The organism is Wenjunlia vitaminophila DSM 41686, assembly GCF_000380165.1.
GTDB lineage: Bacteria > Actinomycetota > Actinomycetes > Streptomycetales > Streptomycetaceae > Wenjunlia > Wenjunlia vitaminophila.
Genome location: NZ_KB904636.1, coordinates 1 through 57,671, shown reverse-complemented (window position 1 = coordinate 57,671; position 57,671 = coordinate 1). Strand labels below are relative to the sequence as shown.

The following is a 57,671-nucleotide window of genomic DNA, read 5'->3' as shown; positions in this document are numbered from 1 at the left end:
CCGCACCCCGCTGCTGCGCCTTCGGACGCGGGTCGATGTCGGCGTTCAGCCGGTCAAGGACGTCGGCTGCCTCCGGGTCGCCCCCGAGCCAGTCCAGGATCTCGCGGGTGGGCGCAGCGAACCGGGCGACCTCCTGATTCACATCCGCCATGACCGTCTGGTGCATGTACGCGTTGACCGACAGCCCCAGTTCGGCGGCGCGGCGGCTGATGCGTTCGGCGTCGTCCTTGGGGACACGCAGCGTCAGGCTCTTCTGCTCCATGACGGCAATGCTATCAATGACGTCACACGGCGAGGCTGGGAACCGGCGTAACCCCCACGGAGCGCCAGGGGAAGCCGACCGGCTACCGACCCAGGCGGGGGCGCTGTGTGCCGCGGGGCGACAGTGGGGACCCGCGGTCGCGGTGCCCCTCGGTCCGTGGGTGGAATCCCCCCACACCTGGCCGGTCATGGTCGCGAGGACCTGACCCGGGCCGCGGCGACGACCGGGGTTGCCGCCGGGGTCACGCCCGGCCGGACCACCGACAGGCGCCCGGAGGACGGAGTGAGTGGCTCGGATCTCCCCGTGACCGTCTCACCCGCCCCGGTCGGGACCGGTCCCGACAGGCTCGCGCTACATCTGGAGCGTCGCCGGGTGAACCGGATCGGATGCGGCTGGTCCGCCCTCACGCACCGCCGATCCCGGGGACCCACCAACCAGGAAGGACGACAGCCATGGGTATGCGCAGGACTCTCCTCGGAACCGTCGCCGCGGCAGGGCTCACCGGAACCCTGCTCACCGCGGTGACTCCCACCACGGCTCACGCCGACGAGGGCTGCAACTTCAACAATGCCAGGACGGTCGCGTCCACCTCGATCAAATCCCGCGGAATCGAGCTGCGGGCCAACCGAACATGTGCGTGGGGCAGGATCTTCGGCTCCCCGGGCGACCTGGTGTGGGTGGACCGCAGCACCGACGGCGGGCGGACCTGGCAGCAGCTCAGCATCACCCGGATCGAGACCGGCGGCGGCCACCACACCCACGCCTTCAACAACCAGGGGAATCTCATGCGAGCGTGCGGCAAGGCCGGCAACTATCCCGAAGTCGCCTGCACCACCTGGTGGTGACCCGGCCCCCGCGGAGCGAACCACGTGTCCGCCGACGAGACCCCAGCGGGCGATGGTCTTGCTCAGTCGCTCCTCGTCGGCGGGCGCGACCAGCTCGTTCACGAGCTCGTGGCGAGCGTGCGCCGGACGCGGTAACCCTTCATCGCGGCGTCGCGCGCTGGGCGACGAGCATGTGGGACGTGCGCGCCGTCCGGTTCGGACCGCCCTCGAGAGCGGCGCCGGGGCGGGGAGAGCGACCCGCCATACAGAGCGACCCGCCTACGGAGCGGCGTGTGCGGACGGCTCCGGCATCGACGCGTTCCCGCTGGTGACCCAGCCAGCCTCGGCCCCCTGACCCTCGTACCTCCCCGGGGAGCTGCACCGGTATTGATTGTTGGGGGTGGAGCTCGAGCGGCTCGATGAAACTGAAGGCCGGCGGGGGCGGGTACCGGCAGGTCGAGCTCAGGTGGCCAGCGCCGCTGTGGGGCCGCCTCCGACTGGGTTCACGCGGGTATGCCGCCGCGGGCGATGACGTCCGCGTACCAGTGGGCGCTGGACTTGAAGGTGCGGCGCTGAGTTGCGAAGTCGACATGGACGATACCGAAGCGTTTGCTGTACCCGTAGGCCCACTCGAAGTTGTCGAGCAGGGACCACAGGAAGTAGCCCCGTACGTCAGCACCGTCCTTGATCGCCCGGTGCACGGCGGCCAGATGGGCGTGCAGATAGGCCGTCCGCTCGGGATCCTTCACCGCGCCCGACGGGTCGGCGTAGTCGTTGTAGGCGGCGCCGTTCTCGGTGACCACCAGTGGCAGGCCCGGCAGGTCGTCCCGGAGACGGATCAGCAGTTCGTGCAGTCCGTCCGCGTCGACGGGCCAGTCCATCGCCGTACGGGGCCCGGGGGCGGGAACGAAGCGCACGTGCTGTTCCGCGCCCGCCCACGGCGACGGCGACTCGGAGGTGCCGGCGGCGACCGTGGTGGGGGAGTAGTAGTTGAGACCGAGCGTGTCGAGCGGCGCGGCCACGGTCTTGAGGTCGCCGTCCTTGACGAAGGACCAGTCGGTGATCGCCGCGGTGTCATGGATGAGGTCCTCAGGGAGCCGCCCGTGGAAGAGCGGGTCGAGGAAGATCCGGTTGCCGACGGCGTCGATCCGGCGGGCCGCGTCATGGTCCCCCGGCGCGTCGGTGTGGGCGCGTACCGCGTGGAGGTTGAGTGTCACGGACACCTCGGCCGGAGTGGGCAGCGCCGCGCGCAGCGCCCCTACCGCGAGGCCGTGCGCCAGGTTCAAGTGGTGCGCCGCACGCAGAGAGTCCACGGCGCTGGTACGGCCGGGGGCGTGCACACCGCTGCCATAGCCGAGGAAGGCCGTGCACCAGGGCTCGTTGAGGGTGGTCCAGGTCCCCACGCGGTCGCCGAGTGCCTCGGCGACGAGGCGGACGTACTCAGCGAAGTGGTACGCGGTCTCCCGATGGGGCCACCCGCCCGCGTTCTCCAGCTCCTGGGGCATATCCCAGTGGTAGAGCGTGGCCACCGGCCGGATACCAGCGTCCCGCAGCTCGTCGGTGAGCCGTCGGTAGAAGTCCAGCCCCTTGCGGGCGGCCTTGCCCCGGCCGGTCGGCTGGACGCGGGGCCAGGCGATGGAGAAGCGGTAGTCGGTCACGCCGAGCCGCCGCATGAGCGCGATGTCCTCGCTCACCCGGTGGTAGTGGTCGGCGGCGATGTCGCCGGTGTCGCCGTTGCACACCTTGCCGGGGGTGCGGCTGAACGTGTCCCAGATGGATGGAGTGCGGCCGTCCTCGGTGGCGGCGCCCTCGATCTGGTACGCGGCGGTGGCGGTGCCCCAACGGAAGCCCTCGGGGAACCGGAGCGTCGTGGCGGTGCGGGGGCGGGTGTCGAGCGCGGACATGAGCGTGGAACTCCCGGGGGTGAGACGACTGTGGTGTGGAGGGCGCAGGGCCTGGCGTGCCGGTGTCGGGAGCCCACCCTGCGTGGTCAGCCCTTGACCGCGCCCTGTGTGATCCCGCCGACGATCTGCCGGCCCAGCAGGCCGAAGACCAGCAGCACCGGAAGTGTGCTGAGCAGGGTGCCCGCCATGATCACGGACTGGTCGTTGACGTAGCCGCCGCCGAGCTGGCGCAGGGCGACCTGGACGGTCGGTTCGGAGGAGGTGAGGGCGACGATGGGCCAGAAGAAGTCGTTCCATGCGGCCATGAAGGTCAGCAGGCCGAGGGCGGCCATGCCCGGCCGGGCGATCGGCACCACGATTGACCAGAAGATCCGTGCGCTCGATGCGCCGTCGACCCGGGCCGCCTCGATCAGTTCGTCCGGCAGCGACTGCACGAGGAACTGCCGCATGAAGAACACACCGAAGGCGGAGACGAGTCCCGGCAGGATGACGGCCTGGAGCTGGTTCACCCACTGCAGTTCGGCGATCAGCATGAACAGGGGGATGACGCCGAGCTGTGGCGGGATCATCATGGTGCCCACGGTGACGGCGAGCAGCGCCCCGCGGCCGCGGAAACGGAGCTTGGCGAAGGCGAACCCGGCGAGCGTGCAGCACAGCACGGTGCCGAGGGTGATTGACCCGGACACGATGAGGGAGTTGAGGAGTGCCGTGCCGATGTCGGCCTCCTCCATCACGGCCTCGAAGTTCTGCATCAGGTTCGGGCCCGGCAGGAGCGCCGGCGGGACCTGCGCCATGTCGGCGTTGGAGCGGCTGGCTGCGACGATCGTCCAGTAGAAGGGGAAGGCCGAGACGAGCACGGCGACGATCAGGACCGCGTAGGCGAGCTTCCCGCCCCGCATCGTGCGTCCTGCCTGCGAGCGTCGTCGTCCGCGCGCGGCGGGCCGTTCGGGGGCCGGGTGCGTGACGGGCGGATCGGTGAGCGCGGTCATCGGCCGGCCTCCTTGCGGGAATGGCGGCGGGTGATGAGGGCGTTGGCCCCGACGAGCGCCAGGATCAGCAGGAACATCACCCAGGCGATGGCGGCGGCCCGGCCCAGGTGGAAGAAGCCCCAGCCCTGCTCGTACATGTAGAGCCCGAGGGTCTGGTACTGGTGTGAGATGCCGCCGGAGACGGATCCCTCGAAGAGCAGCGGCTCGCCGAAGAGCTGGGTGGCACCGATCGTGGAGACGATGACCGTGAAGACGATCGTGGGTCGCAGCCCCGGCAGGGTGACGTGAACGAACTGCCGCCAGCGTGATGCCCCGTCCATCTCGGCGGCCTCGTAGAGCTCGTGCGGTATGGACTGCATGCCTGCCAGGTAGATCAGGGCGTTGTACCCGGTCCAGCGCCAGATGACGATGGTGGAGACGGCGATCTGGGAGGCGACCGTGCCGGTCTGCCAGTCGACCGGGCTGATGCCGACGAGCCCGAGCCCGTAGTTGATCAGGCCGAAGTCACGGCCGAAGAGCTGGGCGAAGACGAGCGTGGCGGCGGCGACGGAGGTCGCGTACGGAAGCAGGATCGCAGTGCGGAAGAACGTCCGCCCGCGCAGTTTGTAGTTGAGCACGTGCGCGAGGCCCAGCGCCATGACCAGTTGGGGGACGGTGGACAGCACCCCGATGGTGAAGGTGTTGCGGAGCGAGGTCCAGAAGAACTCGTCGGCCAGCAACGCGGTGTAGTTGTCCAGCCCGCGCCACTCCATGTCGCCCGGCGTCTGGAGTTCCACCCGGTACAGCGACACGTAGGCCGTGTAGATCAGTGGGAAGAGTCCGAAGGCGGCGAACAGGGAGAAGAAGGGGGCGATGTAGGCGTAGGGGGAGAGCTGGCGCCACACGCGCCGGATGCTGGACGGCCGGCTCGCTGGGTTCGGTCGCGCGGATGCGGTGAGGGTCACGTTGCGGCCCTTCGGGAGGAGTCGGTGCCGGGGCGGGGACCCTCCGGGCCGGTCCGGGCGGGGCAGGAGTTGCCCGGACCGCGGCGCGGAGGTGACTGGTCACCCGATGATGTTCTTGACGCCCTTCTTGGCGTTCTCCCATGCCTTGTCGGGCTTCGTGCCCTTGCGCTCCACCTCACTCAGCGCATTGGTGATCTGCTGGGCGACGTTCTGGTCGTGGACGCCGAGAACCTGTACGGGGGCGGCCTCGGCGGCCTCACCGAAGATCCGTCCGATCGGGGCACCGGAAAAGTAGGGATCCGTCGCGTCAGCGATCTGCGCGATGGCAGCGGTGGCCGACGGGAAGTTGCCCTGTTTGGCGAAGATCTTGGACTGTTGCTCGGGCGCCGTGAGCCACTTGATCAGCTCGTACGCCTCCTTCTTGTGCTTGGCGGCGCGGGGGACGGCGAGGTACGAGCCTCCCCAGTTGCCGGCGCCGCCCGGAAGCGCGGCGATGTCCCACTTGCCCTTGCCCGTCTCGCCGGCCTGGCCCTTGATGTAGCCGAGCATCCACGCGGGGCAGGGGAGGGTCGCGAAGGATCCGGCCGAGAAAGCCTGATTCCACTGCGGCGACCACTGGTCGAGCTTGGCGCTGAGACCTGCCTCGGACGCCTCGATGGAGGCGTTCCAGGCGTTCTCGATCGCCGGGTTGGTCTCCCAGATCAGCGCGCCCGAGTCGTCGTAGTAGCGCTCCTCCTCTTGCCCGATCATGATCGAGAAGAGGCTGCCGACGCTGTCCAGCCAGGCGCTCTTGCTCGGAGCCTTCGCCTTGTACTGCCTGCCGAGCTCCAGGTAGCCGTCCCAGGTGGCCCAACGCTTCGACAGTACCTCGCGGTCAGTGGGCAGTCCCGCCTGCTTGAGGAGGTCGGTGCGGTAACACATCGCCTCCGGGCCGACATCGGTGCCGAGACCGAGCACCTCGCCGTTCCGCCCTGTGGCAGCGGCCCACTTGGCCTCGGCGAACTGCCCCTTGAGCGCGTCGGCGCCGTACTTCCGGAGATCCTCGAACTTGTCGGCCTGCTGCTGGGTGACGGAGGCGATCCGGCCCACCTCGACGCCCTGGACATCGGCGAGGCCGGCGCCCCCGGCGAGCCGGGTCTGCAGCGACCTCCAGTAGTCGGCCTCGTCCTCGGTGTCCGTCTGCTTGATCGTCACATTGGGGTGGAGCCTTTCGTACTCGGCGTAGAGCCCGGCCTCCTTGTAGCCAAAGGAGCCAAACAGGTCGACAGTGATCGTGACCTTCCCGTTAGCGCTGTCAGAGGCGCCATCCGACGACCCCCCGCAAGCAGCGAGCAAGGCCCCGGCGAGCACGACCGCCCCCAAGCGGAATGCGGCTCTCTTGGCGGCTCGGGCAGTGGGCATGGGAAGCCTCCCTTGGCTCGGGGGTCGCACGAGCGCAACGTGAGAGCGCTCTCAGCATGCCAGGGGAGCCTGCCTGTGAAGCGCACGATCCGTCAAGACTTGAACACTTAACAGGTCTGATTCGGCCTAGGTGTCGGGTGTGCGCCCTGTATTGACAGCCATGTTTCAGGAGTTCTACGTTTCAGGCCATCTGAGAGCGCTCTCGGATTGAGTCCGGAGACAACCAACCGCACTCCGCGCGTTCCCGCCTGCACCGCCGTACATCGCCGTATGCGCCGGGCACCGCTGGCTTCGACCGCGGTGCTCGGCGGCCTGCCGCAGCCGTATCGCTGTTGAGCCGCTCTGCCCATCGTGATGATATGAGGTGTTCCGCATGCCAGTCCCTCGCCCGCGCTCAGCCGCCGCGCTGGCACTAGCTGCCGCGCTGGCGGCCGTCGGACTCGGTCCGCTGGCGCCCTCCGCCGCGGCCGCCACCGTCCCCGTAGGGGCCGGCAGCTACTCCGACACCCGGCCCGCCGGCACCTCCGGCCCCACCACGAACACAGGCACACCCGTGACGCCCAAGCTCACTGCCGCTGCCAAGGACCGGCCGGTACCCACCAACGACTGGTGGTCCTCGCTCGCCTTCCAGCGCTACGGCGACAACCCGTACTCCACCCCCATGTACGGCCATCCCCTCACCTACCAGGCGGTCGCGGGCGGACTGGAAATCGGCTACCCCACCAACCCCGCCATCGTCGGGGACGGCCGCCAGTACGAGTTCGCCCACAAGCGGGACCTCACCCTCGGCGTGGCCGGGCTGAACTCGCCTGACACCAAGGCCGACGCATGGTCCGACTGGACCGTCACCCCCTACTGGTCCGACGGCACCCACACCCTGCGCACCACCATCGGGCACGGCCTGCCCTTCGTGTACGCCCAGGGATCCGGCGGCAACGCCCAGATCACCACCGCGGGCACCGCCGCCGTCTTCGCCGACGAGGGCAACATCCTGGGCATCACCGTCGCCGGCCACCACTATGCCCTCTTCGCCCCCACCGGCAGCGACTGGAACGTCTCCGGTTCCACGATCAGCGCCGGCCTCGGCGGCAAGGACTACTTCTCCCTCGCCGTCCTGCCCTCCACCGAGGCGCTCGCGACGTACCGGAAGTACGCCTTCAACTTCGTCACCGGATCCCGGGTTGACTGGGACACCAGCGACGGCACCGTCCGCGCTACCTACAGCCTCACCACACAGGCCAAGGAAGGCACGGGAAGCGGTACCCTCCAGGCCCTCTACCGGCACCAGTGGCTGCACACCACCGACCCCCTCACCTCCTACACCTACGTCTCGCCGCGCGGAACCATGAAGGTCCGTGAGGGCACGGCCTTCACCACCGTCCAGAAGGCAGCCCCGGTCCTGCCCGGCCTGCCCCGAACCAGCGCCATCGACGCCGCGAGGCTGCGCGGGTACCTGAATGAGGTCGTCTCCTCCTCCGACCCGTTCTCCGGAGCCGTCGACACCTACTGGACCGGCAAGGCGCTCGGCAGACTCGCCCAACTGGTGTCGCTCGCTGACCAAATAGGCGAGACCGCGACCCGCGACAAGCTTCTCGCCCTCCTCAAGGGCCGCCTCCAGGACTGGTTCGCCGCGGGCGGAGCGAACGAGTTCTCCTATGACCGCGACTGGAAGACCCTCACCGGCTACCCCGCCTCCTACGGCAGCGACACCGAGCTCAACGACCACCACTTCCACTACGGTTACTACGTCTACGCGGCCGCGATCATCGCCCAGTACGACGCGGACTGGGCCGCCGACTCCGCCTGGGGAGGCATGGTCAAGACCCTCGTCCGCGACACCGCCAACCCCAGCCGCACCGACACCGCCTTCCCCTTCCTGCGGGGCTTCGACGTCTACGCCGGACACAGCTGGGCCTCCGGCCACCAGGGCTTCGCCGCGGGCAACAACCAGGAGTCCTCCTCGGAGTCCACCAACCTCAGCGCCGCCCTCGTACTTTGGGGCTCGGCCACCGACGACGCCGCTCTGCGTGACCTCGGCAGCTACCTGCTGGCCACCGAGAGCGAGGCCATCGCCCAGTACTGGTTCGACTCCGACCAGCAGGTCTTCCCGGACTCCTTCGGCCACGACACCGCCGGTATGGTGTGGGGAAGCGGCGCCGCCTACGCCACCTGGTGGACCGCCAACCCCGAGGAGATCCACGGCATCAACGCCCTCCCGGTCACCGGCGGCTCACTCCACCTCGGCGGCCACCAGGCCGCGATCCGGCGCAACATCGCCGAAATGGAGCGGGAGAACGGCGGACCAGCCGTTGAATGGCGCGACATCCTCTGGGAGTTCGAGTCCCTCGCCGACCCGACGGCCGCAAGGGCGAAATGGGACGTGGGCCACGCCCAGTACACCCCGGAGACGGGGGAGTCCAAGGCGCACACCTACCACTGGATCACCAGCCTGGACGCCCTCGGCGCCCCCGACACCTCGGTGACCGGCGACATCCCGACCTCCGCGGTCTTCGACAAGGACGGGACCCGCACCTACGTGGCTCACAACTACGGCTCCGCAACCCGCACCGTGACCTTCTCCGACGGCAAGGCCCTCGCCGTACCCGCCCGGTCCACCGCCACCGCGACCGGCTCGGGACCCGACCCGGAGCCCTCGACCGGCAACACCTTCCAACTTCGCTCCGGCGGCGTCCTCACCACGTCCACCGGCGGCACGCCCGGCAGCGACACCATCCCCTCGGCCGGTGGCGCCAACTACGACGGCACCCCCAACAAGCCGCTGGTGTACGAGGCCAAGGGCGTCAACGCGACCTTCAGAACCGGCGGTACCACCGCGTTCCGCCTACCGGTGGACGCCGGTACGGCCGTTGGCCTCGGCCAACAGGCCCGGATCAGCTACGACCTCACCGGAGACGGCACCTTCGACCGGACGGAGACGTACCACTACTTCGCCACGGATCCACTCCCGGGCTGGGAGGAGTACAACCAGACCCGTGGCCTGAAGTCCGCCACCGGCGCCCTCGGTGACCTGCGCGGCGGAACGATACGCCTGGAGGTCTGGAGCGCGATCGGCAACGCGGACTCCCGTCTCCAGACGGGTACGGACACCGCCGTACTGGTCATCCCGTACGACTGACGCAACCGGACGACCCCCTGAGGGGCGGCGGCTGGGGCCCGGGCCCCAGCCGCCGCCTCATGCCGACGCCCGCCGGACCAGACTCGTCTGCGTGATCACAGATGCTGGTGCCGCATCACTCCGTCCCTGCAGCAGACGCATCAGGAGCTTCACCATGAGCCGACCCATGCCCTCGATGTCCTGACGCACCGTGGTGAGTGCCGGTTCGGTGTCTCTTACCACCGAATCCATGTCGTCGAAGCCAACCACTGCGATGTCCTCCGGCACCCGAAGTCGGCGCTCCCGCAGAGTGTGCAGCGCACCCGCGGCCATCAGGTCGTTGGCAGCGAAAACCGCGTCCAGTTCCGGCCGCCGGTCCAGCAGCTCGGCCATGGCGCGGGCCCCGCTCTCCCGGGTGAAGTCGCCCTGGCACAGCAGCGCCGGATCGGGGTCGACCAGCACGTCGTGGTAGCCCGCGATCCGGTCCAGCGCGGAGGTCTGGTCACGCGGGCCCGCGATGTGCGCGACGCACCGGCGCCCCAGGGACACCAGGTGCCGTACTGCCTCCCGGGCCCCGCCGCGATTGTCGCAGTCGACGAACGGCACGCTCAGGCCCGAGCCCACCGGCGGGCGTCCTCCGAACACCGCCTGGACACTGCTCCGGGCGATCAGCGCCGGCAACCGGTCGTCGCTGTGCAGGGAGAAGGCGAGCGCGCCGTCCACATGCCCTCCGTCCAAGTAGCGCGCGATCCGCTGGTGATCGCCGACACCCTCCACCCACAGCAGCACCATCTGCGAGTCATGAGCGGTCAGCTCCCGGCTGATCCCGCGCACCTGCTGCTCGAAGAACGGGTCGGAGAAGACCCGGAACTCCGGTTCCGCGATGATGACGGCCACCGCGCCATGACGCCGAGTGACCAGCGAACGAGCCGCGTGATTCGGCACATAACCCAGGTCCTCGACCGCCTTGCGAACCTTGTCCACCAGATGCTGACGCACGCCCGCACCGCCGTTGACGACCCGCGAGACCGTCGCCCGGGACACGCCGGCGTGCGCCGCAACGGCTTCCAGCGTGGGGCGGGACGCCCCAGTGGTCTGCTCGGGCAAGGCGGCCAACTCCTCGTCTTCATCCGCGGCCTGGGCCGCGCCGCTGATCCGACGCGGATCAGGATAAACGCTACCCTCCGATTTTTGAGAGCGCTCCCAGAACGCTGTGACGAGGATGACACGGATGTGTTTCCATGTGCTCGCGGAGCGGGCCTGGTGTTCGCCGGGGCCGCCCGGTTGGGGGCGGCGGACCCGGTTCCGGGGTGCCGGGCGCCACGGGCGCGCTGGACGTCATCAACGTCACGCTGACCCACGGCGTGAGAGGACGGCCCCGGGCCCCGGCGGTCTGGGGGCTGCCACCCGGCCACTGCCTGCGTCTGTCGCAGCCGTCGTCCGCCGAGCAGGTCCTCGACACGATCCGCACCGCAGCGCGTCGTGCCACGGACACCCTGCTCGTGTACTACTCGGGCCACGGCCTCATAGACCCCGACTTCGACAGCCTGTTGCTCACCCTCCCCTCCTCCGACGTCGACCGCCCCTATTCGTCCATCGCCTACGACGGCGTCCGCCGCGAAATCCTCAACGCGGGCCGCACGGTGAACGAGGGGATCGGCCCCGTCCTGGCCGAAACGCACCTCCGTAGCGGTCGGGTCCTCAGGTGCTGGCGACCGTGTTGGTAGGGTCCCCAGCGGTTCCGGATACGTAGCGCAGGGGAGGCGACACTGTCCGTGCACTCAGTGGGGGAAGCGGGTACCGACAAGGACGCCGCTGGGGCGGAACGAGCCGCGTGGTGGCGTCGCGCAGTGCGCAGCGCATGGTTCGACAAGGCCCTGGTGGGAGTGCTCTTACTGGGAACGGCCGGGGGGTGTACGGCTGTCCGGACCTGGCGGGAGGCCGAGAGACGGGCGGACAACCAGCAGGTGCTGCGCCAGGCATGTGACGGCATGCTGGACCGGGCCGGGATCGCCAGCGCGTTGCCTGACGGTGAAGAGGCCCACGACGAACGGTGGTCGAGCACCTCCTCCGGCGCCGTCCTCGAGGGGTACGGGGTGGTCGGCGCCGAAACCTACCTGTCCTGCGAGCTGTACCTGGGCACGGACAGCGATGCCGAGGGCGACCCCTACGTGCAGGTCACCGTGACTCGCGTGGCTGTCCCGGCGCTCCCCGGAGTGGGGGTGACGTCACTGGTCGCCGACGACCGGAAGGAGAACGCCCCCCAACAAGGCACCGCCTCGGTGCGGGTGCGGTGCGCCGAGCCGCTGCCCGGCCACCCGGGAGCCGTCGACACGTTCGAGGTCAGCGCGGACGTCGGGTCCTCAGCGGACGCCGCCAGGGCCGCCGAGTCCAGGCTGGCGGTGGATGCGGCGAACCGGGTGCGCCGGGCCGTGGGCTGTGTCGCCCCCCGGGTGGAGGCCTCACGGGTACGGGTGGTTCCGGTCGCCAGGGTGGACGAGGAGGTGGCGGAGGCGCGGCGGATGGCGGGCCGGGTGCGGGCTTCCTGCGGCTGGTTCGCCCCGGGGCCGTTGGGCCTGGCCCCCGACCCGGTGCTGCCGGGGGCGCCGGCGGTGATCGAGCAGGACCCACCGGTGGACATCCGGTGGGAAGCCGCCGCCTCGGGGGAGCTGACCTGGGGCAACGGGTGCGTGCTCGCCCACGTGTCCTTGGACACGTTGGGTAGGCGGGAGCCTGACGACGAGCCGGAGGTGACCGTGGGGAGTTGGGCCGGGGCCGCGGCACAACAGGCCCGCATCGAGCACGGGAAGGAACTGGCGGAGCTGGGGGACGGTCGCGTGGTGTCCCCTCCCGAGCCGCCGGATGACGAGCCGGACCCCGGGCGGCGGGACCCCTCCCTCACCCCGCTGTACGTGGTGTGGCTGGAGACCCGCTGCGGCGGCGCTCCGGGGCTGCACCGGATCACGGTGAGCGGCCGGCACACGAAGGCGCTGCCGGACCTGGCCGACGCCGTTACGAGCCAGTACCTGGCACACGCGGGGAGCTGGCCACGGCGGGCTGACTGCGGCGAGGTCCACCCGCTGGGGAGGGGATGGCAGTGACCGACGATTCGGAACTGCGGTGGTGGTACCGGGGGCACCGGCGGCGCAACGCGGTGCTGGCCCTGGTGGGCTTCCTGGTCGCCGGTGGGGTGGCATGGCTGGTCAGCGGACTTGTGGACGGCGGGGACGCGGTCAGCCCCCGCGAGGCGCTGGGCCGCGGGTGCGGCGGCGTGATCGCGGTTGACGAGGCGATGCTGCTCTTCGACGGGGTGGAGCTGGCACGGTGGAACGACCACATGAGGGCCAACGGGACCTGGTGCCGGTTCCGGGAGCGTGGAAGTGAACAGGACATTCCCGACCTGTTCTTCGAAGTAGGCGTCCCGACGTTCCACAGTGGTCCCCGGGGAGAGCCGGAACACGCGCCGCTCGGCGGGCAGTGGACCGGATCGTTCTTCCGGAACTCGCAGGACGCGCACACTGGGATGGTGACGGTCCTGCTCGGCTGTGATGAAGAGGGGTTCGCCTCGTTCGGGTGGGACGGTCTGCTGCTCACCGTCACGGCCACCCTGGAGGAGGAGACCTTCGAGGACCGGGGGAAGCGTCGGGAACTGGCCGCGCTCGCCACCGCGACCGCACGCAATCTCAGCGAGCGCGAGGACTGTGGCCGAGGCGTTGGGCAGTCGGCGCCGGACGTTCCCCGTGTTCCGCGTGTCTGGGAGTACGAGGACCTGGAACGGGCGGACGGCACCTGTGCCGGGTTGCTCGATCGTGCCACCGCGGCCCGACTCGGCGTCCGCAACGTCTCCGAGACGGCCGCGGAGCGGGGCGTCCTGGAGGACTGCGCCCTGCGGGGCTGGCGGGGCGCGCCGCTGTACACGATGGAGGCGGCCTACGGCCCGTACGGTGCCGCCGCCCTGGAGTTCCTCCCGGCGGGCCGGAACGACACAGAGAGCCGGGAGCTGTTGCGTCAGCAGCAGGTGCGGGTGATGACCGCTCAGTGCCCGGGCATGGGTACGGCGGTCTACACGGTGCGGTCCGCCGTCAGGGACGCCGAGCACTCGAGCCGGCTCCTACCGCACGACCAGGAGCTGGCAGAGGTGCTGGAGTCCTTCGCCGAGCGCTCGGCGCGGCGGCACGGCTGTTCCGGCCCGGTGGTGTGGGACAGGCGGTGACGAGCCAGGCGCCGGTGTCGCTTCGACGTCACCGGTGGGGAAGATCCAGTGCCGTCAGGCTGGTCGGTGTGGTGACGCTGCTGAACTCCGGCGTTGTAGGGGCCCGTGCGCGCCGGCGCCGATCGACCGGCGGCACCGGCCGCCACGTGCCGCTCACCGCAACGGCTACGTCACATCCGGGGCCGTCCGGCGACTGTGCCAGGCGCTGTGCCTGCGCGATGTGCTGCCGGACCTGTTCTGCGGCGGAGCTCGCGAGTTCCCCCGCGGTCTCGGCACGATCGACGCGCCAGGAGACGTTGGCGAAACCCCGGGAAGTGGTGTGCGCGGGCCGAGACGGCCACCTGGAGCGTCGAGCAGAACCGTCGATGCGTGGCGCCCCCCGCCGATGGTGGCCCTGACCGTTGCGCCGGGGTCCGTCAGTGCAGGCGGCGGGCGCTGACCTCCTGGTCGAGCCGCCAGGTGTGTCCGCCGTCGGTTGATCGTTCGTTGCGCCAGTGGAAGGTGCCGGTGGTGATGTCGGTGAAGGTCCAGCGGATGAGGTCGCTGCCAACGGCGCGTTCCATGACGATCTCGTCGTCGATCTGGCGGGCGTACATGTGGACCTGGTCGCCGTGGGCGGTGCCGTGGAAGGTGAACCGCCACAGTTGTAGGCGCGGATCCCAGATGCGTACGCACAGCCCGCACTCCTGGTCCGCGGCGCGGTCCGCGGTGAGGATTTCCTCGCGCGCTGGCCATTGCCAGACATCCAGGACGGCTCTGCCCTCCAGCGCGTAGCTGAACTCCCATTCGCCGCTGACGCGGCGGGCTGGTGAGCCGTTGGTGGGGTAGTAAGTGATCTCGGTTGCCCAGTGTCCAGTCAGACGCCCGAACTGTTCCATCTCGGTCGCGTACAGGTTGCTGGGGCCGTCGGCGAGCAGCGTCTTCACGTGTGCGTCCCCACGGTCGTGAGCGGGGTCAGGGCGGAGGCGAGGCAGTCGACGATGGGAGCGGCGTGGGCACCGTCCGGGTCGAGTTCCGGATCGTAGATGGCGACGTCGAGCCCTACCACCCGGCCGGTGCCGGTGAGGGTCGAGAGGAGTTCGGCGAGCTGGGGGAAGTCCAGGCCCGGACGCCCCGGGGAGTCCACCGCAGGCAGGACGCGTTCGTCGAGCACATCGAGGTCGAGGTGGAGCCAGACGCGGTCGAGCTCGCGCTGCTCCAGGCGGCGGATGACCCGCTCGCCCAGATCGGCGATGCCGATCCGCTGGATCTCCTGGGCGGTGAACCGGGTGACCGGGGGTGCCTCCTCCTCCGCCTCCTCCCGGTCGCCGATCTGGATCACGTCCTGGTCGGCGACCAGTGGTCGGCCCACCACCGGCCAGTGGGTGAGCAGCAGCTCACCACGGCCGGTGGCCAGGGCCAGGTCCATTCCAGCCGCCGAGCCGAGGGACGAAGCGGTGTCGTAGTTGCCGGGGTGACGGAAGTCGCTGTGTCCGTCGAGGTGAACCAGGCCGCAGCGCCCCTGACGCCGGGCCCCCAGCAGGCACCCCAGCAGGATGCTGCAGTCGCCGCCCAGCACGAGCGCGAACCGGGAGGCGGCGAGCGCGGACTGGACCGCCTCGCCGAGCCGCAGCGCGTGCTCGCGGATGGTCACCCCGTTGCGGATGCGGGTCGCCGGCTGCGCGTCGAACTCGTAGGGCGGACGGTCGAGCTGTGCCACCCGGGCCGGCCGCAGACGTGCTTCCAGCCCCGCCGACAGCAGTGCTTGGGGGGTCCGCCACGTTCCGGGTTCACGCCCCGGCCAGGGCGGTCGTAGGCCGATATTCCAGGGGGCCGCGATGAGCTCGACGGCGGCAGCCATGGGTGTCTCCTGTCAGCTGAGCGAGGTATTCAAACCGGATAACATCAGTACACTGGTTGGATGGAATGAGGCAAGCTCGAGGAGGGCGGTCACGCGTGACGGGAAACATCCAGCCTCACACCTTCAGGAGTCGTGACCTGGTCGGCGGGCATATCGTCATCGACCTGGTGAACACGGTCACGGCGCGTGACGCGGAGCCGATCGACTGGCTCGACGGCTACCCGCGCGTCCTGGAATGGGCCGCCCTCACTGGTCACTTCACCCCGGACGACCTCACTGACCTGCGTCGGCTGGCCGAGACCGAGCCCGGCAGGGCCAAGCTGGCCCTGGACCGCACCCGCGAGCTGCGCGAGGCTCTGCACGACCTGATCACGGCGCTGATCCACGAAGGCGCTCCAGATCCCGCGGGGGCGGTTGAGCAGTTCGAGGACCACTGGAAGCACGCGGTCGCCAGTGCGCGTCTCACCGTCCGCGGGACCGGGCCGCAGCTCCAGGTCAGCGTCGGGACGTCCGGGGCCGAGTACCTCAACCACGAACTGGCCCTACAGGCATTCGATCTGCTCCGGGCGCTGCCACTGGAACGCACCCGTGTCTGCCCCGGGCTGCGATGCGGCTGGGTGTTCATCGACAGTTCCCGGGGTGGCCGCCGCCGATGGTGCGACATGGCCACCTGCGGGAATTCCGCCAAGGGCCGAACCCACTACCAGAGGAAACGGGCCGGCGGCATGGCTCAGGCCAGGCCCTGAGGGCGCTCTCGACCGTGCCGCCGGTGTGCCCGGTGACCTGGGCCAACAGGGCGATACCCGCGGTGTTGTAGTGGTGTTCGCGCCGTCTACGGCCAGACCCCACCTGCGGCCCGGTACTCGTTTCGCCGGGCCCGGGCGGGTCGTGGAGGCGGAGGGCCGGCAGCCTCGTCGCATTGGTGCCCGGTGCCCCGGGGGCGTTGGCTGGCCCCGGGGCACCATGGCCCCGCGGTAGGACCAGGACGTTCAGTCTCCGGCTGGTTCAGTCCTCGTCCGGCACCGCGACAGCTCCGTCCCGGCCGTGCGTGCGGTCAAAGATCGGGTTGGCGACGGAGGTCTCCCGGTGCATGACGTCGGCCTCCTCGGTGCGGCCTTCCACCCGGAGGGTGCGGATCACGTCGTGGGCGACCGGGGCCTCGTTCCACTCGTACGAGCCGGACCTGTAGACCTCCAGCGCGGCGTCGAAGTCGGCATGGGCCTCCGGGTACCGGCCGACTTCGCGGTAGGCCACACCGCGCAGGTGACGCGCCATGGCGCCCGCGTAGGCATCGCCAGCCACGGCACAGGCGTCCACGGCGTGAGTGAGCGGTGCCTCGGCGTCGGCGTCCTGGGGACGCCCAGCGCGCAGGTGCAGCCAGCCGACGTCCCGCTGGGTGTGCGCCACCCACATTTCGTTGCCGAGCTGCTCGAACAGCGCGATCGCCTCGCGGGCGGTGGCGGCGGCGTCATCGAGCTGTCCCATGCCGGCGAGGACGCGAATGCGGGTGTTGTTCACTCGGCCGACCCACAGCCGCTCGCCCATCGGGCCGAAGATGCCCTCTGCCCTGCTGTAGCAGTCGACTGCCTTCTGACGCTCTCCGAGGAGCCGGTAGATCTTGCCGAGGGCGTACTCGGTGGCGCCTTCCCAGCGGCGGTCGCCGAGGAGCCTGGAGTCGTCCCTGGCCGACTCCAGCAGCGGGGCCGCCTCCGACGGACGGCGCAGACAGCCCAGTGTCTCAGCCAGGGTGCGCCGCAGAGGTGCCTGAGCCCTCAGGTCACCCGCGTGTTCGGCGACTCGCAGTGCCCCCCGCTGGCTCTGCTCGCCCAGCTCCGGTTTCCCACGCCAGCGCTGCAACTCGCCCATCAGCTCAAGGTCTCCGAGGGTGTGCCAGGAGTCGCCAGCGAGCGGAGCCGGTCCGCGGCGATCGTCATGCGGTCGAGGGCGGCCCGGTAGTCGCCCTTCACGGAGTGCGCCCGGGCGACGACCATCGCGTCCCGGGCCCATGAGACCCGGTCCCCGGAGCTCTCCGCTGCATCTTCGCTGTTCGAGGCCAGCAGCGAAAGCGCCCTGTCCGGGTGACCCTCGGCCAGGGCATCCCTCGCGCGTGCCCTGCGGAGCCCGGCCAGCACCCGCGGCCGTCTCTCCCCGGGAGCGTTGAAGAGCCAGTCGGCGGAGTTCGGGTCCAGAGTGATGTCGTCGAGGAAGTACGACAGCGCCTCCCCGATCTCCGCCGCCACTGTGATCAGTCCGAGGTTTCGCGCACGGTCGATCGCCCAGACAAGACGCTTCTGCTCTTTGGCGACCCACTCAGCGGCTGTCGTCGCCGAGGGTCGTGCACGCGGTAACTGCCTTCGGAGTCGCCGCCCCCTTCTCCGTGCAGTGTCTCCATCATCGCGACCTCGACCAGTTCGTCGCCGGCCGCGAGACCGGCCCCGCGGGTGGCGGCGAGCCGGGCGAAGTGCCAGTCCGCCAACCGGCCTGCGGGCAAGGAGGCGAGCAGTGCGGGGGGCGGCGCCATCTTTACGTGGCGGGGATGGCGAACAGGTGACTCATCGCGGCCAGGACGGAGGGCTCCACGCGGTAGAAGACCCAGGTGCCGCGGCGTTCGGAGGTGAGCAGGCCGGCTTCTTTGAGCTTCTTCAGGTGGTGGGAGACGGTCGGCTGGGAGACGCCCACGTCGGAGATGTCGCACACGCACGCCTCCCCGTTCTCGTGCGAGGCGACCGCGGTGAACAGTCGCAGGCGAACCGGATCACCCAGGGCCTTGAACATCGCGGCGGCGCGTTCGGCCTCCACGGCGGTGAAGGGGCGTTCGGTCAGCGGTGGGCAGCACGGCTCGACGCCCGACTGGAGTACCTGGAGCTGCCTGGTGGTGGACATACGCCTATGTTGACATATGTCAAAGCAATGGGGGGAGCAAGGAGCGTCGCGGGCCGCTCGCACCGCCCCCCTCTGCGTACACCGCCACCTTTGCTTCGAGAGATATCTGTTCTGAGTGAGTCAAAGTGGGGGGTGGCGTGCGGCCCGTCGATGACCTGTGAATCGGTGAGGGTGTTCGTGTCCGAGCGCGCTGGTCTGCCGGTTGTCGCTGTTGGTGCCGGTCCTGTCGGGCTGGCTGCTGCGGCTCACGTTGTTGGGTGGGGGCTGCTGGTTGTGGGGGCCGGGTCCGGTGCGGGTGGGGGAGTGGGGGCATGTGGGGTTGCTCTCCACCTGGGGTGGGCTGGTCGATCCGGCTGTCGGGAAGCTGCTGGGGTCTACCGGCTGGGGTTGGCCCGGACCTTGCCGGCTGTCCCACGGGTGCGCAGTGGGCGTACCTGGGGTCGTTGGTCGAAGCTGCTGCCCTGCTGGGCGGTGTTCCCGCGTTCGAGGACAACCACGAACGTTGCGAAGGCCGGCCCAGTGAAGGCGACCGCGGGCAGCAGGAACGCCCGGCCGGGTCCGGGCGCGGGGCCACGGTGCGTGCAGCGCCGGGGCGTGTGTGAAGACGTAGGTCACCAGTGCGCCGGCGAGGCGTGATGCGAAGGACGAGCAGGGTGGTGCGGGGGCCGCGACCGGTGTCCTGGCCTGGTCGCGGTCCCGCGTGTGGGTGCTGCCGGGGTGGTCACGAGCCGCAGCAGCCACCCGCTGGCGCCTCCCGGGTGGCCGTCGCTACCGCGGCCGGGGCGCCGAGCTGCGCGAGTTCGGGCGCGGCGCAGCAGCCGCCACCGTCGGCCTGCTGGGCGTCGGGGGTGTCGAACAGTCCGGCGCCGCCGCAGACCCCGGTCTCGGGCAGGGTGAGTTCGACGTTGTCGGCGGAGTCGAAGTCACCGGCGAGCGCGGCGGCGACGGAGCGGACCTGCTCGTAACCGGTCATGGCCAAGAAGGTGGGGGCGCGGCCGTAGGACTTCATCCCGACGAGGTAGACGCCCTGTTCGGGGTGGGAGAGCTCGCGGTGACCGTGGGGGTAGACGGTGCCACAGGAGTGCTGGTTGGGATCGATGAGGGGGGCGAGCTGGACCGGGGCCTGGAGGCGTTCGTCGAGAACGAGCCGGAGCTCGGACAGGAAACTGAGGTCGGGGCGGAAACCGGTCAGCACGATCACCTCGTCGACGGGGTCGAGGCGCCGGCGGTCTTCGGCGACGATGACCAAGCGGCCGTCGGCGTCGCGCTCGATCGCCTCGGTCCGGAACCCCGTGACCGCGTCGGCGTGCCCGTTGTCGACGGCGGCCTTCGCCGCGAGCCCCAGGGCGCCGCGAGCGGGCAACTGGTCGGCGGTGCCGCCCCCGAAGGTGGAGCCGGAGATGCCCCGGCGCAGGATCCACACGGCCTTGGTCCCGGCGCCTTCCTTGGACGTGGCGAGGTCGGCGAGGTGGGCCAGAGCGGTGAAGGCGGAGGCGCCGGAGCCGATCACCGCGGTGCGCTTGCCCGCGTACCGGGCCTGGACGGCGTGGTCCTTGAAGTCCGGCACGCGATAGGTGATCCGGTCGGCGGCGGTGCGCTCCCCCAGGGCAGGCAGGCCGCTGGCCCCGGCGGGGCTGGGGGTACTCCACGTGCCGGAGGCGTCGATGACCGCCCGGGCCAGGGCCCGTTCCTCGCGGCCATCGGCGTGGCTGACGTGAACGACGAACGGCTGTGCTTCGCGGTCGGCGTCGACGATCCGGTCCCGGCCGGCGCGCGAGACGCCGGTGACAGTGGCGCCGAAGCGGACGCGGTCGCCAAGGACGTCGGCGAGCGGCTGCAAGTACGTATCGGCCCAGTCCCCGCCGGAAGGATGGGTCGCTGGGTCGGGCTTGACCCAGCCGGTGGGTGCCAGGAGCTTCTCGGCAGCGGGGTCGACGACCTCGCCCCACGTGGAGAACAGCCGCACGTGCGACCAGTCGCGCACCGCCGCCCCGGCGGCCTGCCCAGCCTCCAGGACCAAGGGCTCGATGCCCCGGTCGATCAGGTGGGCGGCAGCAGCCAGACCGGAGGGCCCAGCTCCGACCACGACGACGGGCAGCTCGGTGGTGGCAAGCACGGTCACGGCCACTCCCTCATGTATTTCGACAACCATCAATGGACTCTGTGGCCAGCATGACACCTGCATCAATGAGCGTCAACATAGACATTCATCTAATCGAACTAGTCCTGGGGCGCCTCCGCATCGCCGTGATGGCAACCGCCAGTCCCCACTCGCGCTCTTCCGGCCTCTCTTTCCACGTGGACGGGCCCGACCGGCGCCACGGCGCACCTGGCGGCGAGGCGGTACTCACGCACGCCCCGCCCGGGAACCGGCCGCCGTCTCCCGCAGCCCTCGGCGGCCACGCCTGTGTGCTCTGCCCCTGAGGGGGAGAGGGCTTCGGGCCCTACGCGATATGTGGGCTTCGGCGCTCGACGAGGATCACGTCGCGCCAGGTGCCGTGGTGACGGCCGATGCGTTCACGGGTACCGATGGCGCGGAAACCCGCGCGGGCGTGGACGGCGAGGCTGGCCGCGTTCTCCGGGAAGACTCCGGACTGGATGGTCCAGACGCCCGCCGTCTCGGTGGAGGTGATGAGGGCGTTGAGCAGGGCCCGGGCGACACCCCGGCGGCGGGCTGTGGGGTGCACGTACACCGAGTGCTCGACCACCCCCGCGTACGCGCACCGGTCGGAGACCCTGCTCGCGGCAACCCAGCCCAGAACCTGCTCGCCGCCGGGCTCCACGGCCACGAAACGGTGTCGGGGCAACCTGGCCGCGTCGAAAGCGGCCCAGTTCGGCGCCTGGGTCTCGAAGGTGGCGTTCCCCTCATCGATCCCCAACTGGTAGATCCCGAGCACCGACGCCGCGTGGGCGGGGGTCATGGGAATGATCAGCGGCTGCTCAGCGGGCACGGTGGGGTTCCTGTCCCATGATGGTGCGCACGGCGGCAGGGAGGCGCTCCAGGCAGGTTTCGTTGACCCTGTAGAGGGTCGAGGTGCCGCGCCGCTCGGAGAGGACGAACCTCGCCTCGGTCAGGATCTTCAGGTGATGTGACACGGTGGACTGGCCGATCGTGCAGCACTCCACGATCTCCCGTACGGCCATCGGCCTGCGCTCGATGGCCAGCAGGTTCAGCAGCCGGGCCCGGGCCGGCTCGGCCAGGGCCCTGAACCAACTGGCGTACATGGCGGCGTCCTCGTCCGTCAGTGGCGCTGGGCCACGCACTTCCTCATTCATCGATGATCGACGATAGACGATGAAGTGTGCGGCGGGAAGGCCCGGCGGCGGGTCGGCATTCTCGGTGGCCCGTGGGCTGGTGCCGGGTTCGGCCCACCGCGGTGCGCGTCCCGGATGCCGCGTAGCACCGGCGCTGCAAGGCCAACCGCGGCGAACAAGCCGGGGAGCACAGGAAGAAGAGCGCCCGTTCCCGGGTCGCTCGGCAGTCATGTGGGGAGGGGAAGCTGGAGGCTTCCCGACCTGGCGTCAGGCCCAAGGGCCGGCGGGTCAGCCCCTGCGCTTGCTCGGCGAACGTTCGCCGCCCGCTCGACGCGGCCGGAGCCCGCAGGTAGCTGCCGTGGACCCGAGTGACCGCGGTCCGGGTGGCCGGCCCACAGGGCCGCTCCTGATCGCGACCACGGGCAACTCGGCGGGGTCGGCAACTTCTTGCAGCCCCTGGGATATTTCGGCATCTGTCAATCCTTGCGTGGCCACCACTCCTCTGATTTGATGAATATCAACATAGAGATTCATCTAATCAGGAGGGGTTCATGGGAGACGTTGACGTGGTGGTGGTTGGGGGTGGCCAGTCCGGGCTGGCCACGGCACACGCTCTGATGCGGCGGGGGCTGCGGCCGGTGGTGCTGGAGGCCTCCGAGCGGGCGGCCGGCTCCTGGCCGCAGTACTACGACAGTCTCACTCTGTTCTCGCCGGCCCGTTACAGTGGCCTGCCCGGTATGCGTTTCACCGGCGGCGACCTGGACCGGTACCCGCGCCGCGACGAGGTCGTCGCCTACCTGACTGCCTATGCCGCCCACCTGGATGCCGACGTCCGTACCCGCAGTCGCGTGACGGCTGTGCGCGCGGACGGGGCGGGGTTCGCCGTGGACCTGGACGGCGGGGGGACGTTGGTGGCCAGGGCGGTGGTCGCGGCGTCCGGCACCTTCGGCTGCCCCTACCGGCCGGACCTGCCTGGCCTGGACCGGTTCTCCGGTCAGGTCCTGCACGCTGCCGGATACCGCAACCCCGAGCCGTTCGTCGGGCAGCGGGTCGTGGTGGTGGGGGCGGGGAACTCCGCGGTGCAGATTGCCACCGAGCTCGCCACCGTGGCGCAGGTGACCCTGGCCACCCGCCGCCCGGTGAGGTTCCTCCGGCAGCGCACCTTCGGTCGCGACCTGCACTTCTGGCTGAAGTGGACCGGAATCGACACCGCGCCCCTGGGCCGCTTCGTCCGGGCCGTGCCGACCCAACCCGTCTTCGACGACGGCCGCTACCGCGCCGCGCTCGCCGCCGGGGCTCCGGACCGACGAGAGGTGTTCGCGGCCGTGGAGGACCACAAGGTGACCTGGCCGGACGGGAGCGCGCGGGAAGTGGACACGATCCTCCTGGCCACCGGCTACCGCCCGGACCTGCCGTATCTGGCGAACCTCGGCGCTGTGGACGCGGCAGGCCGTCCGCTGCACCGTGACGGAATCTCACGAATCCACCCTGGTCTGGCGTTCGTCGGGCTGGAGTGGCAGCGCAGCCCCTCCTCCAACTCCCTGCGCGGAGTCGGCCGGGACGCCGCACGCGTGGCCCGACACCTGGCCTCTCACGTGTCCCGCATCTGAACGGCAACGAACCCACACCTCTGGTTTCGACACACGTACCGAGACGTGCCGAATGCTGGGGATGCTGCCGCTGCTGGAACCCACCTCCGGTCCTTCCGCGGAGCCGTGGCGGCCCGTCGCTGACAAAGCGGCCGTTCACCGCCGAGGAGGCGCAGACAGCCGCGGGCGTTCAGGGCGCTGGGCGACCCCGTCCGGCTCAGGCTGTTCTCCGCCGCGGCCCAGGCACCAGACCGGAGGGGTGTGCGATATCTGCGACCGAGCCGAGCCGTTGGTGCGTGCCGCCACGGGCACGTCCTCGACGGGCCGCCGTGGTGGTCTGGCCCTACCTTTGGCCCGGCGAGTAGCACACCCAGGTCAGGTGTGGGACACACCTTCGCGCAGCAGTCGTGTGATCTGTGCGGTGGCGTCCCGGGCCGGCCGGCCGACGCCGATCAGGGTGGCAGAGGCAGGGCCGGTCCAGTCGCCGTAGCCGAGGAGGTGCAGCCGTGGCTCGCCGATCGCGCGGGTGCCGTCGGTGGGGATGTGCCGCTGCGGGCCGCGCAGGGCGAGTGGGGCGAGGTGAGCCAGGGCGGGGCGGAAGCCGGTGCACCAGATGACCGCGTCCGCGTCGGCCCGGGTGCCGTCGGCCCACTCGATCCCGGTCGCGGTGAGTCGGGTGAACATCGGCCTGGCCACCAGTTTTCCGGAGTCCCGGGCCGCGCGTACCGGAGGGACGGCGACGATGTCGCCGAGCGGGGCCACCCCACCGGCGTCGGTGCGGCCCTCGTCGAGGGCGCGGCGGCGGGCGGTGGCGATGGCGAACAGGGCCCGGCCGTCGACGTCGTCGGCCAGGAAACGCGGCGGGTGCTGGGTCACCCACGTCACCTCGACACCGTCGAGGAGCAGGTCGGCGGCGATCTGCGCGGCGGAGTTGCCGCCGCCGACGACGGTGACGCGCTGCCCGGCGAAGTCGGCTGGGCGCCGGTAGCCCACGGTGTGCAGTTGGCGTCCGGTGAAGGTGTCGCGTCCGGGTACGGCAGGGAGGAAGGGACGGGACCAGGTGCCGGTGGCGCTGATGACCGCCCGCGCCCGCCAGTCACCGGAGTCGGTTTCGACCCGGAGCCGGTCACCGTCGCCGCGGACGGCCCTCACCCGGACGCCGCGGCGCACGGGCAGGTCGTAGCGTTGGTCGTAGTCGGTGAGGTAGGCCACCACGTGGCGGGCGTCCGGGTACGTCTGTCCCGGCTGGGCGGGCATGGGACGGCCGGGCAGGGAGGAGTGGGCCGCCGGGGAGAACAGGTGCAGGGAGTCCCAGGTGTGCTGCCAGGCCCCGCCGGGGGTGGCCTGGTCGTCGAGGATGACGAAGTCCACTTTCTGGCGGCGCAGGTGGTAGCCGGCGGCGAACCCGGCCTGGCCGCCACCGATCACCACCACGTCCACGCGGGCCATCACGAACCCAGCCGCGTGACCGGGAACCGCCGACGCCAGGCCAGCGAGACGTACACCAGGCCCACCAGCACCGGGACCTCGATGAGCGGGCCGACGACGCCGGACAGGGCCTGTCCGGAGGTCACCCCGAATGTGGCGATGGCCACCGCGATGGCCAGCTCGAAGTTGTTGCCGGCCGCGGTGAAGGCGAGGGTGACGGTGCGGTCGTAGGGCAGGCCGATGGCCCTGCCGAGGGCGAAGGAGCCGAACCACATCAGCGCGAAGTACACCAGCAGGGGCACCGCGATACGGGCGACGTCCAGCGGCTGCGCGGTGATGGTGTCCCCTTGCAGGGCGAACAGGACGACGATGGTGAACAGCAGCCCGTACAGCGCCCAGGGGCCGATGCTCGGCAGGAAGTTCTGCTCGTACCTCTCGCGGCCGAGCCGGCGTTCCCCGACGCGGCGGGTGAGGAAGCCCGCCAGGAGCGGGACCCCGAGGAAGACCAGCACGTTCAGGGCGATCTTCCCCACGGAGACGTCCAGGTGCTCGCCCTCGCCCAGGCCGAGCCACCCGGGCAGCAACTCCAGGTAGAACCAGCCGAGCAGGCCGAAGGCCAGGACCTGGAAGACGGAGTTCAACGCGACCAGGACGGCAGTTGCCTCCCGGTCGCCGCACGCGAGGTCGTTCCAGATGATGACCATGGCGATGCAGCGGGCCAGACCGACGATGATCAAACCGGTGCGGTACTCCGGCAGGTCCGACAGGAAGACCCAGGCCAGCGTGAACATCACCGCGGGCCCCAGGGCCCAGTTGAGGACCAGCGAGGACGCCATGAGTCGTCGGTCGCCGGTGACGGCGTCCAGTTTGTCGTAGCGGACCTTGGCCAGCACCGGGTACATCATCACCAGCAGACCGAGGGCGATCGGCAGGGAGACGCCGCCGATCTCCACCGCGGCGAGGGCGTCGTTGAGGCCGGGGATCGCCCGGCCGAGGCCGAGCCCGGCGGCCATCGCGGCGAGGATCCACACGGCGAGGTAGCGGTCCAGGGTGGAGAGCTTGCCGACGACGGAGCCACCTTCGGGCTCCGCGGGTGCTTCGACACTGGTCACGGACAGGTCCTCTTGGTATCGGTGGCGGCGGTGACCTGGGCGGTCTCGGCGAGCTCGGCGAACCGGCCCGCGAGGGAGGCGATGACGTCCGGGCGGAGCCGGTAATAGGTGAAGCGCCCGCACGGCTCGGTTTCGACGACCCCGGCCTCACGCAGGACCTTCAGGTGGTTGGAGAGGTTGGTCTGCTTCGCGCCGGTCTCCTCCACCAGATGCGTGGTGCACAGGATCTCGCGGGCCAGCAGGGTCACGATCTTCAACCTGAGCGGGTCGGCCAGCACCCGCATCAACTCAGTGTCGACTGACGTCAGCATAAACTGATATTTTCATATCACTGGGCGCTGACGCCAGTCACGACTGACCTGTGGCCCTGTGCGCTCGCCGTCCCGCTGCGAAGGAAAGCCCCATGCCCGCTGCCCCACTCGCCTCCGTGCTGTTCGTCTGCGTCCACAACGCGGGCCGTTCCCAGATGGCCGCCGGCTTCCTCTCCCACCTCGCGGGCGACCGCATCAAGGTCCGCTCCGCCGGCTCCCTGCCCGCCGACCAGGTCAACCCGGCCGCCATCGAGGCCATGCGTGAGGTCGGCGTCGACATCACCGGCGCCACACCCACGGTGCTCACCCCCGAGGCCGTCCAGGAATCCGACTACGTCATCACCATGGGCTGCGGCGACGCCTGCCCCGTCTTCCCCGGCAAGCACTACCTCGACTGGAACCTCGACGATCCCGCAGGCAAGGGCGTCGAGGCCGTCCGCCCCATCCGCGACCAGATCAGAACCCGGGTTGAGGCCCTCATCGCCGAGATCTACGCCACGCGGGGAACGTGACCGCCCTTTACGTCCCCCGACGCGATACGCAACGACGCCACCACCGGCTCAGGACCCCACCGGACACACCGCCGCCGCACCCCGCGCCCCACAGGCATGCGACGGTTCCTGGACGACGTGCGCCCCAAGACCCCGGATGCGCCAGTGCCGTTCACCAGCGGGCGGTCGCCGGCACTTTGGCCGAGCTGAACGGGAAGGACGGCACGGCAAGATCCGATGACGGCCGCCCGCCGGAACGGGCGCTGCATGATCCGGCAGTGCGTCGAACCCTGTAGATCTCTGTCTGGTTGACGGACAGTTCTGAACGAGTGGTGGCCCGATCACCACAGTTGCACACAACAGAACATGTTGTCTAGACCACCAGCTCAGGCCAACATCCTGGTCTCACTGCCGGAGCCACCGAGGTCAACGCGTTCTGCACTGTGGGAATTTGTTGTTTGCTGGTTCCCGTGCTTGACCGCGAAGAAGCGGCTCCCTACCGTTTATCGACGTCCGAGGACCCCACCCCGTACGACCGCTCCGCCGCCCGCCCGAACGGGCGACGTCGATCACGCCCAGCCGTACCCGGCCCGGCGGCAGTACCGCGCGACCTCGACACCGCGAATCCGTAGACCCTGGCCGTGCAAGAGGCGCGACAACGCCGCGCTGCACCGCGCAGCCCCCCTTCGCATCCCCAACCCGTCGGAAGGCCATCGATGACTCACGACCCGGGCATGCACGGCACGAGCCCACATCCCCTTCCCGAACGGCCCCGAAGGCGGGCCGTTCGCCGTCTGTCAGCCGGACTCGCACTGGCGCTGGTCGCGACCGCCATCACGGCGGCTGGATCTGAAGCCGCACCCCCAGCCCAGCCACCCGCCGTCGCACAGCACGCCCCGGTCTTCGCTGGCAACGACGGCCAGCCACACGAGGTCACCTGGGACGCTGACTCCCTGAAGATCGACGACAAGCGACTCAACGTCTGGTCCGGTGAGTTCCACTACTGGCGACTGCCCAGCCCCGACCAGTGGCAGGACGTCCTGCAGAAGATGAAGGCATCCGGCTTCAACGCCGTCTCGCTGTACTTCTTCTGGGGCTACCACTCCAGCAAGCCGGGCTCCTATGACTTCACCGGCGTCCGCGACGTCGACCGCCTGCTCACGATGGCCGAGCAGGAGGGCCTGTACGTCATTGCCCGCCCAGGCCCGTACATCAACGCAGAGACGTCCATGGGGGGCCTGCCGCCGTACACCACCACCTACGGCGGCGACTCGCGCACCTCCGACCCGCAGAACCTGGCCGCGGACCTGGAGTGGCTGAACACCGTCAACAACATCATCGCCCGGCACCAGATCACCGACGGCGGAGGCAGCGTCATCGCCTACCAGGTCGAGAACGAGCAGATCGGCAACTCTGCCAAACAGATCGACTACATCGAGAAACTCCAGGCCGCCGTACGGGACGACGGCATCACCGTGCCGCTGTTCCACAACGACTACGGAGACGGGCACGGTTGGAACGTGCCCGGCAAGCCCGGAGGTTCCAAGCTCGACCTGTACGCCTTCGACACCTACCCCCTCGGCTTCGACTGCAAGGGAAACCGCGGGCGGCTCAGCAACTTCGAGTCCCGTATCCGCTCGTACTCGCCGAACACGCCCGTGTTCATCGCGGAGGGTCAAGGCGGCGCGTTCACCGCCTGGGGACGGGACTTCCAGACCAGCGAGTGCGCAAAGTTCGCCGACCCGGCGTTCACCCGGCAGTTCGCGGTGAACAACCTGGCCAACGGCGTCACCATGTTCAACTACTACATGGAGTACGGCGGCACCAACTGGGGCTGGACCGGGGACCCCGGCTCCGGTTTCACCTCCTACGACTACGGCGCCGCGATCTCCGAAGACCGGCGGATCACCCCGAAGCTGGCGGTGCAGAAGGAGTTCGGCTACCTCCAGCAGGCCGTCACCCCGCTCTCCTCCGCACGCGCGGTCACCGCACCCCCAGTCACCGCCACCGGAGGGAAGGTCGCCATCGGGCAACGGCTGTCCGCCGAGGACGCAGCCGCCTCCTCCGTCTCCGGGCACGGCGCCCGGCTGATCACCCTGCGCCACGCCGACAGCAACGACACCTCGACCAGCGAGGTGAGCTTCCCGCTGGACCTCGGCACTGTGCCCGGCCCGGTCGAAGGAGCCCCCTCCTACCGCTGGAACGACTCCGACACGGACGCCCTCACGTACACAGGCTCCTGGCAGCACGCCGCCGGCCAGGCCTGGACCAGCGGCGACCACAAGGACGACGAGACCTTCTCCGACCAGGCCGGCGACAGCCTGGAGGTCACCTTCGACGGACCAGTGGTGCGCTGGATCGGGCCGGACTCGGTCAACCACGGCACCGCCGACGTCTACATCGACGGCGTCAAAAAGGCCACCGTCGACAGCTACTCCTTCTCCGTGGCCTACCAGCAGGTCAAGTACGAGGCAAACGACCTCGGCCCGGGCCAGCACACCCTGAAGATCGTCGTCACGGGCAAGAAGGGCGACCCGGCCTCCCAGGGCACCTTCGTCTCCGTCGACGCCATCGACACCACCCCCACCGACCCGCCCGCACCACCGCCCTCCGCCACCGCCTACCCGCGCGTCCCCCAACAGCCCGGCACCGCCATCACCCTGGACGGACGCGACGCCAAGGCCCTCGTCGCCGACTGGGCCTTCGGCCCGCATCGGCTGGTGTACTCCACCTCGCAGGTGCTCACCCAGCTCTCGGCGGGCAGCGACCTGCTGGTGCTCGACGGCACCAGGAGCGAAGACGGCGAGACCGTGCTGCGCTACTCCTCCGAGCCGAAGGTCACCCAGCTGGACGGCGCTCCCGTCACCACGACCTGGGACGCAGCCCGCGGCGACCTGCGGCTCAACTACACCCACGGCGGCACCGCCACCGTGCGCATCAGCGGCGACGGCCACGACCTGACCGTCCTGCTCACCGACCGCGACGCGGTGGCCACCACCTGGCAGCTGGACACCGGCGCGGACAAGGTCCTGGTGACGGGGCCCGACCTCGCCCGCACCGCCCGCATCACCGGCGCCCGGCTCGACCTGACCGGTGACACCACCGACGCCGTCCAGGTACGGGTCTTCGCACCGCGCAACATCACCGTGCTCACCTGGAACGGCCGCAATGTCTCCGCCCAGCGCGACGCAGCCGGCGCCCTGGTGGCCTCCCTGCCCCGGCCGAACGCCCCAGCCACGCCCACGATCACGTCCTGGAAGACGGCCGCGTCCGACCCCGAACGCATACCCGGCTTCGACGACTCGGGCTGGACGAAGGCCGACCGCACCACGGCCGACAATCCCTCGCACGGTCCGGGCACGGCCTCGGGCGTGGTCCTCGACACCGACGAGTACGGCTTCCACGAGGGCGACACCTGGTACCGCGGCCACTACACACCCACGACGGCAAGCAGCACGGTGACGGTCACCGCCCGCACCGGCACCGCCGGCAACGCACTGGTGTGGCTCAACGGCACCTACCTCGGCGCCCAAGGCGACGGCGCCGCCACCCACACCGTCCCGGCCGGCGTGACCGAACCCGGCAAGCCCGCCGTGCTCGCCGTCCTGGTCCGCAACATGGGCCAGTACGAGGACTGGTCCGCCGACGGACGCTCCAAGGGCGGCCGGGGCCTGGCCGACGTGAGTGTGCCCGGCTCCGGCGAGGTCGCATGGCGAATACAGGGTGCGGCCGGCGGCCCCAACCCGGTCGATCCCGTGCGCGGCCTCTACAACAACGGCGGTCTGCACGGCGAACGGCAGGGCTGGCACCTGCCGGGCGCCCCCACCGCCGCGTGGGCCACGACCACCTCGCTGAAGAGCGACCGTCCGGGCGTGCGCTGGTACACCACCAGCGTCGACCTGAACCTGGCCCGCGACACCGACACCGCCGTCGGCCTGCGAATCGAGGACGCGTCCGGACGTGCGGCGAAGTACCGCGTCCAAATCTTCGTCAACGGCTGGAACACCGGACAGTACGTCAACAACGTCGGCCCGCAGAACGAGTTCGTCATCCCGTCCGGCTTCCTCAAGGCCCGCGGGACCAACACGATTGCTCTCGCGGTGACCGCTGAGCAGCCCGGTGCCGGGCCGGACGCGGTCCGGCTCGTAGACCGCGGGACCGTACTCGGCGGGGTCGACGGCGGGCAGAACCCATCGCCCGATTACCGCGCCGTCCACGGCGGGAAGGCACCTGACGCAAGGGACTGACCGCAGGTCACAGCACTCCGGTGCCCGCTCGCCGGGGACGGCGCGGGCACCGGAGTGTCGGTGGAGCGGTTGACAGGGGACCGCCTTGCCGTCCTCGGCCGGTCCCCGCACCGCCCCGCACTCGCGCCACTCCGGACGACCCCCAAGGGCACCGGGGCCGAGAGTCTGGTCTGGAGCTGCCACAGCACGTCTTCGGGGTCGTTCCAGTCCCTGCGCACCTGCTCGTAGTACCGCGGAAGCCCTGTGCGACCTCGTCGTGTTCGGTGTTCGACGAGCCAGCGCCCGATGGGGAACCCCTTCGTGCTGGTCGCGGACGTGGGCGGCGAGGTGTCCGTGCAAGGCCCTGTAGGAGCGGGCGTGGGCGACGTCGGTGTCGAAGCGGGGAGCGGTGGTCAATCGGCGGGAGTCACGTGGGGGCGACCCGCGCTCGGGCGGCTTCGCGGGTGATGCCGATGGCGGCGAGCAGGTGCTGCTGGTCGGGGTGAGGCTGACATGGAGGCCGCACTGGCGCTTGACCCGGCCCAGGGCGTCCTTCCCGATGGGAAGACCGCCCAGCGTGTCGGGTCAACGTCGTCTGCGGCAGCTCCCGGTTCACCCTCCACACCCTGCCGGTGGACGAGTACCCGGCGCTGCCGGCGATGCCTGAGGCGTCCGGCTCCGTGCCCGGTGGCGGTCCGGAGCACGGTCCTGCGCCTGGTCGATGCCCTGCCCGAGCCGGAGGCGCCCGCGCCGCGGGTGGTCGGCGTCGACGACGGCGGGCCGCCCTCGGTGACCGTATGTCACGGCAGCCCAAAGATCTTTCCCAGACCCTGGAGACCGTCATGCGCAGCGTCAGAACCGCGGCCCCGGACGAAGTGACGCTCGAATTCGGCATCGAAATCGCAGTCAAGAGCGGCCAACTGGTCAGCGTCGTGACCGAGGCCGGGGGCAAGGCGACCCTCAAGGTGACAGTTGCCTGGCGCAGCGGGGAGCCCGCAGTGAGCACCGTGACGGAGCTCCGGTGCGCGCCCGCAGGGTGGTGGCCGACGCCGGTATGGGGACCGGCAGGTGCTGGCGGCGATCCTGTTCGTGGCCACGACCGGCTGTACGTGGCGGCAACTGCCGCCGGGCTTCGGCCTCTCCGGGCCGACCGCGCGCCGGCGGTTCACTGAGTGGAGCCGGGCCAGGGTGTGGGGCAAGCTCCGTGGGGCAAGCTCCACCACCTGGTCCTGGACGAGCTCGGTGCGAGTGGCGCCCTGGACTGGTCCTGGTGCGCGATCGGCGCAGTGAATATGCGGCCCCTGAAAGGGGGGATCTGACAGGTCCGAATCCCGAAGATCGCGGCAAGAAGGGAACAAAGATCCACTTGATCACCGAGCCGGTCTGCCCCGCTCGATCGGGATCACCGCCGCGAACACCCACGACAGTTAGGGGCTCGAACCCCTTGTGCGCGGTATCCCGCCGATCCGCTCCCGTCGCGGACCACGGCGGCGGCCCGCCAAGCTGCACGGCGACAAGGGGTACGACTAGAACCACCTCCGCCGGTGGCTGCGCTCCCGGAACTTCACCCCGCGCATCGCCCGCAAAGGCGTCGAGTCCTCTCAGCGGCTGGGCCGTCACCGTTGGACCGTGGAGCGGACGGTGGCGTGGCTTGCCGGGTGCCGCCGTCTGCACCGCCGCTACGAGCGCAAGGCCAAGCACTTCCTCGCCTTCACCGGCATCGCCGCCGCCCTGATCTGTTACCGCATACTGGCGACCTGACCAGGCGTGCGACGCCCCAGTAGTCCGTTTTGCTCACTGCCAGTTGGCTGCTTTGATCACAGATGCGGCGGCGTCGGAGACGGAGCCTGTGGTGGTATCGATGATGAAGTCGTCGACCGCGGCCCGGCCGAGGATTCCGTCCAGTTCAGTGGACCGGTCCAGGTGCCATTGCAGGGCTTCAGGCTCGCGGGCGTGGCGGTGCGCCAGACGCTGGTGGATGACCGGCAACTCCGCCCGCAGCCAGCACACCGTGAGATCAACACCTACGGCATCGGCCAGTTGTTTCCGCTCGTCCTGGTGCTCGACCACGCCAGCCAGTACGAGGCGTGTCACTCCTACTTCGAGGTAGTTGCTGGCGATGCTCCGAAGGTTCCGCAGCAGCAGCCCGAAGTTGAAACGGTCACCGGGAGGAGCGGGCCACGACTGCCTCAGCCAGTCGAGGTCGAGCACGGCATGAGGGATCCCGGCGTCGGCGAGAAGGTCGCCCACCGCTTCGGCAAGGGTGGTCTTGCCTACACCGACGGCGCCGTTGATCAGCAGGGCCTGAGCGCTCCGCGTGCTGTCTGCGTGCATGTCGGCATCGTATGTCGAGGAGCGCGAGCCCCGGATGTGCACTCTTGTTGAGAGCCGCCGACAGGAAGCGGAGTCCCAAACGAGATGACCTCTTAGTGTGTGTTTCTGAACGCGTGCACCTTCTGATGAGTGAGCGGATCCAGAGTGAGCACAGACCAGACTGAGAGTAATTTCTACAGTGACGGCCACCTGATTACCCAGCCCAACGGTCTCGCTTTGGAGGCGCCCTCAGTAGGGTGACAGCGGGTTGTCACAGGCGGATGCTTAGATGCCCGTGTGGAGCCAACGACAACACGTGCCGCCCTGCACGAATTCTGCACTGCCCTCTTTGGCGCGGAGCTCGCCACCCGCGTCGTCAGCCTTGCCAGGCCTGGGTTCGAGTTGACCAGAGCTGCGCCGGGGGACGCGGCTGGGAACAGTCGATTCGGTGGTCATCCCATGCTTGAGCCGGGAACGCCTTGGCCTACTTGTGAAGGCGTTCCACTCAGTCTGTTCGCGGTCCTCGACACCGATGCTCTGGCTCCCTGGCTCGATGGTCTCATCCCCGCTGGAACGGGCCTGCTCAACTTCTTCTACCTCGATTCCGAATCCGAGCTGTGCGACCCTGCTGCAGCCGAGGTCGCGAGCGAGTTCTTCTGTGATGCCCAGGAATTGGGTGCGGTGATCGCCGCCCGTTCCGGACGCGCTGTGGAGACGGACCCCCCCGCCCGCTCCAGCGTATTCACACCGATACCCTGGGCGGCCTCACCCGGATTTGCCTTCCCTGACACTTATGACCCGGCATGGGGAACACTCCGGGTGGAACCGGGCATCTACGACGAGGATATCGAGTACATCCGTGACTATGTGAGTATCTCGAACCTCGATCCGGACAACGACTGGGTGTCGCGGCCGGATCACATCCTCGCGGAGAACCTCGCCTTCGGTTGGTCAGTCTTCCCGACAGGAGGCTCTCCGACCCGCCGCAATGGTCAGGACCCAAACCTCTACCATCACTTGCTTCAGCTATCTGATCAGGACGAGTGGCGCATCGGCGGAGACGGCGGCTGGATGCACTGGTCGATTCCTACCGAAGCACTCAGGTCCGGTGACTTCAGCCAAGCAATCCCGACACCGGACATCTGGTGATGGTCCGGATCGGTAATGGTCCCTTCGGTGGCGTGATCGATGCGGTCAGATGTCGGCCGACGCCGGTCCACCCGGTGGTGGCCTGGTACAGCGCCCAGATCACGGCCGAGCGTCGGGTACCAGTGCCCGACGAGGACCGCACCGGTGAGCTGAAGGCCGCGCGGCAGGCCGCTGTCGAGGACCAGGCGCGGCTGGAAACCGCGGGGCCGCAGGAGATCGCTCGGATCGCGGCCGTCTACGCGGGCCGACCGCATCGCGGCGGGCATCAACGGGCGGGCGAGCCCCGCGATGTCGTCCAGCTCATGGCGAGCTGGGGCAGAGCCTGCCGCAGCCCCCGGTACAGGGCGAAGAAGGCGGCGCCCTCCTGCTCGGTGTAGGGGCGGTTCCGCTCCGACTCCAGCATCCAGCGGGCCCGTCCCGGGCTGCCGGCCTCGTGCCGGAGCAGGGCTCGGCCGTCCCGGCGGATCACCGTGACGGCGGTGATGGCCGGATGCTCCTCGGCGAGGGCGACGACATCAGGCAGGGCGTTGAAGCACTGGTCGTGGCCAGCCTGGGAGGTGAACCGGCCGGCCCCGACCTGCAGGGCGCGGGCGTAGCGCAGGACGGTGGCGAGGCGGCTGTCGGCCCTACGCACCGCCAGGACCACGACCTCGATCGGGTAGCCGGCGACGGCGAAAGGCAACGCTCTATCCAAGAACTCTCGGGCGCTGCCGGATGCGGCCTAGATGAGGACGTCACCGCGCCGGTCGCGCACGACGCCTCGGCCTGAGCGAACCAGGCACGGTAGTCGAACCGGATCGCCGCGCCGGCGTTACGGGGATCGGAAGAGAGCAGCTGGAAGTGCTCCGGGTGTGAGGCCTTGAAGTCGTCGCCTTCCAGCCGGGTGGCGCCCGGCCGCATCGTCCTCTTGATCCTGCTGGAGACCGCCAGCTTGCCTGCGCCGGGCTGTCCCAGCACGCACACCGCCCGCGGGTCGTCGCGGAAGATGATCTGGTTCAGGTACGACGGCGCGATCAGCTCCTCGAAAATCCATCGGTGTTCAGCGGGCGAAGCCGGTGGGAGTCGAACGCCGGGTGCCCGGCGGCGGGGTTGCGCGGTGCGGCGGACCGGGCTCGGCGAGCGCGGCAGCGCGCTCGGCGTCCCGCTGGACCGCCAAACGTTGTTCCTCACAGGCCAGGTCCTGGTGCAGACGCTGGTCCGTCCGTGCAAGGTCGCGACGGAAGACTTCGGTCTCTCGGGCACTCCAGGGCCGAACGCGCTCAGAGGCTCCCGCCGTGTCGGCCGCGGCCCCGCGCCGCCACTGGCCGTCGAGGAGTTCGTTGGCGTAGGGCACAGTCCCGTCGCGTCGCGCGACGGTGACGCGGTCGACCAGCCGCTCGGCCTCGATGACCGCGAGGGTGGCGAGCATGCGCCGCGCGCAGGCGTCGTGGTTGTCCCACGACACGTACCGGCCGCCAGGCCCGCCCGTCGCCGCCGAGACGAAGCGGTCCGGGACCCCGAGCTGGCTGAGCGCCTTTGCGGTCGCCAACGCGACTACCTCGATCCCGGTGCCCAGCCCGCCGGTATGCGGCCGCCGACGCCCGGAACTCCTCAACCAACTCCGTGGCCTTCTCAGCCATGCCCACGTCCAGGACCGCGGACACCGCGCCCGGGGACTGGACGTGGGCTTGAGGTGGAACGGTCTGGGTAACAGCCCCGCGATCGCTCTCGGGCACGCGGTGTCGAGGGCTCGCCCGGTGGGTGACGACCAGGCGGTTTCGTTCCTGACCGATCACCGTGCCGGTAGCACGTTCATATGACGGAGACGCCATCCGTGCGCGCGGCTGCTAAGTGCTGGCCGCTGCTGGTCTGGTGATGGAGATGCCGGTGGCTCATGCTGCCGGCGCCGGGGCACGCCGCGGCGGAGGTGACGCGGCCGCTGCGGCGAATGGTGGCTTGGCCACCGGTCGCCGATGAACACCGCGAGGGCTACGACCGGGACCTGTACCGACGCTGGACCGACAACGACCACGACGGCTGCTCCACCGCGCCGAGGTGCTCTTGGACGAAGCGGTCCAGCCGCCTCCGATGACGGGCCGATGCCGGCTCACCGGCGCGGCCTGGTACTCCTGGTACGACGACGCCACCATCACCAGCGCCCGCGGCATCGATATCGACCACATGGTTCCCCTGGCCGAGGCGCACGACTCCGGCGGCTACCCCTGGACCGCGCAGCGCCGGCAGGCGTACGCCAACGATCTCGGTGACGACCGGGCGCTGGCGGCGGTCTCCGCGCGGTCGAACCGGCGGAAGGCCGACCAGGACCCCACAGACTGGCCGCCACGGAAGGAAGCGCGGTGCACCCACGCCGAGCACCAGGTGCTGACCGACGTGGCCGCAGCGTGCCCCAACCGCGTGATCACTGTGCAGATCGGACCCTGACCGGTCTCGCCTCCCAGGTCCCTTCCCACCCGAGGTGTTGTGCTCACGCCGCGAGCACAACACCTCGGCCCGAGCCCGCAGGGCTGGGTTGTCACCGCGACTAAGCAATCGTTCTGACTCAGTGTCGGATGCGTTCTACACCGTCGCCCACTCCAGTCCGAGTTCAGCGATGAGGCTCGGAGGGGGTTTGTTGGTGTGCGGGGTGGTGGCTGGCCTGGCGTGTTGCTGATTGGTTGAGATGCGAGGTGAGTGGTTCGGGCCGGGAGGCCGGGGTGGGTGAGCTGGGGTCTTGTGCTCTGAGTGGGGCCTGGTTGGTTGTAGATATCGCCGGCGTGAAAAGGCTCGGCGCGCATTTGCGCTGGTCAGGGATGCTCGGCCCGCTCGATGGTTGGGGTTGGTGGGTTCGGGTGGGGCGGTGGTGGGTTTCGGCGAGGTGGTCGAGGCGGATGGCTTCGAGTGTGATTCTGGTGATGCGTTCGGTGCCGTCGCTGATGGCAGTGGAGCGGCGGCGGTACGACCAGGGCAGGAGTGTCACAGCCATGGGATTTCAGCCAAGTGCGGGAGCCGGCACCTCGCCGGAGAGGACCTTGCGCTCCTGCATCCGGGTCAGGCGGACGACCACCATGATGGCGAGGACCGCGGCCGCGATGTCGAGGCAGTCGGAGAACAGCATCGTCCTGGCGGCCCCGCGCAGTTCGTCCGCCGTCTCGGCCTGCCGGGAGCTGCGGTCGGCGAACCGGCCCACTAAGAGGCTGACGATCCACAGCGTCCACCAGGCGTTGACCAGCGTGTGCCCGGACCGTGAGCCCCAGGGAGCGCTGGCGTCCCAGCTGTCCACGACGATCCGGCGCGGGAACCACAGGTTCACCACCGGGCAGAACCAGGCGCCGATGGCCCAGCCGCGCTTCATGCGATGCCGTGAGGCGTCGAACACCTCGGCGTTCACCCGGATCCGCCACAGCCAGCACAGGTAGACGACGGCCGTGGTCACCAGCGCGACAAGCTGCGCGATGCCGGCGATGCCATAGAGGGCGTCCGCGTGGTCCGCCCGGTCGATCACGCCGACGCCGGTGACGCCGTCGGCCAGGTCGCCGGTGACGTCCATCTCCAGCAGGTCCGCGTAGCAGGCGAACAGGTCGGTGGCGATGACGAGGCCGAGCAGCACGGCGGTGGCCCGGCCGAGCACGGCCGGCGAGCGCAGCCAGGCGCCGGGCGGGGCAGCGTACGGCGGAGCCGGCATGGGCGTGGTCACGAGAAAGTCCCCCCGAGAAGACGAGATCGAGCCGGCGCGCGGTTCTCCCCGAACCGGCGCGCGTGCACTGGTGCCGGCGCGCGTGCGAAGACGCGCGCGGACACCGGAACATACGGTCGGATGTTGCCGTACGTCCACTCGGTTCTCAGCCCCGCCAAGTCCGCCAGCTTCCTGAAGCCGGCCGGCGAGCGCCGACTTGCCCGGGTCCCACAGCTTCTGCACGGCGGCCCGCGGCTGCAGGCGGATGCCCCCGCCCGTATCCGCGCCGTCTTCCCCGTCTGGGGTAACCCGGTCGGCCTCGGCGTCGAAGCGACCGTGTACGCCCAGCTGCTGACGCCCCGAGGGGGCTTGTTGGTGCACAGGGCGGCTGCTGGCCTGGCGTGTTGCTGGTTCGCTGAGAGGTGCAAATGGGCGCTTTGATCGAGGTGGTCGGGGTGCGTGAGCTGGGGTTATGCGTTCCGTGCTGAGGGTGTGAGTCCGCGGTGGGGTGGCAGTGGATGGGCGTCAGCGGGATCGGTGTGGGTGCCCTGGTAGCAGGTGCGGGACGGGGGCTGTGGTCGCTGTCATGCGGTGACCAAGCGGATGTTGCTATGCGGCTAGCAGGTTGATTGCTCGATGCTCCTCCTTCCTCCTTCGTGGGCACCAGGCATGGAACGCCGCGTGTTGCCTCCCCGGAGGGGGAGGCAACACGCGCATGTGGCCGGCGGGTGGCTCAGTCGCAGATCACCCGGGCGTCAGCCCAGTCGGCGTGGTCGGAGCCGTTTCCGTCACCGCCGTCGGTGACCCGCAGCGTCAGTATCCTGACCCCCGCTACGTCGGCATCGACGGGGCGGGCGTTGTCGGGGCCGCGGACGACAGGGGTGTTGATGATTTCTCGGCCGTCGCCGAGGACCTGAAACGCCACCGATCCTCTCTGGGCCACCTCGTCATCGACACCAACCTCAGCATGGAAGGTGCGACAAGTACGGCCGAGCCAGACTGTGACCTCGCTCTTTGAATGCGTCCCAAGGCCCTTGGCGTACGTCTTCCCGCTGAGGGTCAGGGTTGCGCCATCGCCGGCGCCGGCCTCACCGTTGGACTTGTCACGCTCGACCGGGCCCCACCCGTTGGATGCGCTCATGAACGGCAGGTCGCTGACATGTGCGGTTCCGCTCGGGGTGGGGGTGGTAGGCGGAAGGAACACCCTCACTGACCGTTCCAGACGCACCAGGTGGTCCACCGCATCATCAGGGAACTGGAAATGGTAGGTGGCTACGAGTGGCACGTCGACGTACCCCGGGTCAAACTTCTCCGGTGGCGTGATCGCCCACCGGCCCTCGAGGGACGATCCGACCTGCATGGACGGCTTCGACACCGTCGCACCGTCGACCTGCCACCCGGAGGGCGGCATCACGCTGAGCTCCACATCGGTGATCGGCGTGTTCGCGGGCGCCCACCCGTTGTCCGCCATGGTGAAAGTGCCGCTCAGGTCGATGGCTCGGCCCGGTTGCGCGTCAGCTTCACTCGGGCTCACCGTCAGGGCGGTCTTCGGCCGCAGGCGACCCCCGTTGATGGCCACCTCGAGCAGGTCGATCACTGCCCCGTTGGAGCCGCCGTCGAACACCAGCTTCACGTACTGGGCCTGTGCGCTGAGCGGGTACTGGTCGTAGAACCCGAAATAGGCACTGCCGGTGGGGCCGTTGACGGTGCCGGCGTCATTCCAGGCCACGCCGTCGTCACTGGTTTGGATCTTGATTGTCCTGGGCGTGTTGATGTACCGCTGTTCCAGCGTGTTGAAGTTGATGTCGATGTTCGAGATCTCGGACTTTACTGGAAGCTTGAACTGAATCCAGGTCTTCTCGCTTCCTGGCACCGACCACTTTGACTGATCGTGGTGTTCGGCGTCGATAAGGTCACCGTCGGTGAGGTTCGACACCACATCCTGCTGCTGGCTGGCAGTGATTTCGGCGCCTCTCGCGAGGTTGCGGTACGGCAACAGGTCCAGGAAGACCCTGTTCGTGGTGAAGGTCTTACCGTCCAGTGTCACGTCTGCCCAGATGACTCCCCTCCTGGGCGCGTCGACCTGCGGGGTGATGACCTTGTTCTTCTCGAACGCGAACGTGTCTACTTCCTTGATGGCAACCGGCTCGTATTTATCACCGCCAGCCAGATCGACGATGCCGCCATGCCATTTGATCTGTGCCGCATCCAAACCGATGGGACCACCCGTGGCCGACCTGCCTTCGATCTCGTACTTGAGCCCGTCGTTCAGGCCGAACTCACCGTAGGCCTCCTTGCCTTCCACCAGCAACGATGCGCCGATCATGTCGGGGACATAGACGAGGCCGTCTCTGACCTTCACCTTCAACGTGCCTTGCTTGGTCACGCCCTCATGAGTGCCTCGTACTGTGATGCTCGTTGTCCCGTCCGACACAGGATGCACGATTCCACTAGGCTTGACCGCCGCTACCCCAGGATTCGCGCTGCTGTAGGTCACGCCTGAAAGCTTGGCTTTCAGCGCGGGGTACGTCATGTAGCCCTCGGCCTTGACCTTCAACGCCCCCTGCGCCAGCTGCTCACCGGTCACATCGACGTTGGTCAACTTGTACTTGCGCTCAGGACTGTCGGTCACGATCTTGATGATCGTGTCGATCGGATCTTCCTGGACGTCGGCCAGGCTGATGGTCAGACTGTCGCCCTTCTGGCTGAACGACGTGACCGGGACGTCGCTGTTCAACCATCTCACGGACGTCACACGATCGTTGACCGGACGGATGGTCAAGGAGTTGTTGATAAGCGCGTCGAAGCCCTTCTTGCCGTCCGGCCCCTTCATGATGTGAAGGTAGATGTTGTTGTCCCTGGCGGTTGCGTATCCCCATTGCGGACCAGTCGCGCTGTTCGGGTGAGCGAACTTTTCATAATTTCCACGTCCATCGTCCTCGTAGCCGTAGCCCGCCAGGAAGTACGGCGTCGTGCCCGTCGTGGACTCGTGCCTCTCCGCCCCGCGCTTTCCCTCGAACCAGTCAGCGAGGTTCTCTCTTACGTCGATGAACTCCTGGACTGCCTTCGGGTACCTCGTGGCGATCTCTTGAGGAGAGTCCCAGTTCGGTCCCCGACTGTCGAGAACCGACTGATCGTTGTTGTCGACATTGCCCCGACCGGCATTACTCAGCATCTCCTTCGAGACCTGCCTGAAGTCGTCGCGCTTACCGTAGTAAGGCGACATCATGTTCTTCGTGTGGATCATCTTCCACGGTTCCATGGACGTCCGCTTCAGAAGATGATTCGGCCCCGTATTGGAATAGATACCAGATGCCTCGTCGGTTCTCAGGTCCGGATCGCCGTACTCCACCCCCCACGCGTTTGAGTTCACGATGATGCCATCGCTGTAATCGCGTACCACGCTGTACATCACGTCGTAGTTTGCATTTGGCATTGCCTGTGGACCGTCGAAGTACAGGTACTCCGGAGCGTAACGGAGAATAAGGTCCTCCACATTCTGCATAAACACGTCAGTGGAGTAGTGCTGCAAGCCGCCACCCTCGGTTGCGTAGTACAAGCCGAACTTCATGCCGTGACGTTTCACCGCTTCCTCGAACGGCTTCAGCCCGTCTACTACCTTGCCATTCTCATCCTTGGGGACGTATTCCGCTCTGATATGCTTCGGATCTGCGAACTTGGACGGCCAGTTGTAGTTCTGCTGCAGCGCTTCGACTGACACCAGCGAGTGCCCTTGACTTTTTGCTCTCGCTGCCCATCGATCAACGGAGTAGTTCGGGTCCACGTAGTAGTTGTAGGTCGGGGTGGCATGGGTCAATGCGCCGACCCTGCCTTCTTCGAACCACTTGTTGGGACGTTCCTTCACCGTGATGGTGAAGTCTTTCGAAGCAGTGGTCCCTTCCTTGTCAGCCACCTGGACAGTGAAGGGGTAGTCGCCTGGTTTGGCGTTGATGCTGACGACTCCCTTGGTGCTGTTCAGAGCGACTTTCCCGTCGACCAGCCCGTCCGCGATTGACCCGTCAGGATTCAGCTCCAGACCATCGGGCAATGCCCCATCGACGATCTTCCACGTATAGCCCGGCGCCCCACCAGCAGCCATGAACTGGAAAGTCGAAGCAGCGACGCCGTACTTGTTGTTGGTCACCGACTTGTTCCAGACGTACGGCCACTCCTTGTAGCCGACCGGCATGTCGCCCTTTGGGAGCGGCGTCTCGATCGCATCGTCAGTCGAGAGACCCTGCGTCACGATCTGCAGGTTTCCCGACGGCCCTGTCACGGAGTTCACCAGACCATTGATCTTGTTGCCGGACCGATCCGCCACCCGGCCGTAGAACCCGAGATAGGCAACGTTCTGGTCCTTGGCAATCGGCACACCGTTTGAATTCACGTCCTCCGTGTAGGTGTGCTTGATCTGAATCATCAGCCTGTTCCAGCCCGCCTGTAGCTGGACTGCCTGCTTCGTCAGGTCCTTCTGCACTTCCACCGGAGTGCTTGGGCCCGTCAGACACCTGTCGTTCACATACAGCCGGTACGAACCACTCGCCCCGACGTTGAAATATGCCTGCTGCTCGACTGGGCTGTAGACGTACGTGTGCGCGTACACGTACTTGTTCCTGGTGTCGACGCCCTTCTTGACGGCGTAGTACCCGTAGAGATCCTGGTAGTCGTCGTAGTTCCGGTTGTAGATACGGTCGTCGAAGTACTCCCACTTCCTGCTTTCGTCGCCGAAGGCCAGCGATTCACCGGTCTTCGGAGTGATCTTCGTCTTCCCGTCGACCGGCAGCGTTCCGGCTTCGCACTCATACTGCTTGTCGACGACCGGCGCCTCAAACGGCCCCGACACGAGCCACGAGTTGATGAACGGAGCGTTCCCCGTGACCTGCTGCGCGTCTGCCTGCTTGGCTGTGGGTACGCTGAAAAGGAATGATGCGATTATCATCAGCCCTAGGAGAAATGCAGTACTACGATATCGCTTGGTCATTTCGAGGACCTTTCTATGCGATGCTCCGCTATTCCGGATTGCAGGCGTTACCGTCAGCGTGCAGGAGCTCGACGCATCCCGACCGCTTTCACCGTGCCCGGGACGTACCGCAGTTCCGCCGTCCCAGTGCTGGACGCAGCCTCGGAGGTCACCAGCGCGCCCGCCCCCGCGGCGAGCACGAACCATGGCCAAGCGCGGGTCACCGACGCCCATCGCCGGAGGTCCTGCGCGCGGCGTCAGGTCTTGAGGCTTCCGGCGGACAGTCCTGAGCGCCAGAACCGCTGCAGGGTGAGGAATGCGATCACGAGGGGAACTACCGAAATCAGCGAGCCCGTGACCACGATGTCGTACCAGGGTTGGGATCGAAGCTGGCTGTTCCAGTAGTAGAGCCCCAGGGTGAGCGGCCAGAGTTTGTCGTCCGCGAGCATCATCAGCGGCAGGAAGAAGTTGTTCCAGATCCCAACGAACTGGAAGAGGTAGATGGTGACCAGAGCGGGAGACATCAACCGCAGCCCGATGGTGAAGAAGATCCGAAGTTCGCCCGCACCGTCAACCCGGGCGGCGTCGGTCAGCTCGTCGGGTACGGAGGCCGCAGCGTACACGCGGGCGAGGTAGACCCCGAAGGGCGTTACGGCGCTCGGAATCAGCACCGCCCAGTACGTGTTGGCGATGCCGGTTGCTGAGGCGAGCAGGTACAGCGGAAGGGCGAGCAGCGGCGGTGGGATCAGCACCGCGCCAAGGATCAGCGCGAAAACGCCTTCTCGACCTTTGAAGGGGTACTTGGCCAAGGCGTACCCGGCCATCCCGGCGGTGAGTGTGGCCACCAGGGCCCCGGCACCGCAGTACAGCAGACTGTTGAGGAGCCAGCCGGTGAAGGCGCCGTCGCTGTGGTGGAAGACCTTGGACAGGTTATCGCCAATGCGGATGCTCGAGCCGAACCAGAAGCCGTTGGTGCCGAACAGATCACCGCTGGATTTCGTCGACGAGACCAACAGCCACCAGATCGGCATCAGGAAGTAGCCCGCGACCGCGAGCAGCAGGACGGTGGTGCTCAGTTGGGCGGCTGGTGAGCCACGGCGACGGGCGGGCAGCGCCGGACGCCCCGGGCCGGACCGGCGGTGAGGGGCTGTGGACTGCTTGCTCATCGTGATCCTCGTGTGCTCAGGCGCAGGAAACCGTAGGACAGGGTGAACGTCGCGAGGGCGAGGACCACCGCGACAGCGGCGGCGAAGTTGTAGTCGTTGAGGCCGAAGGCCGCCTGGTAGGAGAGCATCACCGGGGTGTAGTCGGTGCTGATCGCGGACGTCATGGGGCGTAGCACCATCGGTTCGCCGAACAGCTGTAGCGTGCCGATGATGGAGAAGACGCCGGTCAGGGTGAGTGCCGGGCGTACCAGAGGCACCTTGATGTGCCAGGCGATCTGAAAGCCGGAGCACCCGTCCAGCTCGGCCGCCTCGTACAGCTCCTGAGGGACGGACTGCAGCGAGGTGTAGAGGATCAGCATGTTGTAGCCGGTCCAGGACCAGGTGACGATGTTGCCGATCGAGAAGAGGATCATGTCGGCGGAGAGGAAGTCGACGTCGGCGCCCACGCTCTTGCCGAGATCATTCAGCGGGCTGATGCCGGGCACGTACAGGAAGGCCCACAGAATCGCCGCGATCACACCGGGTATCGCGAACGGCAGGAAGTACGCCAGGCGGAAGAAGCGCTTGAGGCGTGCCACTCTGGAATCCAGCAGCAGGGCCAGCAGCAGGGCCAGCCCCAGCATGATCGGCACCTGGACCACGCCGAACGCCAGAACTCTGCCCACGCCTGTGAGGAAAGAGTCGTCGGCGAGCACCCGCGTGTAGTTGTCCAGGCCGGCGAACACGGTCTTAGGTGGTTCGAGCCCGAGTCCGGAGCGCTGCACCCGGAACAGGCTCTGGTACACGGCGTATCCGATCGGGACTACGAACACAGCCAGGAACAGCACGGCGAACGGTGCGAGCAGCACACCGGCGGCCCGGTTGCGTCGGCTCTCGAGCATGTTGCGGGTCCGGCTGCCGGCCGGCCGCCGCTTCCGCCCCGGGGCGGTGGGTAGCCGGGGCCGGCCGTGACCCTCTGATTGCGTTGGAGGGTGCACGACCGGCCCCGGAAGGGAATCGACGTCGCGGGTCATCCCGTCTTCAGGCCCTTCGACTTGATCGCCGCGAGCGTCTTCTCCTGCACGCTGTCGAATGCGTCGGGCAGTGTGCCACTACCGGCGTACGCCTTGCTGGTCGCCTCGTCCAGGTCGGTGCCGAACTGTGATTGCGTGGGACCCCACTGCCAGTTCACGTCGGTGTTCTGGGCGGCCTCGGCGAACACCTCGTAGATGTTCTGGCCGCCGTAGTACTCCACCCCTGCGCTCACCTCGGGCAGTTGGAGTCCGGCGGTGGCGGCCGGGTAGATGCCGGTCTTGGTGATCAGGTTCTTCAGGCTGTCGGGGTTGGTACTCATCCAGGTGGCGAATTCGACCGCTTCGTCCTTGTACTGGCAGCCCTTGAGCACGGCCGTGCTGCCGCCACCGTCGTTGCCGAACTTCTTCTCACCCTTCGTCCACTGCGGCATCGGGGCGACGGCGAACTTGCCCTCGGCCTTGGGAGCGTTCTGTGTTATCAGCGGGTTCAGCCACACCGCCCCGATCGCCGTGGCCACCTTGCCGGACTGCAGCTTGCTCCACCACTGGGGGCTGTAGCCCTGATCCGTGGCGACCAGCTTCTTGTCCACTAGGCCTTGCCAGTAGTCCGCCAGTTGCTGGGTCTGGGGATCATTGACGGCGACCCGCCACGTATCGCCTTCGGTGCTGAACCACTTGGCACCCTTCTGCCAGGCCAGTCCGGACAGCGTGATCGCCCGCAGGTTCACGATGTACGTATCCGGGTCGGCCTTGTGCAGCTTTTCGGCCGCCTCGGCGTACTCGTCCCAGGTCGTCGGTACCGCGATGCCGTACTTGTCAAAGACGTCCTTGCGGTAGTACATCGCCATGGGGCCCGTGTCGACCGGGATGCCATAGGTCTTGCCGGCGACGGTGACCTGGTTCCACGTCCACGGGACGAACTTGTCCTTTGCGCCGGCGGCCGCCTCGGTGACGTCCTCCAGGGCACCCTCGATCAGGAGAGTGGGCACGGACTCGAAGCCGACCTGCGCCAGGCAGGGGGCATTGCCTGCCTTCACCGCCGAGAGCATCTTGTCGTACCCACCCTGGCTACCGGAGGGCAACGTCTTGAAGGTGACTTGGATGTCCTTGTGAGTAGAATTGAACAAATCAACCGATTTGTCGTATCCGGGGGCCCAGCCCCAGAACTCCAAGTGGACAGTGCCATCGGCGGACTTGTCGTCGCCGCTCCCCCCGCAGGCGGCCAACGGTAGTACCAGGGTGGCCGCGGTCAGGCTTCCGATCAGGGCCCGCAGCCTGAACGGCTTCTTGCCCGTAACTGATGGCTGCCGCCGAAGCGGACGCCGCTCCCTCACCCCGTCGCATGTCCGGCCAGACCACATGGCCAACTTAGCTAGCATCCAAGTATGCCTTCCTGTTGCGGATCTCCGTCGATGAATCCGACTCTCCAGTGGCCTAGACTGCGCGGCCGGGCTTCGGTTCGAAGGTCACGTGACGAGGCTGTGCTCCTGCGGGCGTAGCAATATTCAGCAACTCAGCGCCCGTGTCACGGTGAGGCTCAGTATCTTGTGTGGCCCTGGAGACGTCAAGGCTATAGATCAGATTCACTGAGGGGCTTGAGGGCAATAGATGTGGAACATTGCCTCCAGCGCGGTCTCTGTAGTCAGCCAGTCCGCCCCTTCGTAGGGGCGCCGAGGGGGAGGATCCTCATGCTCGGGCGGGTGTCCACACCGCCAGAAGGTGCTCCAGAGTTCCGTGGGTGCTCCGCTGCAGGCTCCGGCCGCCTGCGCCGCCGCCTCCCCGTGGAACTCGTCGAGCGCTCCGACCGTTCGACCCTGGTCGCGCTCGCGGACCCGCCGGTGGAAGCAGCCCTGTCCCCGTCCGTGGAAGAGCTCGACGTGGCACACGAACAGCAGTCGCCTACCCGAAAGACGTTGGGTGGCCGCTGGTGGATCGCCTCGGTCAGGCGGGACGGCGATGAGTCCGTGGGGTTGGGCTGTGGTGAACGCGGTGGCCAAGCGCGTACCCCCGGAGAGGAGCGACATGGCGCGAGCATGTCAAAATGCGGCTAGCTGCACGCCCGCATCGATCCGCCATGCGGAGCTGCGGCGCGTCCTTTGGCCCCGCGCTTCCCGGGGACTTGGGTTTAGGGGTGGGTGTTGTCGGGTGTGACGCGGCGCCAGATCTCTTGTTGGAATTGCTGGGCGGTCAGGTCGATGTGTTCGGCCATCAGGGTTTGGGCGCGGTTGGTTTCTCCGGTGGCGATGGCTTCGGCGATGGCTTGGTGTTGGGTGGCTGCGACGTGGAGGGATCCGCCTGCGATGCCGGCTAGTCCTATGGTGGTGACCTGGCGTTGGAGGCGTCGCATGGCGTCGACGGTGGCGGCGAAGAACATGTTTCCGGCGGCGGTGGCGATGCCGGTGTGGAAGGCTTCGTCGGCGCGGGTGAAGGCGTCGATGTTGTCTTGTTGTGCGGCTTGGGCGGACTGTTGTGCGGCTTCGCGTACTGCTTTGACCTGTGCGGGGGTGGCTCGTTGTGCGGCCAGGTGGGCGGTGGTGGTTTCCAGGTGGCGGCGGAACTCGAAGAGTTCGTCCACTTGGCGCAGGTCTGCGGGGAGGAAGTTGGCGAGTGACTGTTGCCAGGAGGACTGGTCGGGTTCGGCCACGTAGATGCCGCGGCCCTTGTGTACGGACAGTCGCCCCAGGGCGGAGAGGATTTTCACCGCTTCCCGGACGACGGTCCGGCTCATCTGTACCTCGTCTGCGAGGTCTTTTTCGGTGGGGAGCCGGGCGCCGGGCTGAAGGCCCGCCTGGATGACGTACTCGAGGATGCGCTCCGCCGCGACCTCGTACCCGGGACGGTAACCACGCTCTGTGCCCTCGGGCGCGGACGCGGGCGCGGTGGTCTTTTCTGGGCCGGTCAACGGCTTCCCCCTTGCTTCGCTCTTGAGGCCGCCGTTCGTCGCGCCAGCCTCAACCCCCACTGGATGTTTCTGATATATCAAGTGTTCCGGGGTCAGTGAATCACATTCAAACCCTTGACGCCAGGATCCAGTGACCGCAGACTCTTCCCTGTCCCAGCGAGACCTCCCTACCCCGCCCCCACCGTGACCTTCCCCCTTCCCGCCCTGCCGCGGGAGCATCCCCAGACGGCCACCCACCTCGACCCCGCGACCGCAACGGACCCCTCCAGGGGACCCCCGGAGAAGCCAGCCCTATCCACCACCACCATCGGACATATATCATATCTATCTATCCGTGCATCGTGTGCGTGACTGAGTAACTGGTCCCTGCACGCCGGGGCCGCTCATCGGGCCCAGCAACCAGTCGCCGATGGGAGCAGCGGTTACCCACCGACATCTCCCCGAAGGGGGCTCTCCCACCGACGCCTTCAGTGCGAGAGAGAAGGGGATCAAGGCCGGCCTCCAGGTGGTCGCCGGGCCTTGTCCACCGCCGATCGCGCCAACAACCGACTGGCCTAGGAACCGCCAAATACATGCCCTGCACCTCCTCCGACCCAGACGCCACGCTGCCTTCAGCACCTGCGCCCAGCCTTCTGAAGACCCAGTGGGCGGTCGCCACCCTCCTCGCCGCCACGACCACCACCGTCTGAGCACCCGGGAACAGCCGTGACCAATCCCCGCGCCGTCGCCGAGCTGACCGTGACCGAGCACGGTTTCCTGCGCGCCGGTCAGCCCCACCAGATCATCTCCGCCGCCATCCACTACTTCCGCGTCCACCCCGAGCTGTGGGAGGACCGGTTGCTTCGCCTGCGCGCCATGGGCGTCAACACCGTCGAGACCTATATCGCCTGGAACCTCCACCAGCCGACTCCCGACCAGGCCGACTTCTCCGGTCCAGCAGATGTCACCCGCTTCATCCGCACCGCCGCACAGCTCGACCTGGACGTGATCGTGCGGCCCGGGCCCTATATCTGTGCCGAGTGGGAGTTCGGTGGCCTCCCGGCCTGGTTGCTGGCCGACCCTGGGCTGCGTCTGCGCCGTACCGACAAGCGCTACCTGGACGCCGTGGACGCCTGGTTCGACCAATTGGTCCCGGTCCTGCGTCCGCTGCTGGCCAGTCACGGCGGACCGGTGGTCGCCGTCCAGGTCGAGAACGAGTACGGCAGCTACGGCCACGACACCGCTTACCTCGACCACCTGCGCCAAGGGCTGATCCGACGAGGCGTGGACTGCCCACTCTTCACCGCCGACGGCGCCACCGACGGCGTGTTGCGTGGCGGCGTCCTGCCTGGCACCTTGGCGACCGCCACATTCGGCTCGCGGCCGAAGGAGTCGCTCGCCACACTGCGCCGCCATCAGCCGGCCGGGCCGCTGGTGTGCTCCGAGTACTGGCACGGATGGTTCGACCACTGGGGTGAGCACCACCACGTGCGGGACGCAGGCGAGGCCGCCGCGGACCTGGAGTGGATGCTGGCCCGCGGCGTCTCGGTCAACATCTACATGGGCCATGGCGGCACGAACTTCGGCTGGTGGAACGGCGCGAACCACGACGAGACCGAGTACCAGCCGACCTGCACCAGCTACGACTACGACGCGCCGGTCGGCGAGGCAGGAGAACTGACCGAGAAGTTCTACGCCTTCCGTGAGGTGATCCAGCGGTATCGCGGCCCGATCGGGTACGAGGTGCCCGAGCCGCCGGAACGGCTCGCCCCGCAGGTGGTGCACCCAAACGGTACGGTGGCGCTGGCGTACTGCTTGGACGCGTTGTCCACCCCCCAGCAGCGGCTCTCGCCCGAGCCGATGGAGGCTCTGGGCCAGTCATTCGGACTGATCCACTACCGCACGCGGCTTCGCGGCCCCTTCCGTGACTCGACTCTGCGCGTGCACGGCCTCGCCGACCGGGCCCAGGTTTTCCTGGACGGCGAGCCGCTTGGCATCCTGGAGCGAACGGGGTCGCTGGACGCGCTGTCGATTAGTGTCCCCGAGACCGGAGGCGAGCTCGACTTGCTGGTAGAGAACATGGGGCGGGTCAACTACGGTCCGTGGTTGGAGGACCGCAAGGGCATCAGCGGAGGGGTTCGGATCGACACCCAGTACCAGTTCGACTGGGAGATCCGCCCCCTCCCGCTGACCGATCTGTCCCCCCTGCGGTACGGGGCAGCCGAAGCCATCGAAGGCCCGGCTTTTCATCGTGCAGAAGTGGAGATCCCAGACCCAGCCGACGGCTTTCTCGCCCTGCCAGGCTGGACCAAGGGACAGGTCTGGCTGAACGGCTTCGCACTCGGCCGCTATTGGGATCGAGGCCCGCAGCGCACCCTTTACGCGCCTGCTCCGGTGTGGCGGGCTGGCCGCAACGAACTCGTGATCCTGGAACTGCACAGATCTGGTGGGCGGATCGAGATCCGCGACACAGCGGACTTGGGCCCCACGGGCTGAGCCTCGGACCGACGGGATAGCTTCGGGTACGTTCTTATCCGGGCCAGTACTGCCGGTGTACACCTGACGCCCCCACTCGCGTACGGATGAACGCGGTCGGTTTCTGATGCGCCGAGAAGTGTCGATCGGCACTCTGTCGCTTGGTCGGTGCGGGCGGCGGGAGCAATGGTCAAGAGTTGCGGTTTCGGCCTTCGCGCGTCCGTGTCGGGGGGGTTGCGGAAGGGCCCGATCAATGGGCGGGCCTGCGGGTCGTGCGTTGTGCCGAAGATGGAGGTCCGGCCTGGCCGCTGCGAGGAATCAGCGGTCTTGTCGTAGCGGGTGGCGATGCCTCGCCACTGCTTCAGGCGGTTGAAGCTGCGTTCGACCACGTTGCGCTGCTTGTCCCTGATCGTCACACCGGGGCAGAGGGCGGATTGCACGCAGTTCACGCGCGTGCTGGAAAGGATTCGCGTCCCGCGGATCGGGCCGGGTAGGCCGCGCAAGAAGCCTGACATCCTCGCGGCGGACAAGGCTTACAGCAACGGCCCGTGCCGCGAGTATCCACGGCGCCGGGGCATCCGGCACACGATTCCGGAGAAGACCGACAGCCAGGCCGCCCGCCTGCGCAAAGGGGCACGCGGCGGACGGCCGCCAGGCTTCGACGAAGAACGGCACAAGAAGCGCAACACTGTCGGACGGGCGGTCAACCGACTCAAGCACGCCAGAGCAGTGGCCACCCGCTACGACAAGCGCGGCTACGTCTTCCTCGGGACCGCGACCACCGCAGCCCTCGTCATCTGGCTCCGTGCATGATCGGCCGGACAAGTCCTAGCCGAACGTCATGCCGTCTCCCATGAGGCCGTGGCCACCTTTCCATCCCGTTGCATCGACAACAGCGAGGATCAGGTGGTCACGGGCCCTCCACCCCCGGACGCCGAGGGGCCAGCAGGCTGCTGGATTGATCAGCTGCATAGGGCGACGGCGCCTGTCGGTGCCGGGCATGGATCCGATCAATACTCGGCGCACGAGGGCATGGAAGCCCATCACGAGTCGACGATCGTGCGGCATGGGGCCGTTGTGGGCGCCCGACCATTGCCTGGGGACGCTGCTTGCCGGCGCGCCACGTGTTCGTCTGCAAGAACCCTTGCCAGGCAAGAATAGATCTGATCTACTTCTCGCTGCCTTAGGTTGCATGCGAAACATCCTCGTATCTCTGATGCGGTGGTGTAGGCAGGGGGAGGCTTCGGCCCCGCGACTTGAAGACGGCCGTGCGGGCGGATGGGCTGCTGGAGGTCTGCAACGACAGGGCATCAGCTATCTCGACAAGTGCAAGGACGTAGCATGAAGAGATTGCGCAAGATCCAGTGCAGCGTCGTCGCTGCCGCGACCGCGCTCGCGGCAGCCCTTGCGGTTGGCGGTGCACTCACGGGGCCGCAAGCCCACGCAGCTCAAACCGGAGGTACCGCGCCGTACCTGAACCAATGGGTGGTCTCCGGTCCCTATTCCAATCCGGTGGTCGAGCAGTCTTCTGTACCCGTTGTCCCTGCCATCGGCACATCTCTTGCGGACCCGAGCAGCAACGAGTCGTCAACCTGGCAGTACTTCGACGATCGCATCTTCAATCGGAACTACGACGACTACAACGATCTGATGGGCTACTTCGACGTCAAGCAAGGCCAATCCACAGTCAATAAGTGGGTTTTGGCAGCAAGCTACGTCTACAGCCCGACCACGCAGGACGTTCAGTGGCAGGTTGGCGGCTCGGGTGTGTACCGGCTGTTCGCAAACGACGCTCCGGTTGGTCAGCAAGGCAGCGCCGTGAACAGGGTCAACAAGAACGGGACGAAGTACCCCGTGCACCTGAAGCAGGGCTGGAACAAACTTCTGATCGAAATTCAGCACAAGAACAGCAAGAACAAGAACTTCCTCGGCTTCTACACGCGACTGTGCGATGGCAACGGAGACCTCATCCCCGACCTGACGCACTCGGTGGCGGGTCCGAATATGTCCAACGATCAGCTCTCCGTTGTGACGACGGGCCTCAGTGTAGATCGGCGTGCCTTCGTGGAACGCAACGCGAGCGTGCCGGCGAACGACTACCCGTCCAACACCTTGCCGTACGCCTACGACGAGAACCCGTACGTCGGAATGGTCGCAACAATCGACGGCAAACGAAACACGTCGAGTATCGCCCCGCAAGCCGCTCCGTTCACCTTCCAGGCCGCCGGTGGAGCTCCCGGGTACTCGTGGACCGTCGCCGATGGCCAACTGCCCCCCGGGCTCACACTGGCAGCCGACGGTCACATCGACGGCACGGTCTCAGACGGTGCACAAGGCAAGACGCAGAAAGATTATACCTTCACGGTGAAGGTGACTGACGCTCAGGGCGCCTCCGCAACAAAGCAGTACACCATCACGGTCAAGAGGAACCCGGTCGATTGGTTCATTAACGGGAAGATGGCGGCGCTGTCGCACACCACAGGGACCATGCCGAACCTGTACGACCCGAACTACAACTACGATGAATGGGCCCAGAAGGCCAAAGAGATGGGCATGACCATGCTTTCGACGGAAAGCATTCAGAACACCATCTACTACTGGCCGTCGCCGAACGCGAACCTGACCCCGAGCGACAGCAACAAGCTGTACAAGTACAACGCGCTGTACCGGGCCGATGACGGCACCTGGCATGTGAAGGACCGCGTGAAGCAGGCCAAGGAGGCTGCCGAACGTTACGGTTTGAAGTTCGGTGTCTACCTCTCATCGCTGTACGAGGGATCCGAGATTCTTGAAAGCGACATCCAAAGTTTGGTTGCGCGATACGACCCGTGGTACGTGTTCGCTGATGGCGGCCCCGAGTCGTACTCCAACACTGACGTCGCATGGAGCTCTGCCCGCAACTACAACGATCGGGTACTCATAGATGCGAACCCGAATGCGCAAACCGGCGATCAGGACATCACTCTGCACGAACGACCGTTCTGGAACAGCGAACCGTACACGAACGGCGGCTGGCGTACCGGAATCTTGCCGCAGGGAAGGAAGGTCGCCCATGAGGAATGGAATGACCCCTACACCACGGCCCTGGACATCTGGACCCAATACGCCAAGGGCAATGAGCGGGACAACTGGGCCGAAGCGACAAAGGAGCTGATCAACCAATACGGTCACGGCTACGTCATGAACTATGACTCCTCGGTCACCGTGACCCGTGGCATGGACAACCTGAGCAGCAACCTGGACAACACCAACATCTTCTCGATGGTGCCGATCTCCTCACAGCAACTGTCGGATATGCGTGCGTCGATCGTGAAGTGGATGGACAACCGCGCCGGGCCTGATCTGCGCGAGTCCATGTACGGCACCACACCGTACACCATGGACTACACGCTCAAACCAGGCTGGTACACGGATCCGCAGAAGGCTATCGCTCACGGCCAGGGTCCCGAGTGGGGCTACGCCATGGCCCGTGACCAGTACGTCTACATGCATATGATCAAAAACCAGATCTCCGGCGTAGCAAAGTCGGGCTTCGGCGGCCAGGATCAGATGAGCCGGATCGGTCCGTTCGACTACAAGGTCGCTGCCGTGGAGTGGCTGAACGAGGGCATCGAGCTGCCGTTCACCATGGAGCGGGCCGGCAGTAAGTACTACATCAACATTGACACGTCCGAAGTGACCGCTGATCCAATCGACACGATCATCAAGATCAGGACGAAGAGCCCGGTCAGGGACTACAAGATGACGAGCGTCAAGCTGTTCAGCAGCCAGACCTCGACAGAAGCCCTGCAGCTCAGGGCCGAAAGCTACATGAACGACTACACCAACGTCTTCGCGCCGGCGAAGCTCAAGTTCACCAGCGACAACAAGCGGGTCGCGACAGTGGGCGGCTCCGGCCGGGTCAGTGCTGTCGGCGACGGGACCGCGACCATCACGGTGACCGCAACCTATGACGACGGTGTGAATGATCTCCAAGTCAAGACCGACACCTATCCGGTCAAGGTCCGCGACGGCGAGATCTCGCCGGCACTCCCGCTTGTCGGCGTGAACATGCTTACGGACGGGGCGATGTTCTGGGGTCAGTTCTCGACGAACGAGGACGTCCCTGTGTCCTTCAAAGCCTTCACCCGCAAGGGCGGCGCGGTCGACATCCTCAATCCTTCGAAGATCAGGTACCACTACGCAACCGTTGATGGCAAGCGCGACAACGCTTCCGGAAAGATCGTGGTCACCGAGGTACCGGCCGACGAATCACCATTCGTCGTCGAAGGCAAGACCATGAAGTTCACCGGTAAGGTCGCCAAGCCGACGATGTACAGCTACTGGGCAGACATCACGGTGGATGGGAAGACCTATACCTCAACCCGGAACTACGTCACGCTCATTCCTGATTTCAACGTCACGCGGGGGATCGTGCCGGAGGTTTCCACCGACAGCGAGCACGCGAGCACGTTGTCCGATGGCACTATCAATGATGCAGCGGGAGGCAATTCCGTAAAGTGGGTCGCACCAGCCGGAGATGAATCTTCGAGCATCACTTACGACTTGCGGAAGATGCAAGAGCTCACTCGCGTCAACGTCTTCTTCAACCATCGCATGCCGAATGCCGACAATGTGACCTACTACAACGTGCCGAAGAAGGTCAAGATCGAGTACAGCGAAGATGGTGTCAAGTGGACCTCGGGTAACGAAACGTCGGTCCTGTCTGGGGCGGGTTTGCCGACGTCGAGGGACACGCAGGCCGTTCCCGAGAGCGACGCGACACTGTATGCCTGGGAACAGGAAGGCCTCTACTACAACTATCCAGTCGATCCGGACAAGTCCAGTGTGCGGGCGCGCTATGTGAGAGTCTCGTTCCCCGGTGGTGGCCAGAACGGGAGCCCGATCGACGTGCTCGAAGTCCAGGCCTTCTCGTTGAGGGATCTTACCGCACTCGGCAGCATCAAACTGGATCCAAAGGTCGATGCGGATGGCCGCTCCGCCGCGATCGAGGTAGCAGGATTCTCCTTCCTCGGCCAGTCAATCGACCTGGGAGATGCCAAGCTTGCTTTCACCAGCGGTGATCCGTCCGTGGCCGAAGTCGGGGCCGACGGCGTGGTATCGGCTGCCGGTAAGGGGCGTACCAAGATCAGTGTGACCGCGGACTTGGACGGGTACCGCGCAAGTGATCATTTCTACGTCGACGTGGACGCATCCGGCCAGCTGTCCCTGCCGGCATTTCTCAGGGGAGTGAAACTGTCGCTCAACAAGAGCGACATCAAGACGAATGAGCCCATTATCGGAGCGGTTGAGGGAACTCTGAGCACTGGTGAGAAGGCTAACCTTTCGAAAGCGAAGATCGCCTACGTGTTCAGCGATGACCGTCTGGAGAACGTGCCGGGCAGTAACACCATCGTGTTGAATGAGCCGATCGCCAGCACATTCCAGGCGACTGCGGAAGCTGTCGTGACGTTGGATGGGGTGGAGGTGCGGTCGAGCCGAGAAGCGATCGTTGCGCACAGCACCAACATTGCCACTCAGGCACAGGTGACGGTCTCCTCGGTCCGAGATCGAAACGGCGACCCGGACGGCGACGATCAAGACGACCGCTATCTCGCTACGAAGGCGATCGACGGTTCCAAAGCCACGTCCTGGGCGGCGCGGAAGAGCGACCGGACTCCCTGGATCAAACTCGACTTCCCCTCTGCGGTGAAGGTTGATCGCATCAACCTGATCGATCGCGGAGGATCTGGCGACCGGATCGTGGAAGGAGTCCTAGAATGGGAGGGTGGCAGCAAGCGGGTCACCGATATCCAGTGGGATGGCCAACCAGACAATGTGGTGAAGCTTGATGCTCCCATCGAGACCCGCTGGGTGAAATTCACCATCGATCCCGAAGGCAAGTACGAAAACCCAGCCGGTGCGGAGTGCGGTTTGGCCGAGTTTGAGGTATACGAGGCGCAGAAGGCGACGTCCATCGTCGACTTCAAGACCGTTGCCGTCGACACGAAGGTCGGCGTCGTGCCGACGCTGCCTGCGCAGACGGAGGCCGTCTACAGCGACGGCACGACCAGGTCGGTCGATGTGACCTGGGATCCCATCTCGGAGGACGATGTGGCCAGCGAGGGATGGTTCACCGTGGCTGGAGCGGTCGCCGATACATCGGTCAAGCCGCGAGCGGTCGTCACCGTGACCGACGAGTAGCCGGGCTGACTACTCCGTTCGCTGTGGCAAAAAGGGCCCCTGCTCGATGAGCAGGGGCCCTTTCCGTTCGCCAGGCGCCCCCCGCCTACCCCTGCGCCGAGTTCGACGCGGCTTCGCGGGCGAGCCGGTTAGCTGGCCGTTGGGTTGTGCTGGTGTGGTGTGGGGTTTGGCGCGCTGTTGGCGGAGGAGCCTCAGCTTCCGCCGCCGGCGGAGTGCGCCCGGCTACATGAGGCCGCCGGCATCACGCAGGCCCTGAAGTCCACAACACAGACCGTGAGGAACTGGGAGAACGGCCGCTCCGAGCCGAAGCCGCCACGTCTGGAGGCGTACCAGCGGCTGCTGAACGGCTGGGCAGCGAAGTACCCCCCGCACGGCGCCCCCGCCGTCTTGGCCCCGGTGGCTACGCCCGTCCCTGTCGCCGCACCACAGCCTGAGATGCCAGCTGCGTTCACGGGCCCGGCCGCGCCCGGGCCAACCAAGTCGGAGACCGCAGTGCCGGTGAGGGCCGAGGCCCCCGGCTGTCCAGGCCACCCCCGAGCGTCCCGCCGGCCGCGGCCCGGCGATGTCGCCGCGTGGTCCGGCCGCGGGGAAGACTGCCAGGCCCGCGGTGGATCCGTGGTTCCCGCACGGTCCGCTCGCGGTGCTGGACGGCGACGGGTCCGCGTACGGCGTCGACGGGATCGTGCTGGACTGCCCAGCCACCACCGTGCCGCAGCTGGTGGAGTGGACCCTCAAGGAGTCCGCCCTCGGCGCCACCAAGCTCAACCGGCACGGCAAGGACTCCGACCCGCTGATCGTCCTCACCGCGGCGGCCGCGGTGAAGCTGGGGCTGCCGGAGCGCCTGGAGGGCCACGAGCAGCGCCGCTCCCTGCGCCTGCCCGGGGACCACCCGGCCGTCAAACAGGTAGCTCGCGCGAAGCGGCCGCTCACACAGCGCGGGTTCGGCCCGTGGGCCAGGATCTACCGCAAGACCCAGGGCCGCGACCGGCAATGCGTGCAGCTCGCGATCCTGTCGTGGGGTGCTTTGGGTACTCGGTCGTGGCCCGGCGTTGCGGACATGGCATCAGCCGGTATCGCCCGCGTCCTCGGCAT

The 57,671-nt window shown here is 67.7% G+C and carries 40 protein-coding genes and 5 pseudogenes (1 of these 45 running past the window's edge); 17 read left to right on the top strand and 28 right to left on the bottom strand.

Annotated elements, in window-relative coordinates; genetic code table 11:
• A protein-coding gene (locus A3IG_RS0102835; protein WP_018382034.1) for a toxin-antitoxin system HicB family antitoxin crosses the window boundary here: on the bottom strand, positions 1-262 show its 5' portion. 8 nt of this gene lie to the left of the window's left edge; only the first 262 of its 270 coding nucleotides appear in the window; the start codon lies at positions 260-262; the stop codon falls past the left edge of the window.
• 452 nt (positions 263-714) lie between these two features.
• On the opposite strand from A3IG_RS0102835, the gene A3IG_RS0102830 reads away from it, so the two are divergent.
• On the top strand, positions 715-1,107 hold the full coding sequence (locus A3IG_RS0102830; RefSeq protein ID WP_104530647.1) for a glycosyl hydrolase: 393 nt from the start codon (positions 715-717) through the stop codon (positions 1,105-1,107).
• A 482-nt stretch (positions 1,108-1,589) separates the two neighbouring features.
• Here the strand turns inward: A3IG_RS0102830 and A3IG_RS0102820 are convergent, their stop codons facing one another.
• The 4 genes from A3IG_RS0102820 to A3IG_RS0102805 all read right to left on the bottom strand — a co-directional run bounded on the left by A3IG_RS0102820 (position 1,590) and on the right by A3IG_RS0102805 (position 6,324).
• On the bottom strand, positions 1,590-2,990 hold the full coding sequence (locus A3IG_RS0102820) for a GH1 family beta-glucosidase (protein ID WP_018382031.1): 1,401 nt from the start codon (positions 2,988-2,990) through the stop codon (positions 1,590-1,592).
• An 86-nt stretch (positions 2,991-3,076) separates the two neighbouring features.
• Positions 3,077-3,979, bottom strand: coding sequence for a carbohydrate ABC transporter permease (locus A3IG_RS0102815; RefSeq protein WP_018382030.1), 903 nt, complete (start codon positions 3,977-3,979; stop codon positions 3,077-3,079).
• Entirely contained in the window at positions 3,976-4,923 is a 948-nt protein-coding gene (locus tag A3IG_RS0102810) for a carbohydrate ABC transporter permease (protein ID WP_026219837.1), read from the bottom strand. Before A3IG_RS0102810 ends, A3IG_RS0102815 begins: the two co-directional genes overlap by 4 nt.
• Positions 4,924-5,022: 99 nt before the next feature.
• Positions 5,023-6,324, bottom strand: coding sequence for an ABC transporter substrate-binding protein (locus A3IG_RS0102805; protein WP_026219836.1), 1,302 nt, complete (start codon positions 6,322-6,324; stop codon positions 5,023-5,025).
• A gap of 373 nt (positions 6,325-6,697) precedes the next feature.
• Here A3IG_RS0102805 and A3IG_RS0102800 point away from each other — a divergent pair, with 373 nt between their 5' ends.
• A complete protein-coding gene (locus A3IG_RS0102800; protein WP_018382027.1) occupies positions 6,698-9,460 on the top strand; it encodes a glycosyl hydrolase in 2,763 nt (920 codons plus the stop codon).
• Positions 9,461-9,517: 57 nt separating this feature from the next.
• Here the strand turns inward: A3IG_RS0102800 and A3IG_RS0102795 are convergent, their stop codons facing one another.
• Complete coding sequence (locus A3IG_RS0102795) at positions 9,518-10,546, bottom strand: LacI family DNA-binding transcriptional regulator (protein WP_018382026.1); 1,029 nt, start codon at positions 10,544-10,546, stop codon at positions 9,518-9,520.
• Positions 10,547-10,749: 203 nt separating this feature from the next.
• On the opposite strand from A3IG_RS0102795, the gene A3IG_RS0102790 reads away from it, so the two are divergent.
• From A3IG_RS0102790 to A3IG_RS0102780, 3 genes are all read left to right on the top strand, one after another.
• Positions 10,750-11,166: a caspase family protein gene (locus A3IG_RS0102790; protein ID WP_018382025.1), complete on the top strand. Its 417-nt coding sequence runs from the start codon at positions 10,750-10,752 to the stop codon at positions 11,164-11,166.
• Positions 11,167-11,289: 123 nt separating this feature from the next.
• A complete protein-coding gene (locus A3IG_RS0102785; RefSeq protein ID WP_018382024.1) occupies positions 11,290-12,540 on the top strand; it encodes a hypothetical protein in 1,251 nt (416 codons plus the stop codon).
• Entirely contained in the window at positions 12,537-13,652 is a 1,116-nt protein-coding gene (locus A3IG_RS0102780) for a hypothetical protein (RefSeq protein ID WP_018382023.1), read from the top strand. The genes A3IG_RS0102785 and A3IG_RS0102780 overlap by 4 nt, the downstream gene beginning before the upstream one ends.
• 416 nt (positions 13,653-14,068) lie before the next feature.
• Here the strand turns inward: A3IG_RS0102780 and A3IG_RS0102775 are convergent, their stop codons facing one another.
• Both A3IG_RS0102775 and A3IG_RS0102770 read right to left on the bottom strand, forming a co-directional pair.
• Positions 14,069-14,578: a hypothetical protein gene (locus A3IG_RS0102775; protein ID WP_018382022.1), complete on the bottom strand. Its 510-nt coding sequence runs from the start codon at positions 14,576-14,578 to the stop codon at positions 14,069-14,071.
• Entirely contained in the window at positions 14,575-15,492 is a 918-nt protein-coding gene (locus tag A3IG_RS0102770) for an arginase family protein (protein WP_026219835.1), read from the bottom strand. Before A3IG_RS0102770 ends, A3IG_RS0102775 begins: the two co-directional genes overlap by 4 nt.
• Before the next feature lie 95 nt (positions 15,493-15,587).
• Here A3IG_RS0102770 and A3IG_RS0102765 point away from each other — a divergent pair, with 95 nt between their 5' ends.
• On the top strand, positions 15,588-16,238 hold the full coding sequence (locus A3IG_RS0102765; RefSeq protein ID WP_018382020.1) for a CGNR zinc finger domain-containing protein: 651 nt from the start codon (positions 15,588-15,590) through the stop codon (positions 16,236-16,238).
• 259 nt (positions 16,239-16,497) lie between these two features.
• Here the strand turns inward: A3IG_RS0102765 and A3IG_RS0102760 are convergent, their stop codons facing one another.
• From A3IG_RS0102760 to A3IG_RS28370, 6 genes are all read right to left on the bottom strand, one after another.
• Positions 16,498-17,358, bottom strand: coding sequence for a tetratricopeptide repeat protein (locus tag A3IG_RS0102760; RefSeq protein WP_018382019.1), 861 nt, complete (start codon positions 17,356-17,358; stop codon positions 16,498-16,500).
• On the bottom strand, positions 17,358-17,732 hold the full coding sequence (locus A3IG_RS34065; RefSeq protein ID WP_018382018.1) for a hypothetical protein: 375 nt from the start codon (positions 17,730-17,732) through the stop codon (positions 17,358-17,360). Before A3IG_RS34065 ends, A3IG_RS0102760 begins: the two co-directional genes overlap by 1 nt.
• Positions 17,733-18,015: 283 nt before the next feature.
• Complete coding sequence (locus A3IG_RS0102750) at positions 18,016-18,375, bottom strand: ArsR/SmtB family transcription factor (protein ID WP_018382017.1); 360 nt, start codon at positions 18,373-18,375, stop codon at positions 18,016-18,018.
• 721 nt (positions 18,376-19,096) lie between these two features.
• Positions 19,097-20,527: an NAD(P)-binding domain-containing protein gene (locus A3IG_RS0102745; protein WP_051087362.1), complete on the bottom strand. Its 1,431-nt coding sequence runs from the start codon at positions 20,525-20,527 to the stop codon at positions 19,097-19,099.
• 292 nt (positions 20,528-20,819) lie between these two features.
• A complete protein-coding gene (locus A3IG_RS0102740; RefSeq protein ID WP_040910744.1) occupies positions 20,820-21,296 on the bottom strand; it encodes a GNAT family N-acetyltransferase in 477 nt (158 codons plus the stop codon).
• A 19-nt stretch (positions 21,297-21,315) separates the two neighbouring features.
• On the bottom strand, positions 21,316-21,651 hold the full coding sequence (locus A3IG_RS28370; RefSeq protein WP_104530646.1) for an ArsR/SmtB family transcription factor: 336 nt from the start codon (positions 21,649-21,651) through the stop codon (positions 21,316-21,318).
• A gap of 530 nt (positions 21,652-22,181) precedes the next feature.
• On the opposite strand from A3IG_RS28370, the gene A3IG_RS0102730 reads away from it, so the two are divergent.
• Positions 22,182-23,240: a flavin-containing monooxygenase gene (locus A3IG_RS0102730; RefSeq protein WP_018382013.1), complete on the top strand. Its 1,059-nt coding sequence runs from the start codon at positions 22,182-22,184 to the stop codon at positions 23,238-23,240.
• Between the two features lie 354 nt (positions 23,241-23,594).
• On the opposite strand, the gene A3IG_RS0102725 is transcribed toward A3IG_RS0102730, so the two are convergent.
• Genes A3IG_RS0102725 through A3IG_RS0102715 form a run of 3 tightly spaced genes read right to left on the bottom strand, consistent with a single transcriptional unit; the run spans position 23,595 to position 26,070 of the window.
• On the bottom strand, positions 23,595-24,668 hold the full coding sequence (locus A3IG_RS0102725; protein ID WP_018382012.1) for an ArsO family NAD(P)H-dependent flavin-containing monooxygenase: 1,074 nt from the start codon (positions 24,666-24,668) through the stop codon (positions 23,595-23,597).
• Positions 24,668-25,759, bottom strand: coding sequence for an ACR3 family arsenite efflux transporter (gene arsB / locus A3IG_RS0102720; RefSeq protein WP_018382011.1), 1,092 nt, complete (start codon positions 25,757-25,759; stop codon positions 24,668-24,670). Before arsB ends, A3IG_RS0102725 begins: the two co-directional genes overlap by 1 nt.
• Positions 25,756-26,070 (bottom strand): ArsR/SmtB family transcription factor, encoded by a 315-nt coding sequence (locus tag A3IG_RS0102715; RefSeq protein ID WP_026219832.1) that lies wholly within the window; start codon positions 26,068-26,070, stop codon positions 25,756-25,758. Before A3IG_RS0102715 ends, arsB begins: the two co-directional genes overlap by 4 nt.
• Positions 26,071-26,162: 92 nt before the next feature.
• Between A3IG_RS0102715 and A3IG_RS0102710 the strand changes: the two genes are divergently transcribed.
• The 4 genes and pseudogenes from A3IG_RS0102710 to A3IG_RS33205 all read left to right on the top strand — a co-directional run.
• Entirely contained in the window at positions 26,163-26,582 is a 420-nt protein-coding gene (locus A3IG_RS0102710) for an arsenate reductase ArsC (RefSeq protein WP_018382009.1), read from the top strand.
• 713 nt (positions 26,583-27,295) lie between these two features.
• Positions 27,296-30,808 (top strand): beta-galactosidase, encoded by a 3,513-nt coding sequence (locus tag A3IG_RS34930; protein WP_018382008.1) that lies wholly within the window; start codon positions 27,296-27,298, stop codon positions 30,806-30,808.
• Between the two features lie 776 nt (positions 30,809-31,584).
• A pseudogene (locus A3IG_RS34925) lies at positions 31,585-31,707 on the top strand (CU044_2847 family protein); the annotation flags it as partial.
• Between the two features lie 106 nt (positions 31,708-31,813).
• Positions 31,814-32,548: pseudogene (locus A3IG_RS33205) on the top strand (IS5 family transposase); the annotation flags it as partial.
• A gap of 33 nt (positions 32,549-32,581) precedes the next feature.
• Here A3IG_RS33205 and A3IG_RS0102695 read toward each other — a convergent pair.
• Positions 32,582-33,121, bottom strand: a complete 540-nt coding sequence (locus tag A3IG_RS0102695; RefSeq protein WP_026219831.1) for a P-loop NTPase family protein — start codon at positions 33,119-33,121, stop codon at positions 32,582-32,584.
• A 276-nt stretch (positions 33,122-33,397) separates the two neighbouring features.
• On the opposite strand from A3IG_RS0102695, the gene A3IG_RS28360 reads away from it, so the two are divergent.
• Complete coding sequence (locus A3IG_RS28360; RefSeq protein ID WP_040910733.1) at positions 33,398-34,249, top strand: DUF1963 domain-containing protein; 852 nt, start codon at positions 33,398-33,400, stop codon at positions 34,247-34,249.
• A 265-nt stretch (positions 34,250-34,514) separates the two neighbouring features.
• On the opposite strand, the gene A3IG_RS35640 is transcribed toward A3IG_RS28360, so the two are convergent.
• The 3 genes and pseudogenes from A3IG_RS35640 to A3IG_RS34915 form a co-directional block, all read right to left on the bottom strand.
• Positions 34,515-34,931 (bottom strand): zeta toxin family protein, encoded by a 417-nt coding sequence (locus A3IG_RS35640; RefSeq protein WP_051087361.1) that lies wholly within the window; start codon positions 34,929-34,931, stop codon positions 34,515-34,517.
• Positions 34,932-35,065: 134 nt separating this feature from the next.
• A pseudogene (locus tag A3IG_RS35635) lies at positions 35,066-35,206 on the bottom strand (zeta toxin family protein); the annotation flags it as partial.
• Between the two features lie 82 nt (positions 35,207-35,288).
• Complete coding sequence (locus tag A3IG_RS34915; protein ID WP_051087360.1) at positions 35,289-35,777, bottom strand: zeta toxin family protein; 489 nt, start codon at positions 35,775-35,777, stop codon at positions 35,289-35,291.
• Positions 35,778-36,316: 539 nt separating this feature from the next.
• Here A3IG_RS34915 and A3IG_RS35810 point away from each other — a divergent pair.
• On the top strand, positions 36,317-36,670 hold the full coding sequence (locus A3IG_RS35810) for an HNH endonuclease family protein (protein ID WP_018382004.1): 354 nt from the start codon (positions 36,317-36,319) through the stop codon (positions 36,668-36,670).
• Between the two features lie 547 nt (positions 36,671-37,217).
• Here the strand turns inward: A3IG_RS35810 and A3IG_RS0102670 are convergent.
• The 6 genes from A3IG_RS0102670 to A3IG_RS0102640 all read right to left on the bottom strand — a co-directional run bounded on the left by A3IG_RS0102670 (position 37,218) and on the right by A3IG_RS0102640 (position 47,942).
• A complete protein-coding gene (locus A3IG_RS0102670) occupies positions 37,218-37,922 on the bottom strand; it encodes a DUF4328 domain-containing protein (protein WP_018382003.1) in 705 nt (234 codons plus the stop codon).
• Positions 37,923-38,634: 712 nt separating this feature from the next.
• Positions 38,635-42,882, bottom strand: coding sequence for an NPCBM/NEW2 domain-containing protein (locus A3IG_RS31700; protein ID WP_026219829.1), 4,248 nt, complete (start codon positions 42,880-42,882; stop codon positions 38,635-38,637).
• A gap of 236 nt (positions 42,883-43,118) precedes the next feature.
• On the bottom strand, positions 43,119-44,027 hold the full coding sequence (locus tag A3IG_RS0102655) for a carbohydrate ABC transporter permease (protein WP_018382001.1): 909 nt from the start codon (positions 44,025-44,027) through the stop codon (positions 43,119-43,121).
• On the bottom strand, positions 44,024-44,908 hold the full coding sequence (locus tag A3IG_RS0102650) for a carbohydrate ABC transporter permease (protein WP_018382000.1): 885 nt from the start codon (positions 44,906-44,908) through the stop codon (positions 44,024-44,026). Before A3IG_RS0102650 ends, A3IG_RS0102655 begins: the two co-directional genes overlap by 4 nt.
• Before the next feature lie 128 nt (positions 44,909-45,036).
• Entirely contained in the window at positions 45,037-46,374 is a 1,338-nt protein-coding gene (locus A3IG_RS0102645; RefSeq protein WP_158676898.1) for an ABC transporter substrate-binding protein, read from the bottom strand.
• A gap of 791 nt (positions 46,375-47,165) precedes the next feature.
• Complete coding sequence (locus A3IG_RS0102640; RefSeq protein WP_018381998.1) at positions 47,166-47,942, bottom strand: FadR/GntR family transcriptional regulator; 777 nt, start codon at positions 47,940-47,942, stop codon at positions 47,166-47,168.
• Positions 47,943-48,647: 705 nt separating this feature from the next.
• Between A3IG_RS0102640 and A3IG_RS0102635 the strand changes: the two genes are divergently transcribed.
• A complete protein-coding gene (locus A3IG_RS0102635; RefSeq protein ID WP_018381997.1) occupies positions 48,648-50,417 on the top strand; it encodes a glycoside hydrolase family 35 protein in 1,770 nt (589 codons plus the stop codon).
• 293 nt (positions 50,418-50,710) lie between these two features.
• Here the strand turns inward: A3IG_RS0102635 and A3IG_RS33520 are convergent.
• Positions 50,711-50,791: pseudogene (locus A3IG_RS33520) on the bottom strand (IS5/IS1182 family transposase); the annotation flags it as partial.
• 4 nt (positions 50,792-50,795) lie between these two features.
• Here A3IG_RS33520 and A3IG_RS0102630 point away from each other — a divergent pair.
• The 3 genes and pseudogenes from A3IG_RS0102630 to A3IG_RS34720 all read left to right on the top strand — a co-directional run.
• The gene (locus A3IG_RS0102630) at positions 50,796-51,209 is read left to right on the top strand and encodes a transposase (RefSeq protein WP_157862305.1); all 414 of its coding nucleotides are present in this window, start codon (positions 50,796-50,798) and stop codon (positions 51,207-51,209) included.
• 528 nt (positions 51,210-51,737) lie between these two features.
• Complete coding sequence (locus A3IG_RS0102625; RefSeq protein WP_078499962.1) at positions 51,738-56,579, top strand: DUF7402 domain-containing protein; 4,842 nt, start codon at positions 51,738-51,740, stop codon at positions 56,577-56,579.
• Positions 56,580-57,219: 640 nt separating this feature from the next.
• Positions 57,220-57,671: pseudogene (locus tag A3IG_RS34720) on the top strand (telomere-associated protein Tap); the annotation flags it as partial.

Excerpts from the sequence above, each read along its gene's own strand:
- A3IG_RS0102730 (WP_018382013.1), top strand. The coding sequence starts at position 22,182 with ATGGGAGACGTTGACGTGGTGGTGGTTGGGGGTGGCCAGTCCGGGCTG.
- A3IG_RS0102745 (WP_051087362.1), bottom strand. The coding sequence starts at position 20,527 with ATGGTTGTCGAAATACATGAGGGAGTGGCCGTGACCGTGCTTGCCACC.
- A3IG_RS0102715 (WP_026219832.1), bottom strand. The coding sequence starts at position 26,070 with ATGCTGACGTCAGTCGACACTGAGTTGATGCGGGTGCTGGCCGACCCG.
- A3IG_RS31700 (WP_026219829.1), bottom strand. The coding sequence starts at position 42,882 with ATGACCAAGCGATATCGTAGTACTGCATTTCTCCTAGGGCTGATGATA.
- A3IG_RS0102710 (WP_018382009.1), top strand. The coding sequence starts at position 26,163 with ATGCCCGCTGCCCCACTCGCCTCCGTGCTGTTCGTCTGCGTCCACAAC.
- A3IG_RS34930 (WP_018382008.1), top strand. The coding sequence starts at position 27,296 with ATGCACGGCACGAGCCCACATCCCCTTCCCGAACGGCCCCGAAGGCGG.
- A3IG_RS0102815 (WP_018382030.1), bottom strand. The coding sequence starts at position 3,979 with ATGACCGCGCTCACCGATCCGCCCGTCACGCACCCGGCCCCCGAACGG.
- A3IG_RS0102740 (WP_040910744.1), bottom strand. The coding sequence starts at position 21,296 with ATGACCCCCGCCCACGCGGCGTCGGTGCTCGGGATCTACCAGTTGGGG.
- A3IG_RS0102760 (WP_018382019.1), bottom strand. The coding sequence starts at position 17,358 with ATGGGCGAGTTGCAGCGCTGGCGTGGGAAACCGGAGCTGGGCGAGCAG.
- A3IG_RS28370 (WP_104530646.1), bottom strand. The coding sequence starts at position 21,651 with ATGAATGAGGAAGTGCGTGGCCCAGCGCCACTGACGGACGAGGACGCC.
- A3IG_RS0102805 (WP_026219836.1), bottom strand. The coding sequence starts at position 6,324 with ATGCCCACTGCCCGAGCCGCCAAGAGAGCCGCATTCCGCTTGGGGGCG.
- A3IG_RS0102625 (WP_078499962.1), top strand. The coding sequence starts at position 51,738 with ATGAAGAGATTGCGCAAGATCCAGTGCAGCGTCGTCGCTGCCGCGACC.
- A3IG_RS0102750 (WP_018382017.1), bottom strand. The coding sequence starts at position 18,375 with ATGTCCACCACCAGGCAGCTCCAGGTACTCCAGTCGGGCGTCGAGCCG.
- A3IG_RS0102650 (WP_018382000.1), bottom strand. The coding sequence starts at position 44,908 with ATGCTCGAGAGCCGACGCAACCGGGCCGCCGGTGTGCTGCTCGCACCG.
- A3IG_RS0102820 (WP_018382031.1), bottom strand. The coding sequence starts at position 2,990 with ATGTCCGCGCTCGACACCCGCCCCCGCACCGCCACGACGCTCCGGTTC.
- A3IG_RS0102830 (WP_104530647.1), top strand. The coding sequence starts at position 715 with ATGGGTATGCGCAGGACTCTCCTCGGAACCGTCGCCGCGGCAGGGCTC.
- A3IG_RS0102770 (WP_026219835.1), bottom strand. The coding sequence starts at position 15,492 with ATGGCTGCCGCCGTCGAGCTCATCGCGGCCCCCTGGAATATCGGCCTA.
- A3IG_RS0102655 (WP_018382001.1), bottom strand. The coding sequence starts at position 44,027 with ATGAGCAAGCAGTCCACAGCCCCTCACCGCCGGTCCGGCCCGGGGCGT.
- A3IG_RS35810 (WP_018382004.1), top strand. The coding sequence starts at position 36,317 with ATGACGGGCCGATGCCGGCTCACCGGCGCGGCCTGGTACTCCTGGTAC.
- A3IG_RS0102800 (WP_018382027.1), top strand. The coding sequence starts at position 6,698 with ATGCCAGTCCCTCGCCCGCGCTCAGCCGCCGCGCTGGCACTAGCTGCC.
- A3IG_RS0102695 (WP_026219831.1), bottom strand. The coding sequence starts at position 33,121 with ATGCACGCAGACAGCACGCGGAGCGCTCAGGCCCTGCTGATCAACGGC.
- A3IG_RS0102725 (WP_018382012.1), bottom strand. The coding sequence starts at position 24,668 with ATGGCCCGCGTGGACGTGGTGGTGATCGGTGGCGGCCAGGCCGGGTTC.